Annotated in this window: 37 protein-coding genes and 4 pseudogenes (1 of these 41 cut by a window edge); 24 read left to right on the top strand and 17 right to left on the bottom strand. The window is 65.1% G+C overall.

The annotated features are described in order from the left end of the window. Positions 1 to 221, bottom strand: partial view of an aminotransferase class III-fold pyridoxal phosphate-dependent enzyme gene (locus ACCQ09_RS09105; RefSeq protein ID WP_040942292.1) — the 5' end (the start) only. It extends 1276 nt beyond the left edge of the window; 221 of the gene's 1497 nt are visible here — the first part of the coding sequence; it begins with the start codon at positions 219 to 221; its stop codon lies beyond the left edge, outside the window. Between the two features lie 120 nt (positions 222 to 341). Between ACCQ09_RS09105 and ACCQ09_RS09110 the strand changes: the two genes are divergently transcribed. From ACCQ09_RS09110 to ACCQ09_RS09160, 11 genes and pseudogenes are all read left to right on the top strand, one after another. Then, complete coding sequence (locus ACCQ09_RS09110) at positions 342 to 773, top strand: Lrp/AsnC family transcriptional regulator (protein ID WP_040942293.1); 432 nt, start codon at positions 342 to 344, stop codon at positions 771 to 773. Between the two features lie 304 nt (positions 774 to 1077). After that, positions 1078 to 2148 carry a tRNA preQ1(34) S-adenosylmethionine ribosyltransferase-isomerase QueA gene (gene queA, locus ACCQ09_RS09115; protein WP_011037521.1) on the top strand — a complete coding sequence of 357 codons (1071 nt, stop codon included), beginning with the start codon at positions 1078 to 1080 and terminating at the stop codon, positions 2146 to 2148. A gap of 78 nt (positions 2149 to 2226) precedes the next feature. Further along, a complete protein-coding gene (gene tgt, locus ACCQ09_RS09120) occupies positions 2227 to 3372 on the top strand; it encodes a tRNA guanosine(34) transglycosylase Tgt (protein ID WP_040941148.1) in 1146 nt (381 codons plus the stop codon). A gap of 132 nt (positions 3373 to 3504) precedes the next feature. Beyond that, a complete protein-coding gene (gene yajC / locus ACCQ09_RS09125) occupies positions 3505 to 3858 on the top strand; it encodes a preprotein translocase subunit YajC (protein ID WP_011037519.1) in 354 nt (117 codons plus the stop codon). A gap of 331 nt (positions 3859 to 4189) precedes the next feature. After that, positions 4190 to 6034 carry a protein translocase subunit SecD gene (gene secD, locus ACCQ09_RS09130; RefSeq protein WP_029216986.1) on the top strand — a complete coding sequence of 615 codons (1845 nt, stop codon included), beginning with the start codon at positions 4190 to 4192 and terminating at the stop codon, positions 6032 to 6034. Between the two features lie 108 nt (positions 6035 to 6142). Further along, positions 6143 to 7111: a protein translocase subunit SecF gene (secF, locus tag ACCQ09_RS09135; RefSeq protein ID WP_040941150.1), complete on the top strand. Its 969-nt coding sequence runs from the start codon at positions 6143 to 6145 to the stop codon at positions 7109 to 7111. Between the two features lie 496 nt (positions 7112 to 7607). After that, a complete protein-coding gene (locus tag ACCQ09_RS09140; protein ID WP_180334358.1) occupies positions 7608 to 8135 on the top strand; it encodes a hypothetical protein in 528 nt (175 codons plus the stop codon). Between the two features lie 77 nt (positions 8136 to 8212). Then, positions 8213 to 8443 (top strand): hypothetical protein, encoded by a 231-nt coding sequence (locus ACCQ09_RS09145; protein ID WP_029819658.1) that lies wholly within the window; start codon positions 8213 to 8215, stop codon positions 8441 to 8443. 95 nt (positions 8444 to 8538) lie between these two features. Next, a complete protein-coding gene (locus ACCQ09_RS09150; RefSeq protein ID WP_033837308.1) occupies positions 8539 to 8856 on the top strand; it encodes a hypothetical protein in 318 nt (105 codons plus the stop codon). A gap of 141 nt (positions 8857 to 8997) precedes the next feature. Continuing rightward, positions 8998 to 9372, top strand: coding sequence for a hypothetical protein (locus tag ACCQ09_RS09155; RefSeq protein WP_162871131.1), 375 nt, complete (start codon positions 8998 to 9000; stop codon positions 9370 to 9372). A 44-nt stretch (positions 9373 to 9416) separates the two neighbouring features. Further along, positions 9417 to 9931, top strand: a pseudogene (locus ACCQ09_RS09160) (IS3-like element IS1404 family transposase); the annotation flags it as partial. 35 nt (positions 9932 to 9966) lie between these two features. Here the strand turns inward: ACCQ09_RS09160 and ACCQ09_RS09165 are convergent. Beyond that, positions 9967 to 11069, bottom strand: a protein-coding gene (locus tag ACCQ09_RS09165) for an IS3-like element IS1404 family transposase (protein WP_100101058.1) whose coding sequence is annotated in 2 segments (ribosomal slippage) — positions 9967 to 10811 and positions 10811 to 11069 — 1104 coding nt in all. Because the reading frame shifts where the segments join, the coding sequence is not laid out codon by codon here. Between the two features lie 69 nt (positions 11070 to 11138). On the opposite strand from ACCQ09_RS09165, the pseudogene ACCQ09_RS09170 reads away from it, so the two are divergent. Further along, positions 11139 to 11726, top strand: a pseudogene (locus tag ACCQ09_RS09170) (IS3-like element IS1404 family transposase); the annotation flags it as partial. Positions 11727 to 11898: 172 nt separating this feature from the next. Here the strand turns inward: ACCQ09_RS09170 and ACCQ09_RS09175 are convergent. Further along, positions 11899 to 12123: a SymE family type I addiction module toxin gene (locus tag ACCQ09_RS09175; protein ID WP_080640084.1), complete on the bottom strand. Its 225-nt coding sequence runs from the start codon at positions 12121 to 12123 to the stop codon at positions 11899 to 11901. A gap of 613 nt (positions 12124 to 12736) precedes the next feature. On the opposite strand from ACCQ09_RS09175, the pseudogene ACCQ09_RS09180 reads away from it, so the two are divergent. From ACCQ09_RS09180 to ACCQ09_RS09200, 5 genes and pseudogenes are all read left to right on the top strand, one after another. Then, a pseudogene (locus tag ACCQ09_RS09180) lies at positions 12737 to 12969 on the top strand (imm11 family protein); the annotation flags it as partial. Positions 12970 to 13099: 130 nt separating this feature from the next. After that, positions 13100 to 13624 (top strand): annotated as a pseudogene (locus tag ACCQ09_RS09185) (hypothetical protein); the annotation flags it as partial. 115 nt (positions 13625 to 13739) lie between these two features. Then, entirely contained in the window at positions 13740 to 14378 is a 639-nt protein-coding gene (locus ACCQ09_RS09190) for a DUF1629 domain-containing protein (RefSeq protein WP_040941153.1), read from the top strand. A gap of 786 nt (positions 14379 to 15164) precedes the next feature. Further along, complete coding sequence (locus ACCQ09_RS09195) at positions 15165 to 18437, top strand: hypothetical protein (protein ID WP_323370233.1); 3273 nt, start codon at positions 15165 to 15167, stop codon at positions 18435 to 18437. Positions 18438 to 18477: 40 nt separating this feature from the next. Continuing rightward, on the top strand, positions 18478 to 19128 hold the full coding sequence (locus ACCQ09_RS09200) for a hypothetical protein (RefSeq protein WP_040942294.1): 651 nt from the start codon (positions 18478 to 18480) through the stop codon (positions 19126 to 19128). A gap of 239 nt (positions 19129 to 19367) precedes the next feature. Here the strand turns inward: ACCQ09_RS09200 and ACCQ09_RS09205 are convergent, their stop codons facing one another. The 4 genes from ACCQ09_RS09205 to ptsP form a co-directional block, all read right to left on the bottom strand. Further along, positions 19368 to 20645, bottom strand: coding sequence for a carbohydrate porin (locus tag ACCQ09_RS09205; protein WP_012438081.1), 1278 nt, complete (start codon positions 20643 to 20645; stop codon positions 19368 to 19370). 171 nt (positions 20646 to 20816) lie between these two features. Next, entirely contained in the window at positions 20817 to 22556 is a 1740-nt protein-coding gene (locus ACCQ09_RS09210) for a PTS fructose transporter subunit IIC (RefSeq protein ID WP_040941155.1), read from the bottom strand. A 153-nt stretch (positions 22557 to 22709) separates the two neighbouring features. After that, positions 22710 to 23666 carry a 1-phosphofructokinase gene (gene pfkB / locus ACCQ09_RS09215; protein ID WP_040941156.1) on the bottom strand — a complete coding sequence of 319 codons (957 nt, stop codon included), beginning with the start codon at positions 23664 to 23666 and terminating at the stop codon, positions 22710 to 22712. Beyond that, on the bottom strand, positions 23663 to 26179 hold the full coding sequence (gene ptsP / locus ACCQ09_RS09220; RefSeq protein ID WP_040941157.1) for a phosphoenolpyruvate--protein phosphotransferase: 2517 nt from the start codon (positions 26177 to 26179) through the stop codon (positions 23663 to 23665). The genes pfkB and ptsP overlap by 4 nt, the downstream gene beginning before the upstream one ends. A 162-nt stretch (positions 26180 to 26341) precedes the next feature. Here ptsP and ACCQ09_RS09225 point away from each other — a divergent pair, with 162 nt between their 5' ends. Then, a complete protein-coding gene (locus ACCQ09_RS09225) occupies positions 26342 to 27337 on the top strand; it encodes a LacI family DNA-binding transcriptional regulator (RefSeq protein WP_040941158.1) in 996 nt (331 codons plus the stop codon). A 589-nt stretch (positions 27338 to 27926) separates the two neighbouring features. Here ACCQ09_RS09225 and ACCQ09_RS09230 read toward each other — a convergent pair. The 3 genes from ACCQ09_RS09230 to ACCQ09_RS09240 are packed head-to-tail and all read right to left on the bottom strand — an operon-like array spanning position 27927 to position 33094. Then, positions 27927 to 31097, bottom strand: coding sequence for a multidrug efflux RND transporter permease subunit (locus ACCQ09_RS09230; RefSeq protein WP_040941159.1), 3171 nt, complete (start codon positions 31095 to 31097; stop codon positions 27927 to 27929). Between the two features lie 12 nt (positions 31098 to 31109). Beyond that, positions 31110 to 32420, bottom strand: coding sequence for an efflux RND transporter periplasmic adaptor subunit (locus ACCQ09_RS09235; protein ID WP_042597754.1), 1311 nt, complete (start codon positions 32418 to 32420; stop codon positions 31110 to 31112). A gap of 14 nt (positions 32421 to 32434) precedes the next feature. Then, complete coding sequence (locus ACCQ09_RS09240; protein WP_040941160.1) at positions 32435 to 33094, bottom strand: TetR/AcrR family transcriptional regulator; 660 nt, start codon at positions 33092 to 33094, stop codon at positions 32435 to 32437. Positions 33095 to 33383: 289 nt separating this feature from the next. On the opposite strand from ACCQ09_RS09240, the gene ACCQ09_RS09245 reads away from it, so the two are divergent. Beyond that, a complete protein-coding gene (locus ACCQ09_RS09245) occupies positions 33384 to 38393 on the top strand; it encodes an NAD-glutamate dehydrogenase (RefSeq protein WP_040941161.1) in 5010 nt (1669 codons plus the stop codon). 311 nt (positions 38394 to 38704) lie between these two features. On the opposite strand, the gene ACCQ09_RS09250 is transcribed toward ACCQ09_RS09245, so the two are convergent. After that, positions 38705 to 39706, bottom strand: coding sequence for a GlxA family transcriptional regulator (locus tag ACCQ09_RS09250; protein ID WP_050912184.1), 1002 nt, complete (start codon positions 39704 to 39706; stop codon positions 38705 to 38707). A gap of 208 nt (positions 39707 to 39914) precedes the next feature. Between ACCQ09_RS09250 and ACCQ09_RS09255 the strand changes: the two genes are divergently transcribed. Next, a complete protein-coding gene (locus ACCQ09_RS09255) occupies positions 39915 to 40403 on the top strand; it encodes an isochorismatase family protein (protein ID WP_029216988.1) in 489 nt (162 codons plus the stop codon). A gap of 126 nt (positions 40404 to 40529) precedes the next feature. Here ACCQ09_RS09255 and ACCQ09_RS09260 read toward each other — a convergent pair whose 3' ends face one another. From ACCQ09_RS09260 to aptA, 6 genes are all read right to left on the bottom strand, one after another. Beyond that, positions 40530 to 41960 (bottom strand): DHA2 family efflux MFS transporter permease subunit, encoded by a 1431-nt coding sequence (locus tag ACCQ09_RS09260; RefSeq protein ID WP_011037505.1) that lies wholly within the window; start codon positions 41958 to 41960, stop codon positions 40530 to 40532. A 329-nt stretch (positions 41961 to 42289) separates the two neighbouring features. Further along, positions 42290 to 43273 (bottom strand): HD-GYP domain-containing protein, encoded by a 984-nt coding sequence (locus tag ACCQ09_RS09265; RefSeq protein ID WP_011037504.1) that lies wholly within the window; start codon positions 43271 to 43273, stop codon positions 42290 to 42292. Positions 43274 to 43306: 33 nt separating this feature from the next. Beyond that, the gene (locus ACCQ09_RS09270; protein WP_228427823.1) at positions 43307 to 47401 is read right to left on the bottom strand and encodes a CHASE domain-containing hybrid sensor histidine kinase/response regulator; all 4095 of its coding nucleotides are present in this window, start codon (positions 47399 to 47401) and stop codon (positions 43307 to 43309) included. 155 nt (positions 47402 to 47556) lie between these two features. Beyond that, positions 47557 to 48861 (bottom strand): DUF445 domain-containing protein, encoded by a 1305-nt coding sequence (locus tag ACCQ09_RS09275; protein WP_228427822.1) that lies wholly within the window; start codon positions 48859 to 48861, stop codon positions 47557 to 47559. 604 nt (positions 48862 to 49465) lie between these two features. After that, positions 49466 to 50320, bottom strand: coding sequence for a hypothetical protein (locus ACCQ09_RS09280; RefSeq protein WP_016944535.1), 855 nt, complete (start codon positions 50318 to 50320; stop codon positions 49466 to 49468). A 253-nt stretch (positions 50321 to 50573) separates the two neighbouring features. Continuing rightward, complete coding sequence (gene aptA, locus ACCQ09_RS09285; protein ID WP_228427821.1) at positions 50574 to 51926, bottom strand: omega-aminotransferase AptA; 1353 nt, start codon at positions 51924 to 51926, stop codon at positions 50574 to 50576. A gap of 358 nt (positions 51927 to 52284) precedes the next feature. Between aptA and ACCQ09_RS09290 the strand changes: the two genes are divergently transcribed. From ACCQ09_RS09290 to ACCQ09_RS09305, 4 genes are read left to right on the top strand one after another with little or no spacing between them, the layout of a single operon-like run. Continuing rightward, entirely contained in the window at positions 52285 to 53964 is a 1680-nt protein-coding gene (locus ACCQ09_RS09290) for an OFA family MFS transporter (protein WP_011037499.1), read from the top strand. A gap of 6 nt (positions 53965 to 53970) precedes the next feature. Continuing rightward, the gene (gene fdhD, locus ACCQ09_RS09295) at positions 53971 to 54816 is read left to right on the top strand and encodes a formate dehydrogenase accessory sulfurtransferase FdhD (protein WP_040941166.1); all 846 of its coding nucleotides are present in this window, start codon (positions 53971 to 53973) and stop codon (positions 54814 to 54816) included. Then, entirely contained in the window at positions 54813 to 57161 is a 2349-nt protein-coding gene (locus tag ACCQ09_RS09300; protein WP_076039085.1) for an FdhF/YdeP family oxidoreductase, read from the top strand. Before fdhD ends, ACCQ09_RS09300 begins: the two co-directional genes overlap by 4 nt. Beyond that, the gene (locus tag ACCQ09_RS09305) at positions 57151 to 57420 is read left to right on the top strand and encodes a hypothetical protein (RefSeq protein ID WP_040941168.1); all 270 of its coding nucleotides are present in this window, start codon (positions 57151 to 57153) and stop codon (positions 57418 to 57420) included. Before ACCQ09_RS09300 ends, ACCQ09_RS09305 begins: the two co-directional genes overlap by 11 nt. The last annotated feature ends 251 nt before the right edge of the window (positions 57421 to 57671 follow it).

Here is a 57671-nt window from a genome sequence, read left to right on the forward strand (position 1 = left end):
AAGCCGTCCTGCACCGCGCTGATCTGTGCGTCTTCGTCCAGGTCCAGTAGGTCGGCGACCTCGGCCTGCACCAGCGCGTATTCGCTCCCGGCGGCCTCGATGGCCTGGCGCAGGGTGGGGTGGTCGGTGGCCAGGCGTTCGATGGTGGCATCGTCCAGGCCGGCGGTCAGGCGGCGGCCGGCGTGGGCACGCAGCGGGGCGAGCGGGGCAAGGACAGACATGCGCATCTCCTGAAGCGGTGGCGTTCCCGTCACATTAACGGCAGTGGATCGTCGTTTGGCAGCGCCGATCCGGGCAGGAATTGAGGTATTTTCGTCGATTCGACGAAATGAATGGCCGAAATGAAGATCACACCCGCCGACGAGCAGTTGTTGTCCCTGCTGCGCGAGGACGCGCGCGCCTCCACCGCGCAGATCGCGCGCCGGCTCGGGCTCTCGCGCACCACGGTGCAAAGCCGGCTGGAGAAACTCGAGCGTGAAGGCGTGATCAGCGGCTACACCGTGCGCACCCACGACGCCTACGAACACGGCCGCATCCGCGCGCACATCTTGATCACCGTGCTGCCGAAGAAAATGCCCGCGGTGGTCAAGGCCCTGCGCGAGATCGCCGACATCCGCGCGCTGCATTCGGTCAGCGGCCCCTACGACCTTATCGCCCTGGGCGTGGTCGGCGGCGTAGACGCCATGGACGTGCTCACCGACGCCATCGGCGCCATCGACGGCGTGGAGCGCACCACCTCCTCGATCATTCTGTCGACCAAGTTCGAGCGGTGAGGGGCAGGGAATCGGGAGTGGGGAATCGGGAATCGTAAGAGCCATGATTCGCGAGCTAGCAAGCCCCTCTCCCCCGGGAGAGGGGTTGGGGTGAGGGTACGGGGCGAAGCCTCTGCAATATTTGAGCGCATTATGCTTCGCCCGTACCCTCATCCGGCGCTGCGCGCCACCTTCTCCCGATGGGAGAAGGATCTGCTACCTCCGCGATCTCCGCAGGTCTTGTTTCCCTGGAGGAAAAGGCTGCCAAACCTGCCTCAGCATGTCCCGCTAAACTAGCGCCCCCAAACCGCTGTACCGCCACGCCTTGAAGAAGTCCGATTTCCATTACGACCTACCCGAAGAGCTGATCGCCCAGGCGCCGCTGGCCGAGCGGGCGGCCAGCCGTTTGCTGGTGGTGCCGCCGACGCCGGCGGCCTTCAGTGACCGGCAGGTGCGCGATCTGCCTGAGCTGCTGCAGCCGGGCGACCTGCTGATCTTCAACGACACCCGAGTGATCCCGGCGCGGTTGTTCGGGCAGAAGGCGAGCGGCGGGCGGGTGGAGATCCTGATCGAGCGGCTGCTCGGCGGGCAGCAGGCGCGGGCGCAGATCGGCGCCAGCAAGTCGCCCAAGGCCGGCAGCGTGATCGCGCTGGACGCCGGTGGCCAGGCCGAGGTGCTGGGCCGCGACGGCGAGTTCTACCTGCTGCGTTTCGACATCCCCGCGCCGCTGGAGCATTGGTTGCTCGACGCCGGGCGCCTGCCGCTGCCGCCGTACATCCGCCGCGAGCCGGGGCTGGACGATCGCGAGCGCTACCAGACCGTGTTCGCGCGCGAAGTGGGCGCGGTCGCTGCGCCGACCGCCGGCCTGCATTTCGATGAAGCCCTGCTGGCGCGCCTGCGCGAGCGCGGGGTGGAGTTCGGCCATGTGACCTTGCACGTGGGCGCCGGCACCTTCCAGCCGGTGCGCGTGGATGCGCTGGACAAGCATGTGATGCACACCGAGTGGCTCAATGTGGGCGCCGCGCTGGTCGAGCAGGTGCGCCGCACCCGTGCGCGCGGTGGCCGCGTGATCGCGGTGGGCACCACCGTGGTGCGCTCGCTGGAAAGCGCCTGGCGCAAGACCGACGACGCCCCGCACGGCGAATTGCAGTCGTTCGCCGGCGAAACCCAGATCTTCATCCTGCCCGGCTACCGCATCCGCAGCGTCGATGCGATGGTCACCAATTTCCACCTGCCCGAAAGCACGCTGCTGATGATGGTCTCGGCCTTCGCCGGCTGCGACCGCATCTTCGCCGCCTACGCACACGCCATCGCGCAGCGCTATCGCTTCTTCTCCTATGGCGATGCGATGTTGTTGTGGAGCCGGGAGTGGGGAATCGGGAATGGGGAATCGTAGGGCTTGCCGCCACACGTTCTGCCATCGCCACCCGCTTCTCCGATTCCCAACTCCCGATTCCCCATTCCCGGCCTTCCAATGTCCCGACTCCAGTTCCAGCTCCAGACCACCGACGGCCATGCGCGCCGTGGCCGCCTGACCTTTCCGCGTGGCACGGTGGAGACGCCGGCGTTCATGCCGGTGGGCACCTATGGGTCGGTCAAGGGCATCCTGCCCGAGCAGATCCGCGCGCTGGGCGCGGAGATCATCCTGGGCAATACCTTCCATCTGTACCTGCGCCCGGGCCTGGACGTGATCGGTGACCACGGTGGGCTGCACGGATTTGCGCGCTGGGACGGGCCGATCCTCACCGACTCCGGCGGCTTCCAGGTGTTTTCGCTGGCGCATCGCCGCAAGATCACCGAACAAGGCGTCACGTTCTCCTCGCCAACCGACGGCGCGCGGGTGTTCCTGGGGCCGGAAGAGAGTATGCAGATCCAGAAGGTGCTCGATTCGGACATCGTGATGATCTTCGACGAATGCACGCCGTACCCGGCCACCGAAGACGTCGCGCGGCGTTCGATGGAGCTGAGCCTGCGCTGGGCGCAGCGCTCGCGTGAGGCGCATGACGGGCTGGGCAATGACGCGGCGCTGTTCGGCATCGTGCAGGGTGGGGTGCACCCGGACCTGCGCAGCCGCTCGTTGGACGGTTTGCAGGCCATTGGCTTCGACGGCTATGCCATCGGCGGCCTGGCGGTGGGCGAGCCCGAGCACGAGCGCAATGCCATGCTCGAACACCTGCATCCGCGCCTGCCGGCCGAGCGGCCGCGCTACCTGATGGGCGTGGGCCGGCCGGAGGATCTGGTCGAAGGCGTGGCGCGCGGGGTGGACATGTTCGACTGCGTGATGCCCACCCGTAACGCCCGCAACGGTCACTATTTCACCTCGTTCGGCACGGTGCGCATCCGCAACGCCAAGTACGAACGCGACCTGGACACCATCGAGCCGGGCTGCGGCTGCCACGCCTGCAGCAGCGGCTACACGCGCGCGTACCTGCGCCATCTGGACCGCTGCAACGAGATGCTGGCGCCGATGCTGGGCACCCTGCACAACCTCTGGTACTACGAAAAACTGATGGCCGACATGCGCGCGGCGATCGCGGCGGGAACCTTTGTGGAGTTCCGGCGGTCCTTCTATGCGGCACGCGGCGCCACCACGCCGCCGCTGCCCGGGGAATCCAGCTGAGACCTGCCGTCCGTGCCCTGGCGCGGACGGCGTGGGACCCGCATGGCATAATTCCCGGCTGTTCCGCTCCGGCGGTACCTGAATGGCGAGCGGGCCGCTGGGCGCGCTGGCACCAAACCTAGGATGCATAGAATGAATCTGCTCGATTTCCTGATCCCCGTCGCCCAGGCGCAGGCCACTGGCGGCGCGCCGGCCCCCGGCCCGATGGGAAGCCTGTCCACCTTCGCGTTGCCGATCATCCTGATCGCGGTCATGTACTTCCTGATGATCCGCCCGCAGATGAAGCGCCAGAAGGAACACAAGGCGTTGCTGGACAAGCTGTCGCGTGGCGATGAAGTCATCACCTCCGGCGGCGTGGCTGGCGTGATCACCGACATCGGCGAGAACTTCATCACCGTGGAAGTGGCCGACAACGTGCGCATCCGCGTGCAGCGCAGCGCCGTTGGCCACGTGCTGCCCAAGGGCACGCTGAAGTCCGCCAGCTAAGTCGCGTCATCGGCAGCGGGCACCGTCCGGCGCTGCCGGCAGGTGCTCGAAAACGGCAGGGGCCGCTCGTACACTCCGCTGTCGTTGCGCTGCCAATGCGTGCTTGGGTCAGCTCAAGACGTCGCTGCAAGTGAACACCTGCAACACCACAGCTGCGCGCACCCTCTGGTGGGCGCAGTCGGTGCACGAAGTCGGACCACGCCCCCGGGCGCTTTTGCTCCATGCACTGCCCGTATCCACCGGATGACCGCTCGCGACGCTGTATCGGCCGCCTGAAGTCGTTCTCACTGCTAGGCGCGGCGCCGGGATGGTGCCGCGCGGGACTGTCGCAATGCTCGAATTTCCTCGCTGGAAGTATTTCCTGATCCTGGTGGTGCTGGCGGTCAGCGCGTTGTATGCGCTGCCCAACGTCTACCAGAAAGACCCGTCCGTGCAGATCACCGCCAGCCGCGGTGCGCAGCTGGACGACGCGTTGCGCAGCCGGATCGACGCCGACCTCAAGAGCGCCGGCATCACGCCCAAGGCGGTGACCCGGGAAGGCGACAGCCTGATGGTGCGCCTGCCCACCCTGCAGGCGCAGACCCGTGCCAACGACGTGTTGCGCCAGCAGCTGGGCGAGAACTACACGGTGGCGCTGAACCTGGCATCCACGGTGCCGGACTGGCTCGCCAAGCTGGGCGGCCGGCCGATGGTGCTGGGTCTGGACCTGGTCGGCGGCGTGCACTTCGCCATGCAGGTCGATCAGAAAGCCGCGCTGGAAAAGCGCCTGGAGGGCTTTGCCGAGGACATCCGCACCACGCTGCGCGATGGCCGCATTGCGTATCGCTCGGTGGAGCGTCGTGGCGACAACAGCATCCAGGTCTCGTTGGGCGAGGGCGCCAGCGCCGATGCCGCGCGGACCGCGCTGGCCAAGTCGCAGCCAACGCTGACCTACGACGTCAGCGGCCAGACCATCTCGGTGAAGGTGCCGGAGGCCGAACTCAAGCAGATCGCCAGCGGCGCGATCGAGCAGAACCTCACCACCTTGCGTAACCGGGTCAATGCACTGGGCGTGTCCGAGCCGACCATCCAGCGCCAGGGCGAAGACCGCATCGTGGTCGAATTGCCCGGTCTGCAGGACACGGCCGAGGCCAAGCGCCTGATCGGCGCCACCGCCTCGCTGGAATTCCGTGCCGTGGTCGAAGGCAATGCCGAAGACGCCGTGCGCAGCGGCAGCATCCCGCCGGAAGCCAAGGTCTACCGCGTGCGTGACACCGGCGCGCCGGTGCTGCTCAACAAGCGCGCGCTGGTGACCGGTGACCAGATGGTCAGCGCCAGCGTCAGCACCGACCAGAACGGCATGCCCGCAGTGGCAGTGACGCTCAACAACGTGGCCGGCCAGCGCATGCTCGATTACACCAGCGCCAACGTCGGCAAGCTGATGTCGGTGGTCTACATCGAACGCATTCCCACCGTGACCATGGTCGACGGCAAGGAAGTGCGCAGCGTGCGGGTCAAGGAAGAAGCGCTGTCGCCGACCCGCATCGCTGGCGTGTTCGGCAAGAACTTCCAGACCACCGGTCTTGAGAAGGTGGAGGCCGAGAATCTGGCCAAGCTGCTCAAGTCCGGCTCGCTGGCCGCACCGATGGACTTCGTCGAGGAATACGTGATCGGCCCGAGCCTGGGTGCGGAGAACGTGGAGCGGGGCGTCACCGCGGTGGTGTATTCGTTCCTGTTCACGCTGGTGTTCTTCACCATCTATTACCGCGTGTTCGGCGCGATCACCTCGGTGGCGCTGCTGTTCAACCTGCTGATCGTGGTGGCGGTGATGTCGTTGTTCGGTGCCACCATGACGCTGCCGGGGTTTGCCGGTCTGGCGTTGTCGGTGGGCCTGTCGGTGGACGCCAACGTGCTGATCAACGAGCGTATCCGCGAAGAATTGCGCCTGGGTGTGCCGGCCAAATCGGCGATTGCGGCGGGTTACGAAAAGGCCGGCGGCACCATTCTGGACGCCAACCTCACCGGCCTGATCGTGGCGGTGGCCTTGTATGCCTTCGGCACCGGGCCGCTGCGCGGTTTTGCGTTGACCATGATGATCGGTATTTTTGCCTCGATGTTCACTGCGATCACGGTTTCGCGTGCATTGGCGGTTCTGATCTATGGCCGCCGCAAGAAGCTCAAGTCTGTGGCCATCTGAGATGCGAGTCCTGCTGCGGCGCGCGCGCCTTTGCGCAACGCCGCAGCAGGAATCCCTGCGCAAGCGGCCGGACCTTGACGGTGCGGTCGTCCAACGGAAGCTCTTTTCATGAAACTGTTCCCGCTTCATCTCATTCCCAACGACACCAAGATCGACTTCATGCGCCTGCGCAAGCCGGTGCTGATCCTGATGCTGGTGATCGCGGTCGCCTCGGTCGGCGTCATCGTCGGCAAGGGCTTCAACTACGCACTGGAATTCACCGGCGGCACGCTGGTGCAGACCTCCTTCCAGAAAACCGTGGACGTGGACCAGGTGCGCGAGCAGCTGTCCAAGGCCGGCTTTGAAAACGCCCAGGTGCAGAACGCACGCGGCGGCAACGAAGTGATGATCCGCCTGCAGGCGCGTGAGCAGCACAACAACCGCGACGATGCCGCAAGCACCGTCGCAGAAGAAGTGCGCAAGGCCGTCAGCACCCCGCAGAACCCCGCCACCGTGCAGCCGGGCGAATTCGTCGGCCCGCAGGTCGGCAAGGACCTGGCCTTGAACGGTGTCTACGCCACGGTGTTCATGCTGGTGGGCTTTCTGATCTACATCGCGTTCCGCTTCGAGTGGAAGTTTGCGGTGGTGGCCAGCCTGACCGCGCTGTTCGACCTGTTGGTCACGGTGGCCTTCGTGTCGCTGACCGGGCGCGAGTTCGACCTGACCGTGCTGGCCGGCCTGCTGTCGGTGATGGGCTTTGCGATCAACGACATCATCGTGGTGTTCGACCGTGTGCGTGAAAATTTCCGTGCCTTGCGCGTCGAGCCGCTGGAAGTGTTGAACCGTTCGATCAACCAGACGCTGTCGCGTACGGTGATTACCGCGGTGATGTTCTTCCTGTCGGCGTTGGCGCTGTACATCTACGGCGGCGAGTCGATGGAAGGCCTGGCCGAGACGCACATGATTGGCGCGGTGATCGTGGTGATCTCGTCGGTGATCGTCGCCGTGCCGATGCTGAGCATCGGGCCGTTCGCGGTGACCAAGCAGGATCTGCTGCCCAAGGCCAAGGACGTGGAGGCGCTGGCGCGCCGTCCCTGATGGGTTGGCAAAAGGTGTGACGAAAAAACCGCGCATTGCGCGGTTTTTTCGTTTCTGGCGTGGGGCGTCGCGACTGCATGCTGTGCACTGTGACGCCACTACTCAAGATTGAACACTAAGGATCTCGTCGCACACGTGATGCCGATCGATACGCGGTACGTTGCGGTAGAGAGCCGCTGGCCAGGATGAAGCGCCGTGTCCAACTGAGACACGCCTGCTCAGTGCGCAGGCTGTGGTGCCGAACGCGCAAGCGGTCGCGCACTCGATCGAGCAGCCGCGTCGGCGGACGTGCTGTTACGCCATTGTTTTTGGGGGTGTATTTCATACGCCAGCGTCCTTGCTTGATAAGGCTGGAAGCCTCGCGATGGTGGAGTCCGCTTGCCGTCGCGTAATCCCGTGATCGCGGCTAAGATTTCCCCATTCACAAAGCGCCAGCGATCGAAGATACTCCGTGCAACACCGCATTTCGGCGGTCCAATAGTAGTTAGGCACCACTATGCCCATTCCAGCCACTCGTGAGAACCTTACTGAAGCTCTTGCGCGTGCTGATGATTCGTCGCGGGCCGATCGCGTAGATCGGATCGAGTGGCTGGCTCAGCACTACTTTCATCCGGGCGCGGTCATGGGTGATCTAACGATCCTCCACATGCTGGAAGAAGCGCGGCTCTGTTTTGTTTCCGGCCACTTTGTTGGTGCATTGCTCCTTGCCACTTCTTTCGTAGAGCACACACTTAGCGAAGAGCTAGAAAGCTTGGCTCCTGCGCAGGAGCGACATACATTTGAGCTAATGATTAAGGCCGGGCGCCAATACCTTTCGTTGCCAAATGATTTGTTTGACCGCACCGACAGGCTTCGGCAGCTGCGCAATCCGTTCACGCACCGCAAAGCGGCTAACCACCCTGATGCATTCGGCACCAGATTCTTGGCCCAAAAAGTCCATCCAGCTACGATACTGGAGTCGGATGCCAAGCTGGCTATGGAGGTCATGTATGAGTGGTTTCGGCGCACCCTGCGGAGTGCCTAACAATTCATTCAAGCCGAACCCGCTTCGCAGGTCGGCTTAATTCAGGCTTTAGACCGCTCAAGGAGTTCATCGTAACCATGAAGGTATTTCTGCACACCCGTAGCCCGAAGCAACGAGACTGGCTAAACGAGGAGCGAGATTTTTCTCGCATCCCCGTTGTGGGCGAGTACGTGGCAACCTCAAGTGACGGTCCGTGGTTCAAGGTTGAGCTCGTAGTTCACACGCCGTTTCCGTGCGACTTCGACGCTGAGGTGTACGCCGTTGCGGCAGACCACCTTGAGGTTCTCAAAGAGACTTTGGATGGCTAGCATTTCTCTGACGCGGCCTAACAATTCATTCAAGCCGACCCCGCTTCGCGGGTCGGCTTAACTAAGGCGTTAGGGCGCACGGAGGTAGCATCGCAATGCTCAAGAGGCTAATCAACGCTTTCGCTAAATCCAAGGCAGACAAAGACATCAAGCAAGGCCTCGCTCTCGTTCAAGAAAGGTGGCTGGCTTATCGATCTCTGAATCAAAAACCACCAGAACATGAGATCGTACAGTTCACTGGCCCATTCATTGCACCGATGATGTCTCAACTAGCTTCTGATCCGCGATGGGGCGGAAAGCCGCAATCTGCCATGCTCGACCTAATCTTCGTGGTGCTTCTTGCGGATGCAGACACGGAGGCTGGCCAAGGGAAGTTGCGCGCCATGCGAGAACTCCTAGGAGAACAAGCGTGATTTCCACAGCACACTGGCTGCGACCTAACAATTCATTCAAGCCGAACCGGCTTCGCCGGTCGGCTTAATTCAGGCGTTAGGGCTCACACACAAATGCCAGCACGTCTCTACCAAGAAACCCTAGACGAGATGGATCTGGCCTTGACCGCGCTGGCCGAGCTGACACCACCGCCACATGCCGTCCCGTTCAAGGGTGGTTTTGTCTATCGTCATATCGAGCAGCTTCCTCAGCAAGCGATCGTCCAAAAGCTTGCTCGCCTGCCATCTGGCCTTCGTGCGGCGGCCTCGCTTCTTGAGTCTGGATTCTTTCAAGAACAAGCCGCTCTACAACGATTGATCGATGAGATCGGAGAAGACGTCATTTTCCTGTCCATTCCGCTCATTTATGGCGGGGAGCAACCGGTCCATACTGAGTACCTACAAGCTTTCTTTGGAGAAGAGTTTGATCCTGCGACAGGCTTACCTACTACTCAAGATCGTCCGATGGTCAGGCGACGCCCCCCCAATTTTGAGTAGCGCCTCAGTTTGGAGTCCAATTCCCTACCCCGAGGAGATTGGACGTGAAGAAACGTTTTACTGACGAGCAGGTCATCGGCTTTCTGCGCGAAGCCGAAAGCGGCGTCGCCATCAAGGACCTGTGCCGGCGGCATGGCTTCAGCGAGGCCTCGTACTACCTGTGGCGCAGCAAGTTCGGTGGGATGAGCGTGCCCGATGCCAAGCGGCTCAAGGACCTCGAGTCCGAGAACGCGCGGCTGAAGAAGTTGCTGGCCGAGCAGCAGTTCGAGAACGACCTGATCAAGGATGCACTGCGAAAAAAGTGGTAAGCGCACCGGCGCGTCGTACGCTGGTGCGCGAATGGATCGGGCGTGGTGCCAGCGAGCGTCGTGCGTTGGCAGTGATCGGCATGAGCGCCAGTGCACTGCGGTATTGCCCGCGCGAAGATCGCAATGGCGAACTGCGCGAACGCATCTGTGCGTTGGCACATCGTCATCGCCGCTATGGCGTGGGAATGATCTATCTCAAATTGCGGCAAGAAGGGCGCATCGTGAACTACAAGCGTGTGGAGCGGTTGTACCGCCGACGTCCCCCCGCCCTGAGTAGCGGCCTGGTTTAGAGTCCGGGGTTGATGATATCGGTGTTTGCCAGATGTTGGGCATAAGCAGCCGGGGTCATGCCGCCGATTGCTTTCTTGGGTCGGTCCTCGTTGTATTCGCGTCGCCAGCGTTCGATTTCGGTGCGCGCGTGCAGTAACGTCGGGAACCAGTGCTCGTTGAGGCATTCGTCGCGCAGTCGGCCGTTGAAGGATTCGACGTAGGCGTTCTGGTTCGGTTTGCCTGGCTGGATGAGCCGTAGTTGCACATTACGGGCATGCGCCCAAGCGACCATCGCCTTACCGCAAAACTCCTTGCCGTTGTCAGTGCGGATCACCTTCGGCAAACCGCGACTGTGCGCCAGTCGGTCCAGCACGCGCGTCACGCCGTGGCCCGAGATCGCGCGCTCCACTTCGATGGCGACCGCCTCGTGGGTTGCATCGTCCACGATCACCAGACACTTGATCACCCGGCCTTCGGCAGTGCGGTCGAACACAAAGTCCATCGACCACACCTGGTTGGCCTGCGATGGCCGCAGCAGCGGTTGACGCTCGCCTATTGGGACCTTCTTGCGCTTGCGGCGGCGCACTTGCAGCTGCTGCTCGCGATACAGCCGCTCCACACGCTTGTAGTTCACGATGCGCCCTTCTTGCCGCAATTTGAGATAGATCATCCCCACGCCATAGCGGCGATGGCGATGCGCCAACGCACAGATGCGTTCGCGCAGTTCGCCATTGCGATCTTCGCGCGGGCAATACCGCAGTGCACTGGCGCTCATACCGATCACTGCCAACGCACGACGCTCGCTGGCACCACGCCCGATCCATTCGCGCACCAGCGTACGACGCGCCGGTGCGCTTACCACTTTTTTCGCAGTGCATCCTTGATCAGGTCGTTCTCGAACAGCTGCTCGGCCAGCAACTTCTTCAGCCGCGCGTTCTCGGACTCCAGGTCCTTGAGCCGCTTGGCATCGGGCACGCTCATCCCACCGAACTTGCTGCGCCACAGGTAGTACGAGGCCTCGCTGAAGCCATGCCGCCGGCACAGGTCCTTGATGGCGACGCCGCTTTCGGCTTCGCGCAGAAAGCCGATGACCTGCTCGTCAGTAAAACGTTTCTTCACGTCCAATCTCCTCGGGGTAGGGAATTGGACTCCAAACTGAGGCGCTACTCAAAATTGGGGGGACGTCGCCGCGAGCAGCAGCTGCAAGTGCGCCGCCGCAAGCGCAAGAAGGTCCCAATAGGCGAGCGTCAACCGCTGCTGCGGCCATCGCAGGCCAACCAGGTGTGGTCGATGGACTTCGTGTTCGACCGCACCGCCGAAGGCCGGGTGATCAAGTGTCTAGTGATCGTGGACGATGCAACCCACGAAGCGGTCGCCATCGAAGTGGAGCGTGCGATCTCGGGCCACGGCGTGACGCGCGTGCTGGACCGACTGGCGCACCGTCGCGGTTTGCCGAAGGTGATCCGCACTGACAACGGCAAGGAGTTTTGCGGTAAGGCGATGGTCGCCTGGGCGCATGCCCGTAATGTGCAACTACGGCTCATCCAGCCAGGCAAACCGAACCAGAACGCCTACGTCGAATCCTTCAACGGCCGACTGCGCGACGAATGCCTCAACGAGCACTGGTTCCCGACGTTACTGCACGCGCGCACCGAAATCGAACGCTGGCGACGCGAATACAACGAGGACCGACCCAAGAAAGCAATCGGCGGCATGACGCCGGCTGCGTATGCCCAACATCTGGCAAACACCGATATCATCAACCCCGGACTCTAAACCAGGCCGCTACTCAGGGCGGGGGGACGTCGCTACCGCGGAAAACTTGGGCTTGGCGCCTAACAATTCATTCAAGCCGAACCCGCTTCGCGGGTCGGCTTAATTCAGGCGTTAGGCCCGTAAAAACAGAATGCCGCAGACGGAAACTGATCCGTCTGCGGCATTGTTAGTATCACTCTTCGGCAATGATTGTGATGCCACGTTCGGTCACTTGCACTTGTGCTTTGTGGCCTACGGAAAATCCTGCCGCTTGCAACCAATCTCCGCTCAAACGCAAGAACGGTACCTGTCTCGGCAGGGTCCGGCGCTCTACATCTTTATGCTTGCTTTCGTAGACCTGATAGCCAACGGTTAAAAAACGCAGTTCCGGCTGCGCAGTCTTTCTCTTTACGGCCATAGTGGTGCTCCTAGCGGATTGTTGAGTTACGCCCCTGTTGAGAGGGCGACCGAGTACTTCAACACCGCCGCTAGACGGCCCCCAGCTTTCCCCGGCAAGCCGGGTCTTGTATGACTGGACGCTACTCGGCCATAGAAACTATGGACGCAAAAAAACCGCGTTTCAGTCGCGGGCACTGCTAGCGGAAGGTATGTTGAGTACCTTAGGTCAACTTAGCGCCTTACTGGCTCTCGGTCAACTGGTGGGCATGGGCCTAACAATTCGTTCAAGCCGACCCCACATCGTGGCAGCGCCAGCGTGCTTTACGCTACGCTAGCACGTAGTCGCTGCCCCGCTGCGGGGCGGCTTGACTCAGGCGTTAGGCGGTGGTGAAGCAAAACAACTTGGCGTTCTACCTCGTCAGCTGCCTCAGCACGCACGGGGGGCGTCGGTTTCAAGATCATCATGAGATCGAGCAGCAGACGCTGAAGAACGAGTCGCACTTATCAACCAGGCCTTCTGCCAAACTCCAGATTGGCTGACAGAAGTAGTTGAATGCCCATGCAGCCGATGATTGCGCTAGACTTCGGTCACAGCAATCCATGGGTGTGAGCCTGTGGACGGGATGCAATACATGGAAACCAACATCACCAATCAGCCCAAAAAGGGCGAGTTTTTCGAGCTGCTGCCGGACGGCCGGCGTGGAGGAAGGGCCATGGGGTGATCTTCGAAAATGAGCAGCCTCTTTTGACGCCGCCGCAGCTTATTTTGCAACCGGACGAAGAAGGATTTCCTCCGTTGAGAGAGACGCCACTATTGATCTCCAACCCCATGGAAGGGGCGTTGCCTCAGGATCTAGAGGGAGGAGGTCAAACCCACGATCAGTCACTTGCCGGACCGCCTCGATCTTGAACTCATCCGTATATCGCTTGCTGCTCATAGACACCTCCGAATCGACCATTTTCCATGGCCTTGAGATGTCTAGGAAACCCTGGGCGTATCAGCCCGCCGTTCGGCCGAGTTGCTGGAACAAGGCAATGCCACGGCCGCGCAATCGGAAGTTCAGCATGCCATTGCCCGCAATGCGGGCGGGTGGGCCGGTGGTGCCTCCACGGCAGCAGCGCTGGGCGGAACTGGCTTCGTGCCCGCGGCGTTGGTGGTCGGCGACGCGCTGTTGATGAGCAAGGCGTTCGACAAAGGCGCCGATCTGCTGGACAACCGCGCCATCTACCACCAGACCGACAAGGCGGGCGTTGAGTGGGAGTTCAACGGTCGCAACTGGCAGCGCGAAGCGGCCATAGATCTGGCCCATGATGGCCGGCGCACGAGCGGCGAGCAGCCCGTGGTCGCCAGCTATGAAAAATCGCAGGAACTGGGCGCTCTGGCCAACGCCAAAGCGGTGGAACTGGCGCTGGGCAAGGTCCCGACGCCCCAGGACCCCTTCAACCTCCCAGCACGGGCCAGCGACCAAGTTGGACTAGACAACCAGAAATGGCATCGCAATCCCGAGCGTCAGGTCAAAAATCTAGAGCGGGTTACAGAACACTACCGTTGCACCGTCTGTCCGGAAATGAGGCTGCGGCGCTAGACTGTGCCGCAATGATCCCGGTGACATAAATCAATGACGGATACAACCCATGGAAACGACAACAGCCAATCAGCCTAAGGCTGGTGAGTTCTTCATCCTCGAAGCGGGCGCGATCAACGGCCCCGGGCATGGCGTCGTCTTTGTGAACTTGGATAGATTGCTGACGCCGCCGCGCTTGATTCTTTTGCCAGAAGGGGGGGGCTTTCCTGCGCTACGGGAGAAGCCTCAATTGATCTACAGTCCAAGCAAAGGTGTTCCTCCGCGGGATTTGGAAGCTGGTTTTAGTGGCTACTGGCTTGTGTCTGAGAGGCTTCATCGAGTCATGCTATCGGTCGATTCCAAAGCCTTTGCTTTTGCGGAAGTAGACTACCGCCTCGCCGATGGAGCGGAGGGGCGGCGCTACTACCTCTGTGACGTGGTCCAAGAGATTGACGCATTGGACGAGTCGACTTCCATACTCTCCATCGAGACTGGCGAAGAGTTCATCAACGGTAAGTTTTACGATTTGACTGGTGGCACAAGCGTCACGTTTAAGCATGACCGGCTGGGTGCCGCACATGTTTTCAAGACCCCTTATAACGACACGGTTTTCTGCGATCGGTTCTTCAAGGATGCGGCTGCTGCCGCAGGTATCGCTACCGACACCGATGCCGACGGCCTGTGGTTTATCGACGCCTCGGACATCTAGCAGCGCGGTAACGCTGAGAAGTAAGGAGCCTGCTTCATGCCTCGCAACGGACCTGTTTTTCAAGATCATCATGCCATCGAGCAAAGGACGCTTGAACGAAGCCCACTTTTGGAGATGCTGGCAGAAAAGGGGAAATTCGATATTCATGCCCCGGAAAACCGGATATTCCTGCCAGCCGATCCTGCATTCGCACAAACACTTGGCATCACACCGCATAGCGGTGGTCCTATCTCGGATTACCAGATCGGGCTCCAGCAAAACTTGCGGCGTTTGCAACGAAGCACTGACTACATTGACGCACGGAGCGGCGACCCAGAAGCCCTGGGTCGGATTGCAGCACGCGTAGAGACCCTCCGCGACACGGTTCGTGTGGGTCTCATTAATGGCGATTTGCACACCAATGCGCCACTTGGCCTTCGCGCCGACGATATTCGCCCAAGCGTCCAGAATTTCTTTCGCAACGAAGTCGGTTATGGAAAGGCCCATGTTGCGCAACTTCGGAGCTTGAAGGGCTACGCGCCAAGAGATCATGGCTGGGCTGCCGTCACCCACACCGAAGGCCGTGTAGTGGGCACACTCCAATATATCCAGAGCGTCCCCAATCCTCTGACCCGCGGTGGTGCGGTCGAACTCCAGCGGCATGGTCTGTCTCAGGCTATTTCAAACGCTTACCACGGCGGGCGCTTGACCATATCGCCGGGGGGTGTTGCTGTCGTCGAGAACACCCTGGGCGAGGAAGCCGCCAGACCTCTGCGAGTTCCTCGCGGTCAGAGCGGTGCGGCGTCCATGGAAGTGTTGCTCGGCAATGCATCGGCCAGCACCTTGGTGCGTTCGGGCGGCTTGCTGGCCACCGGCGCAGACGCAGTGCTGACTGCCCGCAGTTCCGCCGAGTTGCTGGAACAGGGCAATGCCACGGCCGCGCAATCGGAAGTTCAGCATGCCATTGCCCGCAATGCGGGCGGGTGGGCCGGTGGTGCCTCCACGGCAGCAGCGCTGGGCGGAACTGGCTTCGTGCCCGCGGCGTTGGTGGTCGGCGACGCGCTGTTGATGAGCAAGGCGTTCGACAAAGGCGCCGATTTGCTGGACAACCGCGCCATCTACCACCAAACCGACAAGGCGGGCGTGGAGTGGCAGTTCAACGGTCGCAACTGGCAGCGCGAAGCCGCCATTGACCTCGCCCAGGACGGCCGGCGCACGAGCGGCGAGCAGCCCGTGGTGGCCAGCTACGAAAAATCCCAGGAATTGGGCGCGCTGGCCAACGCAAGGGCGGTGGAACTGGCACTGGGCAAGGCGCCGCCGCCCCAGGACCCCTTCAACCTCCCAGCACGGGCCAGCGACCAAGTTGGACTAGACAACCAGAACTGGCACCGCAATCCGGAAAGCCAGGCGTGGGAACGACAGGTCAAAATCGCTGTGTCGGGTGCTGCCGACCGAGGCAGCTACGAACACCAAACCGCTTCCCGGGACCGCGCGCAACAGCTCAACCAAGAAGCCCTTGGCCGCATCGAAAGCAACATCGCCACGGGGCGCGAAGCCATCGCCTTCGCCTACTTGGAAAACCATGCCGCGCAGCGGGCTCAGGCGCATGGAGTGGAAGTGCCGGCAGCCGTGGAAAGCGCACTGGCCAAGCACGACCACGTGCAGGGACACGACGGCCAGGTCTACCAGCGGAACGAGTCCGGACAGTGGGCCGGCAAGGACGGGGTGGCCACTGGCAATCTGGCGGTCGAACTGGAGCTGACGGATCAGGTGCGCCAGCCGTCGTTGGAGCGTGCCCGGGAAGCCTTGGCGTCGATCCAGGCGCTTCCCGCGCCCACGGCTGCGCAGATAGAGCACAACGAACTGCTGCACCGTTACCGGGCCGCAGGCGTCGATTTGAACGTCAACCCGCAGACCCAGCAGGCAGTGGAGCTGGCCGCGCAGCGGACTAGGGACGCCAATGGCATCGCTGGGCCGACCATGCAGCAGCTACAACGCAATGAGTCGGGGCAATACGGGTATGACAGCCCCATCGCGCACCTTCAGCGCGGCAGCGATGGGGTGACTCGCGTTGTGGCCGTCACCAGCAGCGAAGACATCCGGCAGGCGTTGAGCGAGACGCAAGGCAATCAACCACAGTCGCCAAGCCTAGGACGCGTGTCTGAGGGAACGGCAGAGGCGGACACCTCGACCTCCGAGTCGTCCAATCCGCAGCAGGTGCTGGATATCCAGGCGCGCATGCAAGCCTCTGTCGCTGCGCAGGCACGGCAAGAACGCGAACAGCAAGATCGCCTCGCGCAAGAGCAACACACAGCGCAGGTGCGCGAGCACATCCAGCAGGCACAGCCTGAGCACGAAGACAGGTCACAAAGCGAGCAAGCGCTCCAGGTGCACACAGCGCTGGAAGGTCAACGCCAAGCGGAGCAGCAACGTGAGTTAGAAGAACGCCAAGTGCAGGAGCTCCAAGCACAGACCAGCCAGCAACGCGAGCTGCAGGAGCGTGAGGGTAGGGAAGTACAGCAACGACAGGCGCAGGAACGCCAAGCCGAGGACAACCAGCAGCGGGAGCAGCGAGACCGCCAGGCTCAGGAAACCCGGCAAGTTGAGGTCCAGGAAGCTCAGGCTCAGCAAACACATGATCAGCAGCAACACACTCAAGGACTCGATCAGCAGCAGGCCCAGCGTCAGGAGTCCTCGCCGCAACCGGACACTCAACCGCACGCTCAGGATGCCGCGCTGACTCAGCACACGTCGCGTCCTCAGTTACAGCAGGAGGGCGCGCGCCAACAGCCAGAGGCACAGAACCAGCAGGCACGCGAACACCTCGCTCCTGACGTGCGCGATCAGCTGAAGCAAACGCCCGGTCCAGGCGATGCGCAGCCGCGTCAAGCGCAAGAAGCGGAGCACGCGCTGAAAATGCCCGCAGTGGAGAGTCGCGACATAGCGCGCCCTCAGATGCCTGCAACTGAGCTGGAAAATTACAACCGACTTTCGCAAAGCGCGGGGGGCGATGTGGTGCCGCCAGCACTGCATTACCAGGTGAAAACGCAGCAAGGAGAGATGGAGCAAGCGTCGGTCCGTCAGCAATACGTGGCTCGTGAGCAGGAAGCAAAGCCAGTTCGCGTCATGGCCCAAACTAAGCCTGCGACAGCAGAAGCATTGATTGCATCGCAGGCCAAGGCGCTTACCACTCCTGAGGAGCAAGAAACCAAGGCAGAGCAGCCCCGTCCTTCAGACGCGCTGCATGCCTATCAGGAGGCGGCTTTGCTGCCCGCAGCACACTTCGCGCAGGCACGCGAGCAGTCCTTGGAAGCCAGTGCAGAGAATCACTTGCCTGTCGGGTCGGCGGAAGCGGAAGGCCTGCGCACCCAATCGACTCCGGCGCAGGACCGCAGCGTCGCAGACCCGGGCGGTGCCCTATTCCTGGAAGAGGCCATGCGCTCGCTACGCCAGCTGCAACAGGAAATTGAGCTGGCAGATCGGCAAGACGAACGCTTCCACCAGGAATGGAAGGAGCATCGCGAGCGCGGAGAACCCTATCCCTTCGTTCGCGACGAGATCCAAAGCGTGGACGGCGCAAGCCTCGACGAGTTCCCGCAGCGCGAGCAAGCGCGTCGCTCGCCCAGTGAAGCTGCTGAGCAAACCGATACCTTTCCACATCTAACTCAGCGCTCTAACGGTCCAGGGGTAGGGGATGGGCCAGATGATTCTTTGCAAACCGAGCGGAAATCCATCACCGGCGACCCGGATGTGGACGAGGTGCTCTACGCGCTCGACAGCAAGAACGAGTTGGCGATTGAGCAGGCGCTAAATCGTGTGGCCAACAGCGCAGCCACGCAGGCGTTGCTGAAAAAAGGCAATGATTTCCTGGAAGCGCAGGCCCAGCAGGAGGCGCAGGAGCAGGTCGCCACACACCAGGCGCTTGGGATGGATGTCTCAGCGGAAATCAACACCAGCCGCGGGCCGGTGATGGTGATGACCTTGTCCGAGTTTGCAAAGGGGCCAATGCAGAGCGGTCCCCAAGGGGACGGCGGCGGAGGTGGAGGAGGCGGTGGTGGTGGTGGAGGGGGCGGCGGTTAGTCAGAATCTCTTCCGTGACCAGCCGAGTTTAGGAGACCTCATGGACAGGCAAGACGCCGCCGCAATGGCGGAACTGATGGCGACGTTGAACGCATCCAATGCGTCGTTGCAAGAGACCATCACGGTGCTGACGACGCTGATGGCATCCATGCAGCAGCGCGAACAACGGTTGCGCGATGTGGTCGCCGAGCAGCTCCAAGTGCTCCAGAACGCGGTGGGCAGCGCCGACTCCAAAGTCAATCGGGTGCTCGAGAACGCACTGCCGCGGCTCACTCAGCTGACCAATCAAGCGTTGACGCAGACGCTGGAACCGGCAGCCAAGCGATTCAACAAAGAAATGACCACTGCGGATGAGACATTGCAGCAAGCCACTCGACGTTACGCACAGGCCCAGCAGTCCTTGGAAACAAAGATCACGCGACGCATGGGCCTTGCATCCGCCACGATGCTCGTGGCCGGCGTGTTGGGCCTGGGCGCGGTGGTCTATTCGGTTGGCATCATCAACGAAAAGCGAACCGAACTCGCAAAGCTTCGAGCTTCCATCGACTACCTGGATCGCGTTTCGCGTGCCGACCTAGCTCCCTGTGGCGAAGGCCGGCTCTGTGCCACCTTGGAGAAGAATGGGCCGCGTTACGGCAACCAAAGGCAATACAGAGCGATCAATCTGCGTGCGACATCAGATTCGCAATGATGCGACGTCGTCATTACAGCGACTGCCTAGCGCGCGACAGCGGCGGCTGAAAAAGCCACATCGCGTGCGGTCGCGCGCCTACGCGGTTCATCAAACTCGTCGGCCATATCCGGCAAATGCCCAGGCCAACCGAGTCGACGTAATGCGTTGCACTGCAGTCAGATGCAACGCACCCGCCACTCACTTCAAGCAGTGGTACCCGCCAAGCATGCGCGCAACGCGCGCAGCTTCTCGACGGGTCACAGATTCCAATCGATCCGCATGCCCGCGATCAATGCGTTCTTCAGATCGTTGCTGCGGGTCGGCTCGTTGAACTGGTCCGGGTTGATTACGTAGTGCAGGTTCGGCGCGATGCGCAGGCGCTTGGTGACCTGGATGCCGTAGCTCAGCTCCATCATGATCTGGTTGTCGGCCGGGGTGCCGGTGCCGCCGGCGGAGGCGCGGGCCAGGCGCAAGTTTTCGATGGCTTCGTCGCTGTACTTCTGCTGGGTGATCACAAAGGCGATGTTGTCCTGCGGGCGGCTGGCGAAGGTGCCTTTCTGCACCAGGCCGAGCTGCACGAAGTGATCCTCGATGGCCTGGCCACTGGTGCTCTTGAGAATGGCGGCGAAGACGGTCAGGCCCTGGGTGCCGGACGGGTTCGGGTTGGTGACCTGTTGTTCGAAGCGGCCAAACAAGCCGGAGCGGCCCTGCTTGTTTTCATAGCCCAGGCCGCTGAGCACGGCCGGGTTGCCGTTGCGGTCGCGTAGCGGGTCGGTGTAGTCGGAGTTGTCCTGCCAGCCGCCGAGTTCGTACATCGCCGCCAAGGTGCCGTCGCCGCCCTTGTTCTTGTAGCCAATGGCGTAGGGCACCACCACGCCGGTGGTGTCGTCGGTGCTCCACTTCAGGCCGTGCTGGCCGTCCTGGGCCTGCACCGGGTTCACTTCGTAGGCTCCTACATGCACGTAGACCTTGGGCGTGACCCAGGCGGTGGCGTGCGCGGCCCAGCTGGAGACCGGCCAGTAGGTGAAGTTGCTGGTGCGAAACACGAAGGTGGGGTTGCCGCAGGCCGAGTTGCCCTGGAAGTACTGGCACAGGTCCGAGCCAAGGAAGTGGATGTTGGCCACGCTGCGGCCGGCTTCCAGTTCCAGGCGGTCGTCGAACAGTTTCTGCACCAGGGTCAGGTTGGCCAGGCGGGTGCCCTGGCCGCCGTAGATTTCCTGCACCGAGGTGCTGTTGCCGATGCTGCTGTTGGACAGGTTGGTGCCGTGACGGTTGGTGACGTAGGCCTTGACGGTGGCGCCGTGCCAGCCGAACAGGCTGTTCAGATCGACGTCGGTGCCGACCATCAACTGGCCGGCGTAGGCGTCGCCGCCCTTGCGGCCGCCGTCGATCATCGAGGCGGCTTCGCCGGTGTAGCCGAGCTTGAGTTTGAAGGCGTCGGCGGCGTCCTGCGCGTGGGCGAGCGGGGCCAGCGCAAGGGCCAGCGACAGGCACAGCAGGCGGGGATGGGCGCGGCGGGAGGGCAGGGCGGTCATGGCAGGACTCCGAACAAAGAGGGCGTGGCCGAGATGGCGGACGCGACAGCACGCGGGTGGGCAAGCCGTTGGCGGCGCACATCGGTACGCGGCGCAGCGGTGATCGATCAGGGGTGACGCGCGTCCGGCACGTCGGGTGCGGCGGCACGCGGCCGCCGCAGGGTGCCGGCGTCAGGCGATGACGTCGGCCACCGGCTTTTTGAGCAGGCGCAGGGCCACGGCGGTGACCACCACGCCGGCCAGCAAGGCCAGCACATACATCGCCAGGTGGGTCACGGCGTTGGGGATCAGCAACACGAAGATGCCGCCATGCGGCGCCTTCAGTTCGGCGCCAACCGACATCGAGATCGCACCGGCCACGGCCGAGCCGATCACCAGGGCGGGAATGGTGCGCAGCGGGTCACGTGCGGCGTACGGAATCGCCCCTTCGGTGACGAACGCCAGCCCGAGCACGCCGGCGGCGGTGGCCGAGCCACGCTCTTCGAGGGTGAAGCGGTTGCGGAACACCCAGGTGGCCAGCGCGATGCCCAGCGGCGGGGTCATGCCGGCGACCATGGCCGCGGCCATCGGGGTATAGACCTGGCTGGCGATCAGACCGGTGGAAAACGCGTAGGCGGCCTTGTTGACCGGCCCGCCCATGTCGAAGGCCATCATGCCGCCAAGCAGCAGGCCCAGCAGCAGCGCACTGCTGCCCTGCATGCCGCGCAGCCAGGCGGTGAGCCAGGCCAGCAGGTCGGCCACTGGTTGGCCGAACACGTACATCATCGCCAGGCCGACCAGCAGCGTGCCCAACACTGGCAGGATCAATACCGGCTTGAGCCCTTCCAGGTTGCGCGGCAGCTTGATGTAGCGGTTGAGCGCGGCCACGCCGTAGCCAGCGATGAAGCCGGCGATGATGCCGCCGAGGAAGCCCGCGTTGAGGTTGGCGGCGACCAGCCCGCCGATCATGCCGGGCGCAATGCCGGGGCGGTCGGCGATGGAGTAGGCGATGTAGCCGGCCAGCGCGGGCACCATCAGGGTGAAGCCGGCTTTGGCGCCGATCTGGAACAGCGACCAGGCCAGCGTGCCCTGGTGCGCATCGTCGCCGGCATAGATGCCGCCGAGCGCGAACGCCAGCGCGATCAACAGGCCGCCGGCAGTGACGAAGGGCAGCATGAACGACACGCCGGTCATCAGATGCTTGTAGGCGCCGGTGCGGCCGTTGCCCGTGTTTTCGGCTTTGGCGGCGCCTGCGACCGGAGCCGCGCCGCCGTGCACGCCGGCTTCGGCCAGCGCTTTCTGGATCAAGGCGGGGCCATCGTTGATCGCCGGCTTGGTGCCGCTCTTGAACAGGCGCTTGCCACCGAAACGGGCCAGGTCCACTTCGCGGTCGGCAGCGATGATGACCACGTCGGCGTCGCGGATCTCTTCGTCGGTCAGCGCATCCTGCGCGCCCACCGAGCCCTGGGTTTCTACCCGCATCTGGTAGCCGAGTTTCTTGGCGGCCTGCTGCAGGCCTTCGGCGGCCATGAAGGTGTGCGCGATGCCGGTGGGGCAGGAGGTGATCGCCACGATGCGCTTGCTGGCATTGGAAGACGCACCGCCCGCGTTGGGTGTGGCGCCAACGCTTGCTGGTGTGGCGAGCTGGTTGACCGCAGCGGCCGGGTCGTCCAGCACCGCGCCCAGGCTCAGGCGCAGCAGCGGCGCGTCACCGAAGCGGGCGGTGTCCGCGTCAGCATCGCCGATTATCAGCACCTGGGCCGCGCCACGGGTCAGCTCGGCGGGCAGGGCACCCAGCACGCCCTGGTCGCTGCGGATTTCGATCGTCACGCTGCGGCCGGCGGCGGTGGCCGCACGTCGCAGCGCTTCGGCGGCCAGGACGGCCTCGGTACTGCGTTCGCCGGCGGCGATGACCACGATGGAAGAGGACATGGCAAAACTCCTGCTATATTGCGGTCGCCGGCGCAGCCGGCGGGGGGGATTCGAAGGGCTAGGCGCGCGGCTGCCAGATAGCAGCGCAGCAAGGCGGTACGGCCGGCGATGACGCGCACAGCGCAGCGCGCTGTGGCCGGTGGACGGCTGCGCTCACGGCATTGCCTCGATGACGACGGCGGCGGCAGCGCGGCGCACGCCTTCGGGCGTAATCCGGCGCGCGTCGCCGCTTTCCAGCCGGCACATCGAAAACGCCGTGGCCAACCGCGCGCACTGTTCCAGCGCGGTGGCGTCGTCCAGCAACGCGGCAGCCAGGCCGGCCACCATGGCATCGCCGGCGCCCACGCTGCTGCCTTGCGCCAGCCGTGGCGGGCGCGCAATGAGCTGTTGGTCGCGCTGCACGAATAGCGCGCCTTCGGTGCCCATGGAAATCACCACCAGCTGGATGCCGCGGGCGATCAGCGCATGCGCGGCGGCGGTGAGTGCGGCGCGGTCGCCGAGCGGGTGGCCGGTCCAGGCTTCCAGCTCGTGGCGGTTCGGCTTCACTGCATACGGCATTGCGGCGGGAGCGGCAGCGAGTGCGGCCACCAGCGGCGCACCGCTGGTGTCGAGCAGGACGCGTGCGCCCGCCGCGCCGGCCTGCGCCTGCAACTGCGCCCAGCTGTCCTCGGGCAGGCCGGCCGGCAGGCTGCCGGAGAGCACCACCGGCAAGCCGGCGCGCAGCAGCGGGGCCAGATGGTCGGCCACGCCTTGCAGATGCGCCTGGCCCAGCTGCAGGCCGGGCAGATTGATGTCGGTGGTCTCGTTGACCTGCGCTTCGACCAGCTTGAGGTTGGTGCGGGTATCGCCGGCCACGCGGTGGCAGTGATCGGTAATGCCGCGCTCGCGGAACAGCGCTTCGAACACCCCTGCGTTACCGACGCCAAGCACGCCGAGCGCGGCGACCTGGCTGCCCCAGTCGGCCAGACAGGCGGCCACGTTGATGCCCTTGCCGCCGGCATCGTTGCGCACGCTGCTGGCGCGGTGCACGGCGCCAGGTTGCAGGCGATCGAGCTGGATGGTCTGGTCGATCGCCGGATTCAGCGTGACGGTGATGGCCTGCAGGCTCATGCCTGGCCCTCGCGCTGTGCTTCAAGCGCACGCACCTGCTCGGCGGTTTCGCAGTGCAGCGCCTGCTCGGCCAGCTGCTGCAACGCGCTCAGCGCCGTGCCACGCAAACGTGCCTTGACTGCGGGAATGTCGTTGGGCGTCATCGACAGTTCCTGCACGCCCAGCCCGGCCAGCAGGCTGGCGCCGAACGGGTCGCCGGCCAGGCCGCCGCACACCCCGACCCAGCGGTCGTGCTTGCGCGCGCCTTCAATCGTGCTGCGGATCATGCGCAGCACCGCCGGATGCAGGCTGTCGGCTTCGGCGGCCAGTTCCGGGTTCTGGCGGTCGATTGCCAGCACGTATTGGGTGAGGTCGTTGGTGCCGATCGAGAAGAAATCTGCGTGCCGCGCCAGCACATCGGCCTGTGCGGCGGCGGCGGGCACTTCGATCATGATGCCGATCGGCAGCTCCGGTGCGTCGAGTTCGGCGCGGATGCGTGCGCAGATCTCGCGCAGGCTGATCAGCTCCGGCACCGAGGTGATCATCGGGAACATGATCGACAGCCGTGCGCCGTCCTTGGCCGCGCGATACAGCGCCCGCAGCTGTGGCTCGAGCAGGTCGGGGCGGCGCAGCAGCAGGCGCGCGCCACGCACGCCCAGGAACGGGTTTTCTTCGTGCGGCAGCTCCAGGTGCGCCACCTGCTTGTCGCCGCCGATGTCCAGCGCACGCACGATCAGCGGGCGGCCATTCAGGGCCTGTGCCATTGCCAGGTAGGTGTGGTACTGCTCGTCCTCGGTGGGCGTGCTGCCGCGCTCCAGGAACAGGAACTCTGTGCGCATCAGGCCCACGCCTTCGGCGCCCTGGGTCAAGGCCATGGCCACCTGCTCGGGCAGGTTGACGTTGGCGCCGATGTCGATGTGGTGGCCGTCGGTGGTTTCGGCGGGCAGGGCGCGCTGGGCGGCTTCGCGCTCGCGGATGGCCTGCTGCTCGGCGATATGCGTGCGGGCGGCGTCCAGATCCAGTTCGGAGGGGTTGATGTAGAGCCGCCCGCTGCTGCCATCGATGATGGCGGTGACGCCGTCTTCGATATCCAGCAACTGGCCGCCAGCGGCCACCAGCGCCGGCAGGCCGAGCGTGCGCGACAGGATCGCGGTGTGTGAGGTCGGCCCGCCCTGGGCGGTGGCCAGACCAAGCACGCGGTCGGTGTCCAGGTTGGCGGTGTCCGACGGCGACAGGTCGCCGGCGAGCAGGATGCAGGGCTGCTCGGGCAGGTCGGTGAGGCCGGCGCCGGCCGCTGCCGGGTCGAGTTGGGCCAGCACACGGCGGCCCACGTCGCGCAGGTCAGCGGCGCGGCCGGCCAGCACCGGGTTGCCCAGCGCCGCGAGGCCGGAGGCGATCTGTTCCACCGCCTGGTGCCACGACCACGCCACACCGTGGCCTTCGACCATCAGCTGGCAGGTGCGGGTGATCAGGTCGGTGTCGTTGAGCAGCTCGGCCTGGGCCTTGAAGATCGCCGCGTCCGAGGCGCCCAGGCGGCGCTGGGTGTCGTCCTGGATGGCGGCCAGCTGCTGGCGGGTGCGGGTGAGGGCGTCATGCAGCAGCACGCCGCCGTCGCCCAGGCCGATCGGCTGGTCGGCCACCTCGGTCTGCGCGGCACGCAGGCGGTGCACGACGCCGATCGCCACGCCCGGGCTGGCGCCGATGCCGACGATGGCCGGCTGCGCCTGCGGCGGGGTCCAGCCGATGACCGGTGCGGCGCGGCGTTGCGCGGCACGTTCGGCATCGGCCTTTTCCTGCGCGGTCAGGCTGTCCATCACCGCGCGCAGGCGTTTGAGCAGGGCGGGAGCATCGCTACCTTCGGCCGAGACGGTAATGCTGTCGCCGGCGCGCAGGCCCAGTTGCAGCAGGCCGACCAGGCTCTTGGCATCGGCGGCCTGGTCGCCGGCGCGGACCTGGGCGCGGGCCGAAAAGCCGCGCGCGGTCTCCGCCCAGCGGGTGGCCGGACGCGCATGCAGGCCGTTGGGGTAGGCGATGGTCCATTCGAACCGTTCGGCCAGGTCGGTGGCCGGGGCGGCGCTGGTGTCGGGTGCGCGGTCGCCGGTCAGCGCGGCTACGATCACGGCCGGGTCGTCGGTGGTGAACAGCGCTTCCAGCTGGGCCGGATCCTGGATCAGGCGGGTCAGCCGGCGCAGCAGGGTGATGTGGGTGTCGGACTGGGCGGCGATGCCCACCACCAGGCGGGTGGTCTGGCCGGGATTCCATTCCACGCCCTCGGGCAGCTGCAACACCGCGATGCCGTCGCGGCGCACCAGGTGCCGGTCTTCGCCCACGCCGTGCGGGATCGCCAGGCCGTGGCCCAGGAAGGTATTCGCCAGGCCCTCGCGGCGCCGCATGCTGGCGTCGTAGCCCGGCGCCACGCAACCGGCTGCCACCAGCAGCTGGGCGGCCTGGGCAATGGCGTCGTCCTTGTCGCGGGCGGTGGCGCGCAGGCGCACCAGGTCGGGGGTGACGGGGGCAATCGACGGAGAGGACAAGGCGGGCTCCGGGGGTGGGGGACGGCTGGGAAGTATAGTGGGAACGTTCCCACGGTCCAGGTCAATGTGCGGTGCACAAAAACCCTGTAGTGCTTTCGGGTTAGGATCGTAAGCGCAGGGCGCCTGGGTCCAGGTGCGCAATATGGAGCGGGAACGGTCCCAGTGAGTATCAGCATCAATGACGTGGCCCGCGTGGCCGGGGTGTCCAAGTCCACGGTGTCGCGCGCCTTGGGCACCGGCCCGGTGAGCGAGGAAGTGCGCGCCAAGGTGGAGGCTGCGGTGCGCAAGACCGGCTATCGCCCCAACCTGATGGCGCGGCGATTGCGATCCCAGCACTCCGGCATCCTCGGGGTGATCGTGGCCGACATCCGCAACCCGTACTTCACTGCGCTGATCCGTGCCGTGGAAGAGGTCGCTTACAAGGCCGGTATGCGCGTGACCCTGTGCAATACCGATGAAGATCCCGAGCGCGAGGCGCTGTACCTGGAGCTGATGCAGGAAGAACGCATCACCGGGCTGATCTTCGCGCCCACCCGGGTCACGGTGGGGCGCATGCACGAGCCGGTACTGGATTACCCCACCGTGCTGGTGGACCGCGCCGGCCCCGGCAGCCGCTACGACAGCGTGGTGCTGGACAACGCCGCGGCCATGGCCGAACTGGTGGCGCATCTGCAGGCGCAGGGCTACCGCCGCATCGGCGGGTTGTTCGGCAGCACCAGCACCACCGCGGCCGAACGCCGCGACGGCTACCTGGCAGCCATGCATGCCCAGGGCCTGGCACCGGACTACCGCGAGGTGGCGCCCACCGCCGAGGCCGCGATTGCCGAACTGGAGCACTGGCTGGCCGCCGCCGACCGCCCCGAGGCCATCGTCACCAGTAACAGCCTGCTGTTGATGGGCGCATTGAAGGCCGCCCGTACCGCCGGCCTGCGGCTGCCGCAGGACCTGGCGCTGGCGGGATTCGATAACGAGCGCTGGACCGATCTGGTCGAACCCGGCATCACAGTGGTCGAACAGCCGGTGGAGGACATGGGCCGCGCGGCGATGTCGCTGCTGCTCGAACGCCTGGCCAGCCCGCAGCTGCCGATTCGCCGCATGGTGATGACCGGCCGCTGCGTGGTGCGTGGCTCCACCGGCGCCCGCAGGATGGCTATCTGACCGTCCCGAAGTAGCGCCCAGCGCCGGCCAAAAATCCTGGCTCGTCGCGCGTGCGGTGCCCTCACCGCTCGCGGGACACGCCGTGAACCCGTCCCTGGGGGCTCGGTGGCGGCATCCATGCCGCCACACGGTCCCGCAAGCGGCGAGGGCACCGCACCAGGACGTTGGTCGGTAGCCGGATAAAAAGCTGGTCGCCTCGCACGTTGCGTAGGCTTGCTGGCATGGTTCGCAGAACACGATAGCTGGCCAATTAGAAGCACGTCATGCCCTGCAGCAAAGCTGCAGATCAGCCGCTCTACACCTGATTTATCCGCACTCTCCAGTCACGTCCAGACAACCAAAACTCCCTACAGGGACGTACTTGCAGCGTGTCCCGCGATGGTAGGCGGGCAAGGACCCTGCACCGAAGCCGCAGATCAGCTGCTCTACAACTGATCTCTCCGCACTGTCGAATCACTTCGATACGCTGAGGCGGTAGAGCTCCATCGCGCCCAAGGACGCTCCTGCGGAGTATCCCGTTCGTCGCTGCAGCACACAAAAAAAAGCCCCGGCATTGCCGGGGCTTTTTGGTTTACAGCGAACGCCTGACTCAACGATCCGGGCGATGCGTGCCGCTGTCGTTCTGCACGGCCAGGTATTCCTTGGACGGCTCGTCGAGCTTGTCGCCGAGCATGCGGCGCACCACCACGAAGAACAGCGGGATGAAGATCACGCCGAGCACGGTGGCGAACACCATGCCGCCGATCACGCCGGTACCGATGGAGTGACGCGAGTTGGCGCCGGCGCCGGTGGAAATGGCCAGCGGCAACACACCCAGGATGAACGCGAACGAGGTCATCAGGATCGGGCGGAAGCGCAGATGCGCCGCTTCCAGCGTTGCCTCGCGCAGCGTCTTGCCGGCCGCGCGCTGCTCGACTGCGAACTCCACGATCAGGATCGCGTTCTTCGCCGCCAGGCCGATCACCGTGATCATGCCGATCTTGAAGTACAGATCGTTCGGCAGGCCACGCAGCATCGAGAAGGTGATCGCACCCAGCACGCCGATCGGCACCACCAACAGCACGGCCACCGGAATCGACCAGCTTTCGTACAGCGCCGCCAGGCAGAGGAACACCACCACCACCGACAACGCGAGCAGCAGCGTGGCGGCGTTACCGGCGATGATTTCCTGGTACGACATACCGCTCCAGTCGAAGCCGAAGCCCGGCGGCAGATCGTTGTTGACGATCTCCTCCATCGCCTGCATCGCCTGGCCGGAGCTGCCGCCCGGGGCCGGGTTACCGACGATGTTCACCGCCGAATAGCCGTTGTAGCGGTTCAACGCCGGCGAGGCGTAGGTCCACTCGGCCTTGACCACGTTGCTCAGCGGGATCATCCCCGGCTGACTATCTGCACCCGTCGCCGTGCTGCTGGGGGTGAAGAAGTTACGCAGCGACTCGGGGCCGGTGCGGAATTGGTCGTCGGCACGGATGTTGACGCGCTTGATGCGGCCTTCGGAGAAGTAGTCGTTGACGTACACCGGGGCCAGCATCAGCTGGATCGAACTGTAGATGTCGCTGACTTCCAGGCCCATCGACTGCGCCTGCACGCGGTCCACATGCAACTGCAGCTGCGGCGAGTTTTCCAGGCCGTTCGGGCGCACGCCCACCACGGTGTCCTGCTTCTGCGCCGCCTTGCCGAGCACGATGTTGCGGGCCTGGGTCAGCGCCTCCTGGCCTGCACCGGAACGGTCCTGCAGCCACATGTCGAAGCCGCCGAACTGGCCAAGACCCTGCACGGTGGGCAGGTTGACCACGAAGATCTGCGCGCCCTTGATGCCGTAGAAGGCACCGTTGAGTTGCTGGATCAACTGCTCGGCGGTGACGTCACGCTCTTCCCACGGCTTGAGCCGGATGAAGCCCATGCCGACGTTTTCGCCCGAACCCAGGAAGCTGAAGCCGGCAATCTGCAGCATGCCTTCCACGGCCGGCTGCTTCTCCAGCACCGCACGCATCTGCGCGAAGGCCTCGTTGGTGCGGATCTTGGTGGCACCCGGCGGCAGCTGCACGATGGCCACGGCAAAGCCCTGGTCTTCTTCCGGCAGGAAGCTGCCCGGCATGCGCGTGAACAGGAAGCCGCACAGCACCACCAGCACCACGAACACCACCATCCAGGCCGGCGAACGCTTGAGCGTGTTGCCGACGACACCGACATAGCGATGCGCCAGCTTGTCGTAGTACTTGTCGAAGGTGCGGTAGATCCAGTTCTTCTTGTCCGAATGGGTGGACTTCAGGAACGCCGCGCACAGGGCCGGGGTGAAGCTCAGCGCCAGGAACGCGGAGAACGCCATCGCCATCGCGATGGTCAATGCGAACTGCTTGTAGATCGCGCCCGAGGCGCCCGGCTGCATGGCCGAGGGAATGAACACCGCCGCCAGTACCACGGTGATGGCCACCACCGCGCCGGTGATCTGGGTCATCGCCTTCTGGGTGGCCGCCTTCGGCTCCAGGTGCTCCTCGCTCATGATGCGTTCGACGTTCTCGATCACCACGATCGCGTCGTCCACCACGATGCCGATCGCCAGCACCATCGCAAACAGCGTCAGCTGGTTAATGGTGAAGCCGATCACGTACATGCCGAAGAACGTGCCCAGCAGCGCCACCGGGATCACCAGGGTCGGGATGACCGTGGCGCGGAAGTTCTGCAGGAACAGCAGCATCACCAGGAACACCAGCACGATGGCTTCCACCAGCGTGTGCACGACTTCTTCGATGGAGATACGCACGAAGGTGGTGGACTCGTACGGTGCGAACCAGGTCACGCCCTGCGGGAAGGTGGGCTGCAGCTCGTCGAGCTTGGCACCGACCGCCTCGGAGACGTTCAGCGCATTGGCGCCCGGCAGCAACTGGATACCAAAGGCACCGGTCGGCTTGCCGTTGTACTGGGTGTCGAAGCCGTAGTTGCTTGGGCCCACCGTGACGCGTGCAACGTCTTTCAGACGCACCGTGGCACCGTTGTTATCGGTGCGCAGGATGATGTTTTCGAACTCCTGCGGCGAGCTGAAGCGGCCTTCGGCCGAGACGGTCGCGGTGAAACTGATGCCCTGCGGGGTGGGGTCGGCACCGACCGAACCGGCCGCGAATTGCACGTTCTGGTTACGCACTGCGGTCAGCACCTGGGTGGCCGACAGGTTGTAGCCCTGCAGCTTCTCCGGGTTCAACCAGATGTTCATGGCGTACTCGGCGCCGAACTGGTTGGTGCTGCCCACGCCGGGCACACGCGAGATCTGTTCGAGCACGCGCGAACCGACGATGTCGTTGAGCGCATCGCGGTCGATCGACGGGTTGTCCGAGCGCAGCGCGGCCACCATCAGGAAGCCGGCGTTGGCCTTGGCCACCACCACACCCTGTTGGGTCACTTCCGAAGGCAAGCGCGGCGTGGCCAGCGACACCTTGTTCTGCACCTGCACCTGCGCGATATCCGCGTCGGTGCCGGTTTCGAAGGTCAGCGTGATGGTCACGCGGCCGTTGGAGGCCGACGAGGAGTTGAAGTACAGCAGGTGGTCGATAGCGGTGAGCTGCTGTTCGATGACCTGCGTCACCGCCTTTTCGGCGGTATCGGCGCTGGCACCGGGGAAGTTGGCGGTGACGGTGACCTGCGGCGGGGCGATCGTGGGGTACGACTCGATACCCAGATTCAGGATCGAGATCACGCCCGCGAGCGAGATCAGGATCGCCACCACCCAGGCAAAGACCGGGTGTTCGATAAAAAACTTAGGCATGGCGGGGTTCCGTCACTGCTGCTTGGACTGGGAATCGGACGGCTGGGCCGCGTCATCGGACTTGGGCTGTTCGCCAGCCGCCGGAGCGGCAGCGTCGGCCTTGCCGGCGCCCGCCGGTGCGCCCTGGCCGTTGCCGGCCTGACCCGCGGCGGGGGCGGCACCCGGCGCACCGGGCTGGCCGCCCTGCGCGGGCTTGTTCGGATCCCACGGCACGCCCTTGGCGGGCTGGCCTTCCTTCGCCTTCTGCACGCCGTCGACGATGACCTGATCGCCCTGCGCGACGCCGGCGGTGACGATCCACTGGCCCTTCTGCTGGCCATCCACGGTGAGGTTCTTGCGGACCACCTTGCCGTCCTTGCCCAGCACCAGCGCGTAGGCGCCGGTGGCATCGCGCTGCAGCGCCTGCTGCGGCACCAGATAGGCGTTGTTGCGCTGGCCCAGGCTGGCCTTGAAGGTCACGAACGCGCCTGGCAGCAGCGCCATTTCCGGGTTTGGCAGGGTGGCGCGCAGCGACACCGCACCGGTGCTCGGGTCCACCGTCACCGCGGACACGTCCAGCGTGCCGGGGTGCGGGTACTGCGTGCCGTTGCCCAGTTCCACGTTGATGGTGGACTTGCCGTCGCCGCTGAGCTGGACGTTGCCGCTGCTCTGCGCCTGACGCAGTGCCGCCAGTTCTTCGCTGCTCATGGCGAAGTTCACGTACAGCGGGTCGATCTGGTCGACCGTGGTCAGCAAGGTGGCTTCACCCGACCCGACCAGCGCGCCTTCGGTGACGCGCTGAATGCCGGCGCGGCCGGTGATCGGCGAGGTCACGCTGGCGAAGCTGAGCTGGATGCGTGCGGACTCGACCACACCGCGCGCCTGCTGCACGCTGGCGCCGGACGAGCGCTCAGTGGCTTCGGCGGTGTCGATGTCGGCGCGCGAGACGTACTGCTGCGGCGCCAGGCTGCGCGCGCGCTGCGCGGCGATCTTGGCGTTGGCATAGGTTGCCTCGGCGGCAGCCAGCTGGCCCTGTGCCTGCAGCAGCGTTGCGCGCAGCGGCATCGGGTCGATCTCGAACAGCGGCTGGCCTTCCTTGACGTCGGTGCCTTCGGTGTACAGGCGCTTGAGCAGCACCCCGTCCACACGGGCACGCACGTCGGCCGAGCGGAACGCCGAGAGGCGACCGACCAGGTCACGTTCCAGCGGCAGCGTCTGCGGTTTCATTTCCAGCACCGACACTTCCGGCGGCGGCGGAGCCTGCTGTTGTTCGGGCTTGCTGCAGGCAGCGAGCGCCACGGTGATGGCACAGGCCAGGCCGAAGGTGCGGAGCGGGGCAATCATGAGGAGGAACTCCGTTAGGGTCTTGAAGTGAGAAAGGAACGCGCGGGCGTCCGGGGCGGCGTGACCACCGCGGCGAACGCACGCATAAACGTGTCGACAGCGAACTGTGCCCACTGCTGCCTGGCGGGCAGGCCGGCGCGGTGTGGCACTTGAAAGCGCTGACGGTCGAAATCCAGGCCAACAATCATGCTGAGCAGCAGCTCGGCCATGAAGTGCGGATCGTCATGCCGCAGCTGACCGGCGTCGATCGCTTGTGCAAACCGCGACGCAAGTCGTTCCTGCATGCCAACCACGCCTTCATGGAAGATCTGCTGCGACTGGCCGGGGAACCGGTGCGATTCCGCCTCCACCAGACGGCACGTCTGTAGCACATCCGGGCGATTGAGCCGGTCAAGATGGGCCAATGCGAAGGCCAGCAGGTCTTCATGCAGGTCGCCGGTGGCAGTCCCGAGCGGCACCGTGGCCAGCTGTACGTGTTCCTGCAGCACGTCGCGCAGCAGGTTTTCCTTGCAGCCGTAGTGGCTGTAGAGGGTCTGCTTGGAACAGCCCGCGCGCTCGGCCACCGCCGTCATGCTCACCCGCATGCCACGCTCGGCCAGCAGCGCGTGCACGGCAGCGTGGATACGGCGGTCGCAGTCCGAACGCCGGGCAGCACGGGGGGAACGAGGGGTCATGGCGGTAGACTATACCGTCCAGTTTAGTTTTTAAACAGCCTTGACGGCGCCCGTCTGGTCTGCGCAACTTCTCTGCGACCCAGGTCCGCAAGCCTTGCGCCGTCTGGCGCGCGGGCAACCGAGGCCCTCAAGAGGCGGTTGGGCGACGCTTCACTCCTGTAATGCGCCGCCGCCGGCGTTGCTTCAGTTTGCAAAAGCCGTGACCTGCCTGCGTTTGCGCTATGCAGCAAGGCGTCGTCATCGTGCATCGGTACAATTCAGGTTTTCCACCGAGCATCCCAGCTCTCTCATGAAAGCCAAGAAAGCCGCTTCGAACTCGTCCACGACGTCAGCCAAGCCGGTCGCCGAACGTGCCGTCCCCGGGGTCGCCACTGCTCCGCAGGAGATCACCCTCGAGCCGGTGTTTGCCGCATTGCGCAAGCGCTACCCGGCCGCGCGTCAGTCGGAAGTGCAACTGTTCGCCGCCGATTTCTACCGCCGCATGGAAGAAGACGAGTTTCTCAACCACCCGCCGGAACAGTGGGCGGCGCTGGCGGCAGACATGCTGGAGTTTGCGCGCACGCGCAAGGCCGGCACGGTCAATGTGCGGGTGTTCAACCCGACCCTGAAGAGCCACGGCTACGAGTCGCCGCACACGCTGCTGCAGATCGTCAACGACGACATGCCGTTTCTGGTGGACTCGGTGAGCATGACGTTGTCCGAACTGGGGATCGGTGTGCACGTGCTTGGCCACCCGGTGCTGCGCATTGCGCGCGACAAGGGCGGCAAGCTCACCGCAGTGGGCGAGGGCAAGAGCGAATCGCTGATGGTGTTGGAGATCGACCGCCAGCCGGCCGACGAAATGCCCAAGGTGGAGGCGGCCATCCGCAAGGTGCTGGCCGAAGTGCGCGCGATCGTGCATGACTGGGCGGCAATGCGCGAAAAGATGGTGATGCTGGCCGACGACCTGGCCACGCGTCGCTTGCCGATGGACGACATCAGCCGCCACGAAGCGCAGGAATTCCTGCGCTGGGCGGCCTCGGACCACTTCACCTTCTTCGGCTACCGCGAATACCGTGTGGAGAAGCAGGACGGCCAGGAGATGCTGGCGCCGGTGGAAGAAAGCGGCCTGGGCCTGATGCGCGGGCATGACATTTCGCCGGCACGGCCGGTGACCTCATTGGCCGCGCATGGCCTGAACACCTCGGCCAAGCTCAAGGATGCGCTGATCCTGACCAAGACCAATGCACGCTCGCGCGTGCATCGGGTGGGCTACATGGATTACATCGGCATCCTGGAATTCGATGCCAAGGGCCGCATCGTCGGCGAGCAGCGGTTCCTGGGTCTGTTCACTTCCAGCGCGTACAACCGCCGCCCGTGGGAAATCCCGCTGGTGCGCCAGCGCTACGAATACGTGATGAGCAAGTCCGGGCTGACCCCGAGCAGCCATAGCGGCAAGGCGTTGCGCCACATCCTGGAAAAGCTGCCGCGCGAGGAGCTGTTCCAGTCCAACCAGGACGAGCTGTATCGCACCGCGATCGGCATCCTGGGGCTGCAGGAGCGCGTGCGCAGCCGCATGTTCCTGCGTCGCGACAAGTACAGCCGGTTTATTTCCGCGCTGGTGTACATCCCGCGTGAGCGCTTCAACACCGATGTGCGTCTGCGCATCGAAGCGCTGCTGAAAGATGCGCTGCATGGCGAGTACATTGATTCCAGCGTGGTGCTGGGCGAATCGCCGTTGGCGCAGTTGCACTTGATCGTGCGTGCCAAGAGTGGCGAGGCGCTGGAGTTCGACACCACCGCGCTGGAAGCCCGCCTGGCGCACGTGCTGCGCAACTGGCACGACGCTCTGCGCGAGGCCTTGGTTGCCCGTCATGGCGAAGCGCATGGCCTGCGCATGGCCGCCAATTTCGGGCGCGCGCTGCCGGCCGGTTACATAGAGGATTCGTCGATCGAATCGGCGGTCGCCGACGTCGAACACCTGGCCGCGCTGGATGGCCCTAACGATCTGCATCTGAGCCTGCAGGAAGTGCGCCGCGATAGCGCGGTGCGCCTGGATACCGGCGACGGCCTGCGCCTGAAGCTGTACCGCCAGCTCGACGACATCCCGTTGTCCGACGCGATGCCGATGATGGAAAACATGGGCCTGCGGGTGATCTCCGAGCGCCCGTACCGCTTGCAGGTCAGCGACACGCCGGTCTACATCCAGGACTTCGAGGTTGAATCCACTGCCGGGCACATCGACGCCAACAGCGCCGATGCGGCGTTTGGCGAGGCGTTCGAGCGCATCTGGAATGGCGATGCGGAAAACGACGGCTTCAACCGGCTGATCCTGGCCGCCGGCCTGCATTGGCGCCAGGTCGCGTTGCTGCGCGGCTACTGCAAATACCTGCTGCAGACGGCCACGCCGTTTTCGCAGGCGTATGTCGAGGCCACCTTTACCCGTTACCCGCTGCTGGCCCGCCTGCTGGTGGAATTGTTCGAAGCACGCTTCGACCCGTCCACCGGCGGTGAAACCAAGGCGCAGATCCTTGCCGGGCAAGAGCGTCTGCGCGAGCAGCTGTCGGTGCTGGCCGACGGCGACGAGGCCACGCTGAAGGCACTGGAACCGGTGCTGCAGGCGCGCGGCAGCGACCGCGCCGCGCAGCAGGAAGCCACCCGCGCCGCCTTGCTCAAGCTGATGGACCGAGTCTCCAGCCTGGACGAAGACCGCATCCTGCGCAGCTTCATCGACGTGATCGACGCAACGCTGCGCACCAACTATTACCAGACCAGCAAGGACGGCAAGCACGGCCACTGCATCAGCTTCAAGCTGGACTCGTCGCTGGTGCCGGACCTGCCCAAGCCGCGCCCGTACCGCGAGATCTTCGTGTACGGCCCGCGCGTGGAAGGCGTGCACCTGCGCTTTGGCGCGGTGGCGCGTGGCGGCCTGCGTTGGTCGGACCGCCGCGAGGATTTCCGTACCGAGGTGCTGGGCCTGGTCAAGGCGCAGATGGTCAAGAACACCGTCATCGTGCCGGTCGGCGCCAAGGGCGGTTTCTACGTCAAGCGCTCGCCGGTGGGCGGCGATCGCGATGCGATCCAGGCCGAAGGCATCGCCTGCTACAAACTGTTTATCCAGAGCCTGCTGGACATTACCGACAACATTGTCGGCGGCAAGATCGTGCCGCCGACGCAGGTGGTGCGTCATGACCAGGACGACCCGTACCTGGTGGTGGCGGCCGACAAGGGCACGGCGACTTTCTCCGACATCGCCAATGGCCTTGCGCTGGACCACGGCTTCTGGATGGGTGATGCATTCGCCTCCGGTGGCTCGGTCGGTTACGACCACAAGGGCATGGGCATCACCGCGCGCGGTGCGTGGGAGTCGGTCAAGCGCCACTTCCGTGCACTGGGACGCGATTGCCAGAGCCAGGATTTCAGCGTGGTCGGCATCGGTGACATGTCCGGCGACGTGTTCGGCAACGGCATGCTGTTGTCGCGCCACATCCGCCTGCTGGCGGCGTTCGATCACCGGCATATTTTTCTGGACCCGAACCCGGATGCGGCGGTGTCCTTCGCCGAACGTGAGCGGCTGTTCGCGTTGCCGCGTTCCAGCTGGGCCGATTACGACGCCAAGCTGATCAGCGCCGGTGGCGGCATCTACCCGCGCACGCTCAAGTCGATCGAACTCAGCGCACCGGTGCGCGAGGCGCTGGGGCTGGACGCCAGCGTCAAGCAGCTGTCGCCGAATGAGCTGATGAACGCCATCCTCAAGGCGCCGGTGGACCTGTTCTGGAACGGCGGCATCGGCACCTACGTCAAGGCGTCCAGCGAGTCGCACGGCGACGTCGGCGACCGCGCCAACAACGGCCTGCGCGTCAATGGTGGCGAGCTGCGCTGCAAGGTGGTGGGCGAGGGCGGTAATTTGGGCTTGACCCAGCTTGGCCGCATCGAGGCCGCGCAGACCGGCGTGTTGCTCAACACCGACTTCATCGACAACTCGGCCGGCGTGGACACCTCCGATCACGAGGTGAACATCAAGATCCTGCTCAACGATGTGGTTCAGGCCAAGAAGCTCACCTACGACGCGCGCAACAAGCTGCTGGCGTCGATGACCAACGAAGTGGCCGACCTGGTGCTGTGGGACAACTACCGCCAGAACCAGGCCATCAGCCTGATGGAGCGGATGAGCGTCAAACGCCTGGGTTCCAAGCAGCATTTCATTCGCACGCTGGAGCTGCAGGGCCTGCTGGATCGGCAGATCGAATACCTGCCTTCCGACGCCGAGCTGTCTGCCCGCAAGGCACGCGGGCAGGGCATGACCCGGCCGGAGCTGTCGGTGCTGCTGTCGTACTCCAAGCTGGTGGCGTTCCAGCAATTGCTGGAATCGGATATCCCCGAGGACCCGTACCTGTCCAAGGAGCTGCAGCGGTATTTCCCGCAGCCGCTGCAGAAGAAGTACGCCGATGCGATGGAGCGCCACCGCCTCAAGCGCGAGATCATCGCCACCGCGGTGACCAACACCACCATCAATCGCATGGGCGCCACCTTCCTGATGCGCATGCAGGAAGACACCGGCCGCAGCATTGCCGAGGTGGCCAAGGCCTACACCATCAGCCGCGAAACGCTGGATGCGCGCGCGCTGTGGACGCAGATCGACGCGCTGGACGGCAAGGTGCCTGAATCGGTACAGATCGACGCGCTGGAAGTGATCTGGCGCTTGCAGCGCTCGTTCGTGCGCTGGTTGTTGTCGCGCCCGGGCCAGATGCCGGGGATCACTGCGGCGGTGGAGCGCTACCACGGCCCGTTCAACGACATCCGCGTGGCCTCCGGCGTGCTGCCGGATTCGCAGCGCCCGGTGTACGAAGCCAGCGTGCAGGAATGGCAGGAGAAGGGGCTTACGCCCGAGCTGGCGCAACAGCTGTGCGAGTTGCGTTACCTGGAACCGGCCTTCGACATCATCGAACTGGCGCGCACGCGCAAGCTCAAGCCGGTGGAAGTCTCCAAGGTGCATTTCCGTCTTGGCGAAGCGCTGCGTCTGCCGTGGCTGTTCGAGCAGATCGACGCGCTGGAGGTCAACGGCCGTTGGCACGCGGTGGCACGTGGCGTGCTGCGTGACGAGCTGGCCGCGCACCAGCGCACGCTGGCCGGTCAGGTGTTGTCGATGCCCGGCGCCAGTGCCGAGGACAAGGTGGCCAACTGGCTGGCACGCGATGACTCCAGCCTGCGTTTCACCCTGGCGATGCTGAGCGATGTGGCCGAGCAGAAGACGCTCGACTACCCGACCGTGTCGGTGGCCGTGCAGCGGTTGGGGCAGTTGGCTGCGCACGGCGTGTAATCGCAGGTGTGGCATGACGGCGGAGTTGCGGCTTCGCCGTCGTGCGTTTGGTGAGCGGTAGCGTTGCGGGTGATGGCCGGGTGCTTTCGGCCTTTCAGGCGTGCCGGTGTCCTGCGTGATTAGCGTGACCACGCCTGGCAGGAACAACGGCGGCGGCGGTTTACGTGTTGCTGCACCCAGGACGCATTGTCTGCGTGCTCCGCGTCGCCTGACGCTCTGATTTGAAAAGCGCTCGCATGCAGTTGCGGGCGCTTTTTTTTGCGCGTCATCCGTGTCACGCATCGCATCACGCCGCGCAGAACACGCCTAGTTCAAACCCGCGATGATTCCTGCTCAAGCAGGGTGAATCGCTTGCGCCATTCGCGTGGGCTGGTCTGGAACGCCTGGTTGAAGCGTTGCCGGAACGACACCGCGGTTTTGTAACCGGATCGTTCGGCCACCTGCTCGATCGACAGCGCGGTGGATTCGAGCAGATCCTTGGCACGCCGCAGGCGTTCGGCGCCCAGCCATTCACCCACGGTCATGCCGGTGGCCTTGTGGAAGCGGCGGGTGAACGAGCGTCGGCTCATCGCCACACGCTCGGCCAGTGCATCCAGCGCATGATCCTGCTGCAGATCCGCGCGCATGAAGTCCAGCAGCCGGCTCAGTGCCGCATCCTGTGGCGAGGCGGGCACGGGCTGATCGATGTACTGCGCCTGGCCACCGTCGCGATGCGGCGGCAGCACCATCATGCGTGCGATCGCATTGGCCTGGCGCGCGCCACACAGCTTGCGCACCAGATACATGCAGCAATCCAGCGCCGCACCGGTTCCTGCCGAGGTCACGATGCGCTGCTCATCGACGTAAAGCGCATTCATGTCCAGCCGAACGCGCGGAAAGCGGTGGTGGAAATCGGCCTCGGCATGCCAATGCGTCGAAGCCAGCTTTCCATCCAGCAGGCCCGCATAAGCCAGCGCATAGGCACCGTAGCAAAGGCCCACCACGTGCGCGCCGCGCTGAGTCGCCGCGACCAGCGCGGCGCGCAGTGCGGCGCTGGGAGCACGGTCCAGATCGGCCCAGCCGGGAACGATGAGCACCTCCGCCTGATCCAGCAGGCTCAGGTCGCCGTCCGGCGTGACGCCCACTTGGCCTCCGGCCAGCGCGACACGCGTGTCTTCGGCGGCGATGCGCAGCGTAAACAGCGGGCGATCGTCCGGCTGCAGGTCGAAGATCATCATCGGCACCGACAGATGAAAGGGACTGATGCCCGCTGGCGCCACCACCACGACCGAGATCGGCGCAGGGCTAGGAGGGACTGAACGTTGCGCGCGCATGGCCCGATCTCATCGATGTTGGTCTCGCAGGCCAGTATCGGTGCGAGGGTGTCGCCGTCAAGCTGTAGCGGTGGGTTTCGGAAGCGACATCAACCGCTGCATCGGCTGCTTTCGTGCCGCTGCGCATCACCGAGATCCCGTTGCGCCGCTGCACACCGGCGTGTGGCTGGCCACACCCGGCAACACCCTGACATTCGAGGAGCAACACATGAGCACTGCATTGATCGTGGTGGATATCCAGAACGATTACTTCCCCGGTGGCCGTTTCCCGCTCGAGAACAGCGAGCAGGCATTGGCCAGCGCCCTGGAGCACATTGCGCAGGCCAAGCAGGCCGGCCAAGTGGTGATCGGCATCCGGCACACCGCACCGGGCGATGGCCCGCTCCTTGCCGATGGCAGTGTGGGCGCCGAGTTTCACCCGGCGATTGCCGCGGCGCTTGAAGGCTGCACGGTGATCGAGAAGCATCAGGCCGACAGCTTCCTGGGCACTTCGCTCGGACAGACGCTTGCCGGCGCGAATGTTGCAGCGATCCAGCTTGCCGGCATGATGACGCAGCATTGCATCACCCATACCGCGCTGTCGCCGGACGCCGCTGGCTTTGAAGTGGCGATCATCGCCGCGGCCTGCGCGGCGCCAACGGCGGTGATCAGCGATGTTGCGCTGTCCGGCCTGGCGGGGCGTTGCACGGTGCTGTGATCTGAGGTGCTGGTTGCTGCGGCCTGCAGGCGCGCAACCACCGCAGCGTCGCGCGCCTGATCAGCCATCACGCGATGACAGGCGCGCGCTCAGCCAAGTGCAGTGCGTCGCCACGGCGACGCAGGCTCAGGCGCGATGCCCGCTCATTTCCTGCCCGGCATGCTTGTCGAAGCGCACGTGCCACCACGTGGCGCTGAGCGAGATCAGGCTGACCACGCAGAACGCCAGCGAAAAATCGCGTTGCTGCGGCTGCGGGTGATCGCCCGCCAGCATCGCCAGCTTGAGGATCATCGCGCCGGCACACACACCGACCGACAGCATCAATTGCTGCAGCGTGGTGTACAGGCTGCTGGCGCGGCCCATGCGCGCGGCCGGCACGTTTTCGTAGGCGATGGTGTTGTAGGCGGCAAACTGGAACGACATGAACGCCCCGCAGCACAGCAGCAAACCGAACATCAGCGCCGGCGGCCAGTCTGGCCGGAACAGCGCGCACACCATGTAGCCCAGGCTGGCCAGTACGCCGTTGCCGATCAGGCTGTTGCGGTAGCCGAAGCGGCGCAGCAATTGCGGGGTGATGCTGCGCATCAGCAGCGCGCCCAGCGCGGTGGCCAGGATCAGCCGCCCGCTGCGCGCGGCGCTGAAGCCGAAGCTGATCTGGAACAGCAGCGGCAGCAGGAACGGATGCGCGCCCTGGGTAATGCGCATCAGCGCGCCACCGATCACCGACAGCCGGAACGAGTCGATCCGCAGCAGGCTCAGATCCAGCAACGGTGCCGGATGCTGGCGCGCATGCCACAGATAGCCCAGCGCCGTGGCACCACCGATGGCCAGCAGCCAGCTGGCGCGCGGGATGCCATCTTCCTGGCTGACCATTTCCAGCCCGAACAGCAGGCAGCCCAGGGCGGTGCCGCACAGCACGAAGCCGCGCAGATCAAAGCGCGCGGGTGCAGATTCGCTGGGAATGTCCGGAATGAAGCGCCGCACCAGCAAAAAGCCGGTGATGCCGATTGGCACGTTGATGTAGAAGATCCAGCGCCAGTCCAGGTAGGACACGAAGAACCCGCCCAGCGGCGGCCCAAGCATCGGGCCGATGAAGGCCGGCACCAGCGTCCAGGCCATTGCGGACACCAGGTGGCGGCGCTCCACGGTGCGCAGTAGGATCAGCCGCCCGAGCGGGGCCATCATCGCGCCGCCGGCGCCCTGCAGCACCCGCGCGGCCACCATGGTCGGCAGGCTGTCGGCCAGCGAGCACAGGATGGAGCCGCCAATGAATACCCAGATGGAGGCGCTGAACACGCGACGCAGCCCGAAGCGGTCAGCGATCGCGCCGCTGGCCGGGATCAGCACCGCCAGCGCCAGCAGGTAGCTGGTCATGGCGATGCTCATCGCCGGCGCGGCCACGCCGAAATCGCGCGCCAGGGTCGGCAGTGCCGTCGCCAGCACGGTCGCATCCATCTGCTCCATGAAAATGGCGCAGGCCAGGATCAGCGAGATGATGCGGTAATCGGGATAACGCGGCGCCGGCGCCGCGCCGGCCTCGGACACGCTGGAGGACATCGGAGTCTCGGTTGCGGGGCCGCTGCAACAGCACGGTGCGACGGCTGGAGCGGCCCGCGTCGCACGGTGTTGTGCGGCGCAACATGGGCATTGTCCGCCTGCCGGCCAGATGGTTCAAGCACGCAGCGGGCAACATTGCGTGCGCAATGTGGCGCTTTTCAAGCGCCTGCCCGACTAGGCGAGACCGTTGGCCAGCGATCGCCCGAGCTCTCGCCATCTCGCACGACAGACGCACCGCCTGGCGAATCCGAGTGCGCGCTACAGCACCAAAATCAACAACGCCCTGATGGACCCCCCATTCCCGATTCCCAACTCCCGATTCCCATCTCTCAACGCTCCCGATCCCAGGCGTCCTTGATCTGCAGCATCTGCGGCAGGGCATCGCGAAACGCGTGCACCAGGCGCGGCTCCAGTTGCTTCCCGGCCATGCTGTCGAGCTTGCGCATGGCATCTTCCACCGCCCACGGCGCTTTGTAGGCGCGGCGCCCGCACAGTGCATCGAACACATCGGCCACCGCCACGATGCGGGCGGCTTCGGGGATGGCATCGCCCGCCACGCCCTGCGGATAACCGCTGCCGTCCCAGCATTCGTGGTGGTGCAGGGCGATATCGGCAGCCAGCTGGAACAGCGGCCCGCGGCCGTGCCGCAGCAGGTCGTGGCCCACCTGGGGATGCTGGCGCACCACCTCGCGCTCGTGCTCGTCCAGGGTATCGGGCTTGTGCAGGATGCTGCCGGGCACGACGATCTTGCCGGCGTCATGCAGCGGCGCGGCATCTTCCAGCAGCTGTGCCTGCGCGGGTGGCCAGCCGACTTTCTCCGCTAGCAGGCGCGCATAGGCAGCCATGCGCCAGATATGCGCGCCGGTGTCCGCGTCCTGGCCCTGGCCGGCGGTGCCCAGCAGATGGATGGCGTCGCGGTATTGCTGCGCCAGGCGCGCATTTTCGGCCAGGGTCAGATGCGTGGCGATGCGCGCCTTGAGCAAGGCGGCGGAGTAGGGCCGGCTCACGTAATCGGCGGCGCCTGCCTCCAGGCCGGTGCGCTCGTCGTGCTCGGTACTGCGCGAGGTCACGAACAGGATCGGGATGGCGGTGCTGTCCGGGTCCTGCTTGAGTGTGCGCGCCACTGCGTAGCCATCCATGTCCGGCAGTTCCACGTCCAGCAGGATCAGCGCCGGCGCATGCCGCGCCACCGCATCCAGGGCTTCACCGCCGGATTTGGCGAATACCAGTGGATAGTCGTCGCGCAGCAACTGGCGCAGGGTGGCCAGATTGCTGGATTCATCGTCAACGCAGAGCAGGGGACGGGCTGGCATGCGGAATCCTTGCGAACCGGTACGGGGACACGGTCAGCGTGGGTGGTTGGCTTGCCAATCGCGCAGGGTGGCTTCGGCGCGGCGGAAATCGAAGTCGTCCACGGCGCGCTGCAGGTCTTCCTGCAACGGCGGTGGCAGACGTGGGGCACAGATCAGCAGCGCGTGGTCGATCTTGTCGGCATCGTCGCTGCGCAGCGCGTTTTCCAGGATCAGCGCGCTGTCGTCGTCCAAAGCGGCACCGGTTTGCCCGGTGTCTTGCGTGCTGGGGCTGGTCTGCAGGAAGGCGTGGATGGCCGCGGTGGTCTGCGCCATGGTGTCCTTGAGCGCGAGCAATGCGGCGGTCAGGTCATGGCCCTGTTCCACACGCGATTCCAGATCGCCCGACGCGCCGGCCAGGGCGGGCAGGGCCAGCGAACCGGCGGCGCCGCGCAGCTTGTGTGCCAGTGCGCCAATCGCCGGCAGCTCGTTGTTGCGCAGATGCGCGGCGGCGGTCTCGGCCGGGTCGGGGTTGTCGCGCAGCAACTTGAGCAGGTAGCGCTCGTACGGCTCACGCTCGCGCCACAGGCTTTGCGCGCGTGCGGCATCCAGCAGCAGCGGATCGGTGTGCGCCCACTCCGGGCCTGCGGCCGGCGCGCGTTCGTGCGGCAGCGAGGATACCCGCCGGCTGCCGGGCTGCAGGAAGTGCCGGATTGCGGTGACCAGTTCCTCCACGTTGAAGGGCTTGGCGATGAAACCGTTCATGCCTGCTTCCAGCGCTTTTTCCTGCTGCGGTCGGAAGGCACCGGCGGTCAGCGCGATCACCGGCAGGCTGGCCAGCGACGGAATCTGGCGCAGGCGGCGGGTGGCCTCGTAGCCATCCACCACCGGCATCTGCACATCCATCAGCACCAGGTGGAACAGGTCCGGCGCGCGCTTGAGCGTGTTCACCGCCTGCTCGCCGTCGTGGGCCACGGTGACCATGGCGCCTTCGCCTTCGAGGATGCGCTGTGCCACTTCACAGTTGATCTCGCTGTCGTCCACCAGCAGCAGCTGCGCGCCTTCCAGCCGGCGCGCGACGAAGGTTGGCGTCGCTGGGCGTGCGTTGGGGCGCTCGTCGACCAATTGTTCCACCAGCCGATGCAGCGCAGCGCTGGTCACCGGCTTGGTCATCACCGCATCCAGGTCCTGCTGCTCGGGGTGTTGCTCCAGCAGCCGGCGTTCGTAGGCGGTGACCATCACGATCACCGGATGCCGGCCCGGTGTGGCGCGGGCACGCACCTGGCGCGCGATTGCCACGCCGTCGATGTCGGGCATGCGCCAGTCCAGCAGGAAGATGTCGTACGGTTCGGTGGCGTCTTCGATCGCTTGCATCGCGGCCTGGCCGCTGGCCACCGCATCCACCCGCCAGCCCAGCTCGGTAGCGATCCGCACCAGGTTGTTCAAGGCCGCATCGTGGTCGTCGGCAATCAGCACGCGCGGCATGGATTCGGGCGGCAGTAGCGCCGCTTCCTGCTGGGCCTTGGGCGGGTCGGTTCTTTCCAACGTGATGACGAAATAGAACTCGCTGCCACGCCCGGGCACGCTTTCCACTTCCAGCGCGCCGCCCATCAGTTCGATCAAGCGCCGGCTGATGGTGAGACCCAGCCCGCTGCCGCCGTAGCGGCGGCTGGTGGAGGTATCTGCCTGCAGGAACGGCGAGAAGATCAGGCTCTGCTTTTCCTTTGAGATGCCGATGCCGGTGTCGCGTACCGAGAACAGCAGCTTGATCTTGTTGGGGTCGCCACTGGGAAAGCGGCGCACCGACAACACTACTTCGCCTTGTTCGGTGAACTTGATCGCATTGCCGACCAGGTTGACCAGCACCTGGTTGATGCGCAGCGCATCGCCGAGCAGCCAGCGGCATTCGCGCGGCAACGGCTCGACGATCATCTCCACCGGCTTGGCGCTGAGCGAGGAGCGCATCAGGTCGGCGATGTTGTCGAACAATTGATTGAGGTCGAACGGTGCGCGCTCCAGATCGATGCGCCCGGCCTCGATCTTGGAGAAGTCCAGGATGTCGTTGATGATCTCCAGCAGCGACCGTGCCGAGCGGTCGATCTTGGTCACCATGTCCTGCGCGGCGCCCGGCAACTCGCTGCGCTGGAGCAGGTACAGCATGCCCAGGATGGCGTTCATCGGCGTGCGGATTTCATGGCTCATGTTGGCCAGGAAATCCGACTTGGACTGGTTGGCGCTTCTGGCCGCGTCCATTGCCAAGCGCAGCTGTTTTTCGTGCAGTTTCTGCTCGGTGAGATCCACCGCCACGCCCAGGTACCCGATCACCTGGTCGTTGTCGTCGCGCAACGTGCTCAAGGTCAGCAGCACTGGCAGGCGACGGCCGTCCTGGCTGACATAGGTCCATTCGCTGGTGTCGCTGCGGCCGAGGCTGGTGAGCGCAGCGACCGCTTCCAGCGTGCCGGCGACCGGCGTGCCGGTCTGTTCGGCCAGCCGCAGTGCGCGCTCCTGCAGTTCGTCCGCTTCGATGAACTGGCTGGCCTTGCGCCGGCCGATCACATCGTCGGCGCTGTAGCCAAGCAGTTTTTCTGCGGCTGGATTGAACAGGGTGACAAAGCCGCTGGAATCGGTGGCGATGATGGCGTAACCGGCGTGCGCCAGGATCGCGCGTTGCAGCACCGAGAACTGCACCAGCTCGCTGGTGCGTTCGGCCACCTGATGCTCGAGCGAGGCGTTGAGATCGACAATGCGCTGATGCGAGCGCACACGCTCGGAAATGTCGCGGAAGAAATGCGAGTGGCCGCTGACCGCATTGTCGTGCTCGATGATCGGCGCCTTGCTCGCCAGCACGAACACCTGATGCCCGTCGCGGTGGCGCATGGTCTGCGCGGCGGAGAGGGCTGCGACCGGCGGTGCCTCGTCCTGGTCGATCTGCGGCATGGCATAGGGTTGCGGCGACAACAGCGTGGTCAGGTCCTGGCCGATCGCCACATCGGCCGGATAACCGAACATGGCCTCGGCTGCCGGATTCCAGTGCGTGATTTCACCGTCTGGTGTTTCGGCCACGATCGCTTCGCTGGAATGGCTGACCAGGGCGGCCAGTTCCATCTGCTTGCGCAGCACCTCTTCGCGACGCAGGCCGTTACTGAAATACAGCCCGAGCAGCGCGGCCAGCAGAATGGCGGTGCCCAGGACCAGGCTGCCCATCAGCCACGGCGAGTTCTGGTTGAGTGAGCCGATGAAGTGCAGCGTGGGCCGCGCGGTAAGCACCCAGGTGCGGCCATAGATTGGCAGCAGCTGGGTGTGTGCAGCGCGGCGCATGCTTTCTGGCGCGGCAATGCCGCTCCGGTAGAAGGTGTGCTGGGTGTCCTCGCGATCACTCAGGCTAATCGCAACATCATCGCGGTCGCCCAGGGTGCTCTCCAGCATCTGTTTGACGCTGAGTGGCGCGTACGCCCAGCCGGTGGTCGCGTCCATGCGCTGCTGCGGTGTCTGCAGTGGCATGCCTTCGCGGTAGACCGGCAGCAACACCAAAAAGCCGCCTTCGCTGGGAGTCTGGTAGCCCGACAGCGAGACCGGCGAGGTCATGGTCGGCTGGCCGCTGCGCGCGGCTGCGATCGCTGCGATCCGCCGGCGTGGCTCGGACGCAACATCCAACCCTAGCGGGCGGTTACCGGATGACTCCGGTTCGAAATACAGCACGATGAAGCGCTCGCCATCCCACGGCGCCAGCAGCCTGCGCTGAATATCGGGCGCACCGTCAGCGCGTGCGGCATCCAGGAAGGCCGCTTCATCTGCGGCGGCAACGCGATGGATGTAGCCGTAGCCGAGCACGCCTGGAAATTCGCGCGGGTAATCGCGCGAGCGGCTGTAACGGGTGAAGCGATCTCGACTGATCACATCGCTGCCGGCACCGATCACCGCACCGCGCGCGCCGCGCAGGCCATGCTCGAAGGTGTACATGCGCTCGCTGATGTTGCGCGCCAGTACCCGCACCACCAGATCGAAGCGCCGCTCACGCTCCAGCTCGTTATGCCGATGCACCGCGAAGCCGACCAGGAATGCGGCGATCAGGCCTGCGCTCAGCAGCAGGACGGCGCCGATGGAGGCACGGCGTCCGTATTTCCTGCGCAAATCCCAGCGGCCGTGCGGCATGTTTCTTCCTTTGCCTTGCCTGTTGCCTTGCGTCCTACCGCGGTCGACGCGATGCCGGCCTTGCGGTGTGACGCAACGTATCGCAGCAAACCATACACGGCCACCACACGGCTAGTGCATTCACGTGCGTGATGATCACCGCTGCGGTTGCAGCATCAGAACGACAGCCAGATCGACAAGGCGTGCAGCGCAAGTCCGATCAATCCACCCACCAACGTTCCGTTGAAGCGAATGTATTGCAGATCGCGGCCGACCCCCAATTCCAATTGTTCGACGAGGTGACGTTCGTCCCAACTTTTCATCGTCGATGCGATGTGCTCGGTGACCGATGCACGCAGACGCGTGGTGAGTTTGTCGGCTGCATCGAGCATGTGCACGTTGAGTGCGTCGCGCAGCGATGGGTCTTGTGACAGCGACTGGCCGAGCGACTGCATCGAACGCTCCATGTGCGCGGCCATCGAGGAATCTTCCTTCGCCAGATCATTGCGCAGCGCTTCGCGGATCTCGCTCCACAGGCCTTGCACGTATTCCTGCAGGGCAGGGTGCTCGATCGCGCGTTGCTTGAGTTCTTCCACGCGCGCGGCCATTTCCGGCTCCTCGCGCAGGCGGGCGATGTAGGTTTGCAGCCATGCCTCATAGTCGAGCCTGATTGGATGCTCGGGCGTGGTGAGGATGTCCTGCAGTTCGTCGATCGCTGCGCGCGCCATGCGGTCGGCCAGGCTGTCGCCGATCTCTTCGATCGGCTTGACCCAGTTCACCGTGCCCACCAGCTTGGGCCACTCGCGGCGTGCGTAGCGCACGATCAGTGCCGACGTGCGGGTCTTCACCTTCTCTTCGTCCAGCCACTGGCCCAGCCGCAGCAGCACTTCATCGAGCAACTTCTGGTGGCGGCCATCGGTGGTGAGCAAGGCCATCACATCGCCGGCGGTGGCGGCGGCATTCCATTTGCGCAGGCGGTCGACCACGAAGCGCTGGATCGCGCGGCGGACGGCTTCTTCATCCAGCAGGTTCAAGGCCTGCAGCAGCCAGCCGCGCGCCATCTGCGCCAGCATGCGTGCCTGCTCCGGCTTGGACAGCCATTCGCCCAGGCGACTGGCCGGGTCGAACACGCGCAGCTTTTCCATCAGCGCGTCCGGTGCCAGGAACTGATCGCGCACGAAGCCGGCCAGCCCATCGGCCAGCCGCTCCTTGCCGCGCGGCAGGATCGCGGTATGCGGAATCGGCAAGCCCATCGGGCGGCGGAACAGGGCCACCACCGCGAACCAGTCGGCAAGCGCGCCGACGGTGGCCGCTTCGCAGAATGCCGATACCCAGGCCCAGATGCCGTGTTCGCCCATCAGGTGGCTGATGACGAAGCCGGCGAACATGGCCAGCAACAGGGCCACTGCCAGCAGTTTCATGCGCTGCAGCTGTGCGCGGCGGGGATCGATCGAACGGGTGTCGCTGACGCGTGGTTCCATCCGCGAAGTGTACCCAGTCGGGATGCGAGGGCATGTCCACGCTGTGTGGTGGCGGTAGGGGCGCACCCGGGCACGAGGGCATGCCCGGCAAAGCCCGTCGCGCCGGGGGGCGCTCCTACGGTGTGTCGCGCGTTTCAGCGGCCTGAGCGACCTTGGTCTCTCAAAGCCCCCGTACCGACGTAGGAGCGCCCTTGGGCGCGAGAGGCGTTACCGTGCGTGCCCTCGCGCCCAAGGGCGCTCCTACGGGATTACGGTGTCTTGAGCGCTCGCGCGGCTGAGCTGCAGGTGCTCCAACAGCGAGTGCAACACAGGCACTACGTCCTCCCAGAGCACGCGTGATTTACGTAGGAGCGCCCTTGGGCGCGATGAGGCGTTACCGGGAATGCCCTCGCGCCCGAGGGCGCTCCTACGGGATTGCGGTGTCCTACGCGCTCGCGCGGCTGAGCTGCAGGTGCTCCACCAGCGCGTGCAACACGGGCACTACGTTCTCTCATAGCACGCGTGACTTACGTAGGAGCGCCCTTGGGCGCGATGGGGCCTTACCGGGAATGCCCTCGCGCCAAAGGGCGCTCCTACGGGAGGCCGGAGACCTGCCGCCACGGCCTCAGCCGCGCAGCCGCTCCAGCTGCGCCTGCAGCGCGGCGACCTTGGTCTGCAGGGCGGCGTTCTCGTTTTCCAGTTCGGTGACGCGCCGTTGCAACGCCTTGACGTCGCGGCGTTCGGCTTCGCCGCCTTCGGCCTCGTCCGGCTTGGGCTTGCGCTTGGCGTCGCGCACCCGCTTGGCGGCCTGCTTCAGCTCGGCCTTGCCGGCCTGGGCGGCGGCGCGCTGCTCGTCTTCGGACAAGGTGGCCACCGCGGCGGCGGCGCTGATCGAAATCTCACCGGCCCTGACCGCCTGCACCACTTCCGGCGCGGCCTGCTTGTGGATGCGCTCGATCATGGTCACCTGGTTGCTGCTCAGGCGTGCTTCGCGTGCCAGCTCGGCGCGGCTGACTGGCGTGGAGGTCTCCTCCCACGGCGGGCTGTCCAGCGCTTCGGCCGGGCGCGCTGCGGCGTCGGAGGTATCGACGCTCAGCTCGGCATCGCTTGCCTCCGGGGGGCTGCCGGCGGCATCGGCATCGCGCTGGCTGCGCTGGCGGGCCGCCAGGATCTCGCGCTTGCGCAGCGCCAGCACGCCGCGCTGGAAGTCCGACACGCTGCGCCGGCCCAGGTGCTGCTCGATCATCCATAGATGCACGTCCTGCATCGACTGGAAGTGCGGATTCTGCACAGTCTGGAACGGCAAACCGTGCTTCTGGCAGATGCCGTAGCGGTTGTGCCCATCCACCAGCACCTCGCCCCAGAGCACCAGCGCATCGCGGCAGCCTTCGGCCAGCAGGCTGCGCTCCAGCGCCTCGTGCTCGTCGGGCGTCAGCGGGTCGATGTAGGCCTTGAGTTCTTCTTTGACAACGATGTTCATGCGGCAACTGCGGGAGGAGCGGGGCCGGCATTGTAGTGAGCCTGCCCCGGCTTTGCGCGCTTGACGTGGCGCCCGTTGGCATGACACGCGGGCGCCTGTTGCCGGGTCTTAATTGCTCGCAGTAAGGAGCGTAGCGGCACGGGACGTCGCCGTGTGGCGGGCAGGGCGGCCGGCCATGGCGCGGCCCGGTGACACACTGGCCAGCCAGCGCGTCGGCACGCCAATGCGAGCGGCCGCTCGCACTGCAAGGCCTTTAGTCCACCTTGCGCAGGATCGCGGCCAGCGTCTCCACCATTTGTCCGATCTGGTCGGGGGTGACGATCAACGGCGGCGACAACGCAATGACATCGCCGGTGACACGCACCAGCAGGCCGCCCTCGTGGAAGCAGCGTTCGAACACCTCGTAACCGCGCGCCCCCGGGGCACCCTCGCGCGGCGCCAGTTCGATCGCACCAATCAGCCCGATGTTGCGGATGTCGATGACGTGCGGCAGTCCGCGCAGGCTGTGCAACGCCTCCTCCCACTGCGGCCCCAGCGTGATCGCCCGCGTGAACAGCTGTTCTTCGGCGTAGGTGTCCAGCGTGGCCAGGGCTGCGGCGCAGGCCAGCGGATGTCCGGAATAGGTGTAGCCATGGAACAGCTCGATCGCCGCCTGCGGCCCATGCATGAAGCCATCGTGGATCGCATCGGCCACCAGCACCGCGCCCATCGGCACCGTGCCGCTGGTCAGGCCCTTGGCGGCGGTGATCAGGTCCGGGGTCACCCCGAAGCGCTGCGCGGCGAAGGCCTCGCCCACGCGCCCGAAGCCGGTGATCACCTCGTCGAACACCAGCACGATGCCGTGGCGGTCGCAGATGGCGCGCAGCCGCTGCAGATAGCCCTCCGGCGGCAGGATCACCCCGGCCGAGCCGGACACCGGTTCGACGAACACCGCGGCGATGGTGGAGGCGTCGTGCAGGGTGATCAGCCGTTCCAGGTCGTCGGCCAGCTCCACCCCGAAGGCGGGCAGGCCGCGGGAATACGCATTGCGCTGCAGATCCAGCGTGTGCCGTAGATGATCGGTGCCGGCCAGCAGCGGGCCGAACCATTTACGGTTATTGGGCAGCCCGCCGATCGACATCCCGCCGAAGCCCACCCCGTGGTAGGCCTTCTCGCGGCCGATGAAGCGGGTGCGCTGGCCCTCGCCGCGCAGGCGGTGAAAGGCCAGCACGATCTTCATCGCGCTATCCACGGCTTCCGTCCCGGAGTTGGTGAAGAACACATGGCCCAGGCCCGGCGGGGCCAACGCGGCCAGCCGTTCGGCCAGGGCGAACGGCAGCGGTGAGCCCATCTGGAAGGTGGGCGCAAAATCCAGCGTGCCGGCCTGCGCGCGGATCGCGGCCACGATGCGCTCGCGCGCATGGCCGGCGTTGCAACACCACAGCCCCGCGGTGCCATCCAGGATCTGCCGGCCCTCCACGTCGCGGTAATACATGCCTGCGGCCGAGGCCAGCAGGCGCGGGCGCGCCTTGAACTGCCGGTTGGCCGTGAACGGCATCCAGAACGCCTCCATCGCCGCCGGTGTCTGCATCGCGTGGGCGGCATCGCTCGAAGGGTGGTCGTGCATCGCAGACTCCGGGGCGGGGATGGGCCGACTCTACGGCAGCAGCTGCGTCATCTGGAACCGCAGCGGCGCGCACCTGGCGCACCCGGGCCGCGTGGCGGCCGTACGCCTAATCCATAGGGACTAGTCAATTAGTCGCAGCGTCGGCCGCTAACCTCAAGGAACGCTTGCGTGCGGCCGCGCGCGGCAGGTTTTTGAGACGCTTTGGCGCGCTGTAAAGCGTTGCAAACCGGTGGTGATCGTCGATGATGCGCGAGACGACCACCAGACGGACCCAAGCGTCGCCGCTGCACCCATCGGATCGCGCAGATCGATCGCAGCCATCAATGGACTTCACATCAGTCAGTTAGGGGAAATACGCATGACGCAAGGGTCCACCGTGGCGAACGCCAACGGCGCAGATGCCGGTTTGTTGTCCAAGGAGCGCATTGTGGCGCGGCCTGGTTTTAATCGTTGGTTGGTGCCGCCGGCTGCCTTGGCGATTCATTTGTGCATCGGCATGGCCTACGGGTTCAGCGTGTTCTGGCTGCCGTTGTCCAAGGCGCTGGGCATCACCGAATCGATCGCCTGCCCGGCCGACATGGGCCTGTTCGCGCGCATGGTGGCCACCACCTGCGACTGGAAGATCAGCGAACTACAGTGGATGTACACGTTGTTCTTCGTGCTGCTGGGCTGTTCGGCCGCGATCTGGGGCGGCTGGCTCGAACGCGCCGGCCCGCGCAAGGCCGGCGTGGTCTCGGCACTGTGCTGGTGCGGCGGCCTGGTGATTTCCGCGGCCGGGATCCACTTCCACCAGATCTGGATGCTGTGGCTGGGCTCGGGCGTGATCGGCGGCATTGGTCTGGGCCTGGGCTACATCTCGCCGGTGTCCACCCTGATCAAATGGTTCCCCGACCGCCGCGGCATGGCGACCGGCATGGCGATCATGGGCTTCGGCGGCGGCGCGATGATCGGCAGCCCGCTGGCCGATGCGCTGATGCGCCACTTCGCCACCCCCACCTCGGTGGGCGTGATGGAAACCTTCCTGGTGATGGCGGCCCTGTATTTTGTCTTCATGATGGCTGGCGCCTTCGGCTACCGCGTGCCGCCCAGCGGCTGGACGCCGGCCGGCTGGACCGCGCCGGTGGCCTCCAACAACGCCATGATCACTGCCAACCACGTGCACGTGAAAAAGGTCTGGGGCATTCCGCAGTTCTGGCTGCTGTGGGGCGTGCTGTGCCTCAACGTGTCGGCCGGTATCGGCGTGATCGGCATGTCCTCGCCGATGCTGCAGGAAGTGTTCGGCGGCCGTCTGATCGGTGTGGATGCCGGCTTCGGCAGCCTGGATGCCGCGCAGCTGGCCAGCATCGCCGCGATTGCGGCCGGCTTCACCGGCCTATTGAGTCTGTTCAACATCGGTGGCCGCTTCTTCTGGGCCAGCATGTCCGACAAGCTCGGCCGCAAGAACACCTACACGCTGTTCTTCCTGCTGGGCATCTGCCTGTATGCGGCCGCGCCGTCGGCCGGCGGCGTGGGCGGTATCGCGCTGTTCGTGGGCATCTTCTGCATCATCCTGTCGATGTATGGCGGCGGTTTTGCCACCATTCCCGCGTACCTGGCCGACCTGTTCGGGACCCAGATGGTCGGCGCCATCCATGGCCGCCTGCTCACCGCCTGGGCCACTGCCGGCATCCTCGGCCCGGTGGTGGTTGGCTACATGCGCGAGTACCAGCTGGCGCACGGCAGCCCGCCGTCACAGGTCTACAACACCACCATGTACATCCTCGCCGGCATGCTCGTGCTTGGTCTGATCTGCAACCTGCTGGTGCGCCCGGTAGCCGCGCGTCACTTCATGACGCCCGACGAACTGGCGCGCGAAAAGCAGCTGGCCCACGAAAAGGTGGACCGCAGTGGGCAGGCCGTGCTGGCGCCGGAAGACATGGCGCGCATCGGCCACGGCGGCAATCCTGCGCTGGTGGCGTTTGCCTGGTTGGCAGTGGGCGTCCCGATGGCATTCGGCATCTGGGTCACGCTGCAAAAAGCCTTCGTGCTGTTTCATTGAGATGAGATGACCGGCCAGCCTTCCACTCCCGTGCGCCCCGGCAGTGTGGTGCGTACGGTCCGCCGCCATCGCGGTGGCCGCAGCGCCACCGTGCAGGACATGGTGGCGGCCGAAATGCCGGTCGCCTTCAACTACAACGGCGTGCCGTTCGCAGTGATGATGGCCACCCCCGAAGACCTGGAAGATTTCGCGCTGGGGTTTTCGTTGAGCGAGGGCATCGTGGACCACCCGCAGGACCTGCGGGTGGTGGCGGTGGATACCTTTCTGGAAGGCGCCTCGCTGCAGATCGAGATCCCGCCCGAGCGCGCGGCCGCGTTGGATCAGCGGCGGCGCAATCTGGACGGGCGCAGCGGTTGCGGGGTGTGCGGCAACGAGTCGATCGAAGCAGTGTTGCGTGTGCCGCCGGTCCTGCAGTCGGCATTGCGCATCGATGTCGACGCGTTGGCGCGCGCGCTGGATGCACTGCACGCGCGGCAGCCCATCGCGGCGCAGACCGGCGCGGTGCACGCGGCCGGTTGGGCCGATGCGCAGGGCATGGTGCAGTTGGTCCGCGAAGACGTGGGCCGGCATAACGCGTTGGACAAGTTGATCGGTGCGTTGGCGCGTGCGCGCGTCGATGCAACGCAAGGGTTTGCGGTGGTGACCAGCCGCGCAAGTTACGAGATGGCCATGAAAGCTGCGCAGGCCCGAATCCCGCTGTTGGCGGCGATTTCGGCACCCACTGCGCTGGCGATCAGCCTGGCCGACAGTGCGGGTTTGACCCTGATCGGGTTTGCCCGCGATCACGATTGTGTTGTTTACAGCCATCCTCAACGCCTGGATCTGGGCATTGCCGTGGGAGAGCCCGCATGAGCAAGAAAACCATCAAACAGTACGACAATCCCGCGGGCGGCTGGGGCGCATTGCGCTCGGTGGCCAAACACCTGATGGAACAGGACATCGCGGTGCAGGGCGCCAAGACGCTGCTGCACGCCAATCAGCCCGACGGCTTCGATTGCCCGGGTTGCGCGTGGCCGGATCGCGACCACACCTCCACCTTTGAATTCTGCGAGAACGGCGCCAAGGCCGTGGCCGCCGAATCCACCGCGCGCCGCGCGGGGCTGGAGTTGTTCGCCTCGCATAGCGTGAGCCTGCTGTCGCAGTACAGCGACTACTGGCTGGAAGGGCAGGGCCGCCTGACGCATCCGATGCGCTACGACGCGGCCACCGACCATTACGTGCCGGTGAGCTGGGACGACGCGTTCGCGCACATCGCCGGGCATCTCAATGGCCTGGCCACGCCGGACGAGGCGATCTTCTACACCTCCGGGCGCACCAGCAACGAGGCGGCATTTCTGTATCAGCTGTTCGTGCGCGAGTTCGGCACCAACAACTTCCCCGATTGCTCGAACATGTGCCATGAGCCATCCGGCACCGCGCTGCGCTCGCAGATCGGCGTGGGCAAGGGCACGGTGTCGCTGCATGATTTCGAGCTGGCCGATGCAATCCTGATCTTCGGCCAGAACCCGGGCACCAACCATCCGCGCATGCTCGGCGAGTTGCGCCAGGCCTCCAAGCGTGGCGCAGCGATTGCCGCGTTCAATCCGCTGCGCGAACGCGGTCTGGAGAAATTTGCCGACCCGCAGGACAAGCTGGAGATGCTGCATAACGGCTCCACGCGCATCGCCTCGGATTATTTCCAGCTCAAGATCGGTGGCGACCTGGCCGCGGTGAAGGGCATGATCAAGCATGTGCTGGAGCGCGATGCGCAGGCACAGCGCGATGGCACGCCGCGTTTGCTGGACCTGGAGTTCATCGCCGAGCACACCGCCAACTTCGACGCGTTCGCTGCCGACGTGCATGCGGAAGCCTGGGACACCATCGTCGAAGAGTCCGGCCTGGACGAGGCCGCGCTGCGCAAGGCCGGCGAGATCTACCTCAAGGCCGAGCGCGTGATCGCCTGCTGGGGCATGGGCATCACCCAGCACAAGCATTCGGTGGCCACCATCCACATGATCACCAACCTGTTGTTGCTGCGCGGCCACCTGGGCCGGCCCGGCGCAGGCGTGTGCCCGGTGCGCGGCCACAGCAACGTGCAGGGCGACCGCACGATGATGATCTACGAAAAGCCGCCGGCCACGTTCCTGGACACGCTGCAGTCGGTGTTCGGCTTCGACCCGCCGCGTGCGGACGGTTTCGATACGGTTGGTGCGATCGAGGCGATGCTGGACGGGCGCGGCAAGGTGTTCTTCGCGATGGGCGGCAACTTCGCAGCGGCCACGCCCGATACCGACGCCACGCACCGCGCGCTGCGCAATTGCGAGCTGACTGTGCACGTGACCACCAAGCTCAATCGCAGCCATCTGGTGCACGGCAAGGATGCATTGATCCTGCCGTGCCTGGGGCGGACCGAGATCGACATCCAGGACGCCGGCTCGCAAGGCGTCACCGTGGAAGATTCGATGAGCATGGTGCACCTGTCGGCCGGCATCAATCCGCCGGCGTCGCAGGATCTGCTGTCCGAGCCGGCGATCGTGGCGCGCATGGCCGAGGCGACGCTGGGCGCGCGCAGCGCGATCCGCTGGCGCTGGCTGGTGGGCGACTATGACCGCATTCGCGATCTGATCGCGCAGGTGTTCCCGGACTTCGCGGATTTCAACCAGCGCGTACGTACGCCGGGCGGCTTCCGCCTGTCCAATACCGCGCGCGACCGCCAGTGGGTGACGCCGGAGCAACGCGCGGTGTTCAAGCCGCATGCGGTGCCCACCGACAACCCGATCCATCGCGCGCGGCGCAGCCGTGGCGAGCAGATGGTGTTCACGCTGGCCACCACGCGCTCGCACGACCAATACAACACCACCATCTATGGCCTGGACGACCGCTACCGCGGCGTGTTCGGCGAGCGCCGCGTGTTGTTCATCAATGGCGCGGATATCGCGGCCTTGAATATGAAGACTGGCGACTGGGTGGACCTGGAAAGCCTGTGCGAGGACGGCGTGCACCGCGAGGCGCGGCGCTTCCTGCTGGTGGACTACAACATCCCGCGGGGCTGCCTGGCTGCGTATTACCCGGAAACCAATGCGTTGGTGCCGCTGTCGAGCTTTGCCGACGAAGCGCGCACGCCGACGTCCAAGTCGATCCCGGTGGTGGTGTTGCCGCATCGCGCAGAAACCGCCGATGCCGCGCCGCGTGATATCGGAGCGGTGCTTGTCCGCTGATCCGCACCTCACCGCGCAGCTGCTGCACGCGCTGGCCGATGCGCCCGAGGGCGTATCGCTGGCGCGGCTGTGCAAGCAGCTTGGCGTGCGCATGAGCGTGTTGCTGCGCACGCTGGCCTGGCTGGGCAGCGCCAATCTGGATGGCCAGCCGGGCCCGGGCTGGATCCGGGTGGAGGAGCGCAGCGAGCGCCAGTTTGCAGTGCTGACGCCTGCGGGTGTGGATGCGCATGCGCAGCGCGGGTCGTTGGCGGACGGGTAGTACTAGGCGTTTGCTCTTCGCCGCAGGGGCGGACTGTGCGGCTGCGCGCATCTCGAAACGTGGTCAGTGTGGCGTTGCAGGCGCGGTGAGGTTTACCTGCCGCGCGCCGGGCTGGGCGATTTCAGATGCACAACGTGTTGATCAGCATTGTTCTTCGGTAGTGATGCACCTCTTCCGTGTTGAGTGCAGCTGACGTCTCCAGGCACAGCGCGTGTCTACAGGCGTCTCCGTCTCGCCTTCAACACAAGACA

The sequence above is a fragment of the Xanthomonas sp. NCPPB 2586 genome, from assembly GCF_041475775.2.
In the GTDB taxonomy this organism is placed as follows: Bacteria; Pseudomonadota; Gammaproteobacteria; order Xanthomonadales; family Xanthomonadaceae; genus Xanthomonas; species Xanthomonas campestris.

Coding starts and splice junctions, on each gene's coding strand:
- ACCQ09_RS09110 (WP_040942293.1), top strand. CDS start 342: ATGAAGATCACACCCGCCGACGAGCAGTTGTTGTCCCTGCTGCGCGAG.
- tgt (WP_040941148.1), top strand. CDS start 2,227: ATGTCCCGACTCCAGTTCCAGCTCCAGACCACCGACGGCCATGCGCGC.
- yajC (WP_011037519.1), top strand. CDS start 3,505: ATGAATCTGCTCGATTTCCTGATCCCCGTCGCCCAGGCGCAGGCCACT.
- secD (WP_029216986.1), top strand. CDS start 4,190: ATGCTCGAATTTCCTCGCTGGAAGTATTTCCTGATCCTGGTGGTGCTG.
- secF (WP_040941150.1), top strand. CDS start 6,143: ATGAAACTGTTCCCGCTTCATCTCATTCCCAACGACACCAAGATCGAC.
- ACCQ09_RS09140 (WP_180334358.1), top strand. CDS start 7,608: ATGCCCATTCCAGCCACTCGTGAGAACCTTACTGAAGCTCTTGCGCGT.
- ACCQ09_RS09145 (WP_029819658.1), top strand. CDS start 8,213: ATGAAGGTATTTCTGCACACCCGTAGCCCGAAGCAACGAGACTGGCTA.
- ACCQ09_RS09150 (WP_033837308.1), top strand. CDS start 8,539: ATGCTCAAGAGGCTAATCAACGCTTTCGCTAAATCCAAGGCAGACAAA.
- ACCQ09_RS09175 (WP_080640084.1), bottom strand. CDS start 12,123: ATGGCCGTAAAGAGAAAGACTGCGCAGCCGGAACTGCGTTTTTTAACC.
- ACCQ09_RS09190 (WP_040941153.1), top strand. CDS start 13,740: ATGGAAACGACAACAGCCAATCAGCCTAAGGCTGGTGAGTTCTTCATC.
- ACCQ09_RS09195 (WP_323370233.1), top strand. CDS start 15,165: ATGGAAGTGTTGCTCGGCAATGCATCGGCCAGCACCTTGGTGCGTTCG.
- ACCQ09_RS09200 (WP_040942294.1), top strand. CDS start 18,478: ATGGACAGGCAAGACGCCGCCGCAATGGCGGAACTGATGGCGACGTTG.
- ACCQ09_RS09205 (WP_012438081.1), bottom strand. CDS start 20,645: ATGACCGCCCTGCCCTCCCGCCGCGCCCATCCCCGCCTGCTGTGCCTG.
- ACCQ09_RS09210 (WP_040941155.1), bottom strand. CDS start 22,556: ATGTCCTCTTCCATCGTGGTCATCGCCGCCGGCGAACGCAGTACCGAG.
- pfkB (WP_040941156.1), bottom strand. CDS start 23,666: ATGAGCCTGCAGGCCATCACCGTCACGCTGAATCCGGCGATCGACCAG.
- ACCQ09_RS09230 (WP_040941159.1), bottom strand. CDS start 31,097: ATGCCTAAGTTTTTTATCGAACACCCGGTCTTTGCCTGGGTGGTGGCG.
- ACCQ09_RS09235 (WP_042597754.1), bottom strand. CDS start 32,420: ATGATTGCCCCGCTCCGCACCTTCGGCCTGGCCTGTGCCATCACCGTG.
- ACCQ09_RS09240 (WP_040941160.1), bottom strand. CDS start 33,094: ATGACCCCTCGTTCCCCCCGTGCTGCCCGGCGTTCGGACTGCGACCGC.
- ACCQ09_RS09245 (WP_040941161.1), top strand. CDS start 33,384: ATGAAAGCCAAGAAAGCCGCTTCGAACTCGTCCACGACGTCAGCCAAG.
- ACCQ09_RS09250 (WP_050912184.1), bottom strand. CDS start 39,706: ATGCGCGCGCAACGTTCAGTCCCTCCTAGCCCTGCGCCGATCTCGGTC.
- ACCQ09_RS09255 (WP_029216988.1), top strand. CDS start 39,915: ATGAGCACTGCATTGATCGTGGTGGATATCCAGAACGATTACTTCCCC.
- ACCQ09_RS09260 (WP_011037505.1), bottom strand. CDS start 41,960: ATGTCCTCCAGCGTGTCCGAGGCCGGCGCGGCGCCGGCGCCGCGTTAT.
- ACCQ09_RS09265 (WP_011037504.1), bottom strand. CDS start 43,273: ATGCCAGCCCGTCCCCTGCTCTGCGTTGACGATGAATCCAGCAATCTG.
- ACCQ09_RS09270 (WP_228427823.1), bottom strand. CDS start 47,401: ATGCCGCACGGCCGCTGGGATTTGCGCAGGAAATACGGACGCCGTGCC.
- ACCQ09_RS09275 (WP_228427822.1), bottom strand. CDS start 48,861: ATGGAACCACGCGTCAGCGACACCCGTTCGATCGATCCCCGCCGCGCA.
- ACCQ09_RS09280 (WP_016944535.1), bottom strand. CDS start 50,320: ATGAACATCGTTGTCAAAGAAGAACTCAAGGCCTACATCGACCCGCTG.
- aptA (WP_228427821.1), bottom strand. CDS start 51,926: ATGCACGACCACCCTTCGAGCGATGCCGCCCACGCGATGCAGACACCG.
- ACCQ09_RS09290 (WP_011037499.1), top strand. CDS start 52,285: ATGACGCAAGGGTCCACCGTGGCGAACGCCAACGGCGCAGATGCCGGT.
- fdhD (WP_040941166.1), top strand. CDS start 53,971: ATGACCGGCCAGCCTTCCACTCCCGTGCGCCCCGGCAGTGTGGTGCGT.
- ACCQ09_RS09300 (WP_076039085.1), top strand. CDS start 54,813: ATGAGCAAGAAAACCATCAAACAGTACGACAATCCCGCGGGCGGCTGG.